The organism is Enterobacter cloacae complex sp. 394F7, assembly GCF_057320385.1.
Genome location: NZ_JBXWCS010000018.1, coordinates 1 through 57,671, shown reverse-complemented (window position 1 = coordinate 57,671; position 57,671 = coordinate 1). Strand labels below are relative to the sequence as shown.

General features: G+C 54.9%; 51 protein-coding genes and 1 pseudogene (1 of these 52 running past the window's edge). 13 read left to right on the top strand and 39 right to left on the bottom strand.

Annotated elements, in window-relative coordinates; translation table 11 throughout:
- Positions 1–335: the 5' portion of a redox-sensitive transcriptional activator SoxR gene (soxR, locus tag AC2FAK_RS21145; RefSeq protein WP_013095072.1), read on the bottom strand. 124 nt of this gene lie to the left of the window's left edge; only the first 335 of its 459 coding nucleotides appear in the window; the start codon lies at positions 333–335; its stop codon lies beyond the left edge, outside the window.
- A gap of 97 nt (positions 336–432) precedes the next feature.
- On the opposite strand from soxR, the gene soxS reads away from it, so the two are divergent.
- On the top strand, positions 433–759 hold the full coding sequence (soxS, locus tag AC2FAK_RS21140; RefSeq protein WP_013095071.1) for a superoxide response transcriptional regulator SoxS: 327 nt from the start codon (positions 433–435) through the stop codon (positions 757–759).
- Positions 760–765: 6 nt separating this feature from the next.
- Here the strand turns inward: soxS and AC2FAK_RS21135 are convergent, their stop codons facing one another.
- Positions 766–2,331: an EAL domain-containing protein gene (locus AC2FAK_RS21135; protein WP_023622182.1), complete on the bottom strand. Its 1,566-nt coding sequence runs from the start codon at positions 2,329–2,331 to the stop codon at positions 766–768.
- A 659-nt stretch (positions 2,332–2,990) separates the two neighbouring features.
- Between AC2FAK_RS21135 and AC2FAK_RS21130 the strand changes: the two genes are divergently transcribed.
- Positions 2,991–3,272 carry a YjcB family protein gene (locus AC2FAK_RS21130; RefSeq protein WP_008503385.1) on the top strand — a complete coding sequence of 94 codons (282 nt, stop codon included), beginning with the start codon at positions 2,991–2,993 and terminating at the stop codon, positions 3,270–3,272.
- Between the two features lie 61 nt (positions 3,273–3,333).
- Here the strand turns inward: AC2FAK_RS21130 and AC2FAK_RS21125 are convergent, their stop codons facing one another.
- The gene (locus tag AC2FAK_RS21125; RefSeq protein WP_047024175.1) at positions 3,334–3,969 is read right to left on the bottom strand and encodes a hypothetical protein; all 636 of its coding nucleotides are present in this window, start codon (positions 3,967–3,969) and stop codon (positions 3,334–3,336) included.
- Between the two features lie 100 nt (positions 3,970–4,069).
- Entirely contained in the window at positions 4,070–4,594 is a 525-nt protein-coding gene (gene ssb1 / locus AC2FAK_RS21120) for a single-stranded DNA-binding protein SSB1 (RefSeq protein WP_003860284.1), read from the bottom strand.
- A 251-nt stretch (positions 4,595–4,845) separates the two neighbouring features.
- Here ssb1 and uvrA point away from each other — a divergent pair, with 251 nt between their 5' ends.
- Positions 4,846–7,668: an excinuclease ABC subunit UvrA gene (gene uvrA / locus AC2FAK_RS21115; protein WP_014830295.1), complete on the top strand. Its 2,823-nt coding sequence runs from the start codon at positions 4,846–4,848 to the stop codon at positions 7,666–7,668.
- Between the two features lie 3 nt (positions 7,669–7,671).
- Here uvrA and AC2FAK_RS21110 read toward each other — a convergent pair whose 3' ends face one another.
- The 6 genes from AC2FAK_RS21110 to dnaB form a co-directional block, all read right to left on the bottom strand.
- On the bottom strand, positions 7,672–8,025 hold the full coding sequence (locus AC2FAK_RS21110) for an MmcQ/YjbR family DNA-binding protein (protein WP_013095068.1): 354 nt from the start codon (positions 8,023–8,025) through the stop codon (positions 7,672–7,674).
- Between the two features lie 2 nt (positions 8,026–8,027).
- Entirely contained in the window at positions 8,028–8,444 is a 417-nt protein-coding gene (locus AC2FAK_RS21105) for a secondary thiamine-phosphate synthase enzyme YjbQ (protein ID WP_013095067.1), read from the bottom strand.
- Between the two features lie 112 nt (positions 8,445–8,556).
- A complete protein-coding gene (gene aphA, locus AC2FAK_RS21100; RefSeq protein WP_013095066.1) occupies positions 8,557–9,270 on the bottom strand; it encodes an acid phosphatase AphA in 714 nt (237 codons plus the stop codon).
- 217 nt (positions 9,271–9,487) lie between these two features.
- Positions 9,488–10,681, bottom strand: a complete 1,194-nt coding sequence (gene tyrB / locus AC2FAK_RS21095) for an aromatic amino acid transaminase (protein WP_095455715.1) — start codon at positions 10,679–10,681, stop codon at positions 9,488–9,490.
- 125 nt (positions 10,682–10,806) lie between these two features.
- Positions 10,807–11,886, bottom strand: coding sequence for an alanine racemase (gene alr, locus AC2FAK_RS21090; RefSeq protein WP_038418463.1), 1,080 nt, complete (start codon positions 11,884–11,886; stop codon positions 10,807–10,809).
- A 16-nt stretch (positions 11,887–11,902) separates the two neighbouring features.
- On the bottom strand, positions 11,903–13,315 hold the full coding sequence (gene dnaB / locus AC2FAK_RS21085) for a replicative DNA helicase (protein ID WP_013095063.1): 1,413 nt from the start codon (positions 13,313–13,315) through the stop codon (positions 11,903–11,905).
- A 60-nt stretch (positions 13,316–13,375) separates the two neighbouring features.
- Here dnaB and AC2FAK_RS21080 point away from each other — a divergent pair, with 60 nt between their 5' ends.
- Positions 13,376–14,359: a quinone oxidoreductase gene (locus AC2FAK_RS21080; RefSeq protein ID WP_095455714.1), complete on the top strand. Its 984-nt coding sequence runs from the start codon at positions 13,376–13,378 to the stop codon at positions 14,357–14,359.
- Positions 14,360–14,543: 184 nt separating this feature from the next.
- Here the strand turns inward: AC2FAK_RS21080 and pspG are convergent, their stop codons facing one another.
- From pspG to AC2FAK_RS21060, 4 genes are all read right to left on the bottom strand, one after another.
- Entirely contained in the window at positions 14,544–14,786 is a 243-nt protein-coding gene (gene pspG, locus AC2FAK_RS21075; protein ID WP_095455713.1) for an envelope stress response protein PspG, read from the bottom strand.
- Between the two features lie 136 nt (positions 14,787–14,922).
- Positions 14,923–15,918 (bottom strand): tRNA dihydrouridine(20/20a) synthase DusA, encoded by a 996-nt coding sequence (gene dusA / locus AC2FAK_RS21070; protein WP_095455712.1) that lies wholly within the window; start codon positions 15,916–15,918, stop codon positions 14,923–14,925.
- Between the two features lie 82 nt (positions 15,919–16,000).
- Entirely contained in the window at positions 16,001–17,260 is a 1,260-nt protein-coding gene (locus AC2FAK_RS21065; protein ID WP_201747483.1) for a conjugal transfer protein TraF, read from the bottom strand.
- Positions 17,261–17,480: 220 nt separating this feature from the next.
- A complete protein-coding gene (locus tag AC2FAK_RS21060; RefSeq protein WP_023620296.1) occupies positions 17,481–17,969 on the bottom strand; it encodes a cupin domain-containing protein in 489 nt (162 codons plus the stop codon).
- Between the two features lie 115 nt (positions 17,970–18,084).
- Here AC2FAK_RS21060 and zur point away from each other — a divergent pair, with 115 nt between their 5' ends.
- Complete coding sequence (zur, locus tag AC2FAK_RS21055; protein WP_013095057.1) at positions 18,085–18,597, top strand: zinc uptake transcriptional repressor Zur; 513 nt, start codon at positions 18,085–18,087, stop codon at positions 18,595–18,597.
- Positions 18,598–18,666: 69 nt separating this feature from the next.
- On the opposite strand, the gene AC2FAK_RS21050 is transcribed toward zur, so the two are convergent.
- The 5 genes and pseudogenes from AC2FAK_RS21050 to AC2FAK_RS21030 all read right to left on the bottom strand — a co-directional run bounded on the left by AC2FAK_RS21050 (position 18,667) and on the right by AC2FAK_RS21030 (position 21,484).
- Positions 18,667–18,876 carry a CsbD family protein gene (locus tag AC2FAK_RS21050; protein ID WP_020686626.1) on the bottom strand — a complete coding sequence of 70 codons (210 nt, stop codon included), beginning with the start codon at positions 18,874–18,876 and terminating at the stop codon, positions 18,667–18,669.
- 49 nt (positions 18,877–18,925) lie between these two features.
- Positions 18,926–19,000 (bottom strand): annotated as a pseudogene (locus tag AC2FAK_RS21045) (hypothetical protein); the annotation flags it as partial.
- A complete protein-coding gene (gene dinF, locus AC2FAK_RS21040) occupies positions 18,997–20,334 on the bottom strand; it encodes an MATE family efflux transporter DinF (RefSeq protein ID WP_095455711.1) in 1,338 nt (445 codons plus the stop codon). The pseudogene AC2FAK_RS21045 and the gene dinF, both read right to left, overlap by 4 nt.
- 64 nt (positions 20,335–20,398) lie before the next feature.
- Positions 20,399–21,007 (bottom strand): transcriptional repressor LexA, encoded by a 609-nt coding sequence (gene lexA, locus AC2FAK_RS21035; protein ID WP_013095053.1) that lies wholly within the window; start codon positions 21,005–21,007, stop codon positions 20,399–20,401.
- Between the two features lie 108 nt (positions 21,008–21,115).
- The gene (locus AC2FAK_RS21030; RefSeq protein ID WP_023620295.1) at positions 21,116–21,484 is read right to left on the bottom strand and encodes a diacylglycerol kinase; all 369 of its coding nucleotides are present in this window, start codon (positions 21,482–21,484) and stop codon (positions 21,116–21,118) included.
- Between the two features lie 154 nt (positions 21,485–21,638).
- On the opposite strand from AC2FAK_RS21030, the gene plsB reads away from it, so the two are divergent.
- Positions 21,639–24,059: a glycerol-3-phosphate 1-O-acyltransferase PlsB gene (gene plsB, locus AC2FAK_RS21025; protein WP_013095051.1), complete on the top strand. Its 2,421-nt coding sequence runs from the start codon at positions 21,639–21,641 to the stop codon at positions 24,057–24,059.
- 92 nt (positions 24,060–24,151) lie between these two features.
- On the opposite strand, the gene ubiA is transcribed toward plsB, so the two are convergent.
- The 5 genes from ubiA to malK all read right to left on the bottom strand — a co-directional run bounded on the left by ubiA (position 24,152) and on the right by malK (position 29,263).
- Positions 24,152–25,021 (bottom strand): 4-hydroxybenzoate octaprenyltransferase, encoded by an 870-nt coding sequence (gene ubiA, locus AC2FAK_RS21020; RefSeq protein ID WP_013095050.1) that lies wholly within the window; start codon positions 25,019–25,021, stop codon positions 24,152–24,154.
- Positions 25,022–25,034: 13 nt separating this feature from the next.
- Positions 25,035–25,532 (bottom strand): chorismate lyase, encoded by a 498-nt coding sequence (gene ubiC, locus AC2FAK_RS21015; RefSeq protein ID WP_095455710.1) that lies wholly within the window; start codon positions 25,530–25,532, stop codon positions 25,035–25,037.
- A 180-nt stretch (positions 25,533–25,712) separates the two neighbouring features.
- The gene (gene malM / locus AC2FAK_RS21010) at positions 25,713–26,657 is read right to left on the bottom strand and encodes a maltose operon protein MalM (RefSeq protein ID WP_023622494.1); all 945 of its coding nucleotides are present in this window, start codon (positions 26,655–26,657) and stop codon (positions 25,713–25,715) included.
- A 114-nt stretch (positions 26,658–26,771) separates the two neighbouring features.
- The gene (locus AC2FAK_RS21005) at positions 26,772–28,082 is read right to left on the bottom strand and encodes a maltoporin (protein ID WP_058680837.1); all 1,311 of its coding nucleotides are present in this window, start codon (positions 28,080–28,082) and stop codon (positions 26,772–26,774) included.
- Positions 28,083–28,153: 71 nt separating this feature from the next.
- The gene (malK, locus tag AC2FAK_RS21000) at positions 28,154–29,263 is read right to left on the bottom strand and encodes a maltose/maltodextrin ABC transporter ATP-binding protein MalK (protein WP_008500080.1); all 1,110 of its coding nucleotides are present in this window, start codon (positions 29,261–29,263) and stop codon (positions 28,154–28,156) included.
- A 371-nt stretch (positions 29,264–29,634) separates the two neighbouring features.
- Between malK and malE the strand changes: the two genes are divergently transcribed.
- From malE to malG, 3 genes are all read left to right on the top strand, one after another.
- The gene (gene malE, locus AC2FAK_RS20995; protein WP_014830274.1) at positions 29,635–30,825 is read left to right on the top strand and encodes a maltose/maltodextrin ABC transporter substrate-binding protein MalE; all 1,191 of its coding nucleotides are present in this window, start codon (positions 29,635–29,637) and stop codon (positions 30,823–30,825) included.
- A gap of 120 nt (positions 30,826–30,945) precedes the next feature.
- Positions 30,946–32,490 (top strand): maltose ABC transporter permease MalF, encoded by a 1,545-nt coding sequence (gene malF, locus AC2FAK_RS20990; protein WP_020686620.1) that lies wholly within the window; start codon positions 30,946–30,948, stop codon positions 32,488–32,490.
- A gap of 14 nt (positions 32,491–32,504) precedes the next feature.
- Positions 32,505–33,395 (top strand): maltose ABC transporter permease MalG, encoded by an 891-nt coding sequence (gene malG, locus AC2FAK_RS20985; protein ID WP_013095043.1) that lies wholly within the window; start codon positions 32,505–32,507, stop codon positions 33,393–33,395.
- A gap of 96 nt (positions 33,396–33,491) precedes the next feature.
- Here the strand turns inward: malG and psiE are convergent, their stop codons facing one another.
- Entirely contained in the window at positions 33,492–33,902 is a 411-nt protein-coding gene (gene psiE / locus AC2FAK_RS20980) for a phosphate-starvation-inducible protein PsiE (RefSeq protein ID WP_000202963.1), read from the bottom strand.
- 96 nt (positions 33,903–33,998) lie between these two features.
- On the opposite strand from psiE, the gene AC2FAK_RS20975 reads away from it, so the two are divergent.
- Positions 33,999–34,451, top strand: a complete 453-nt coding sequence (locus tag AC2FAK_RS20975) for an acyltransferase (RefSeq protein WP_095455709.1) — start codon at positions 33,999–34,001, stop codon at positions 34,449–34,451.
- Positions 34,452–34,528: 77 nt separating this feature from the next.
- Here the strand turns inward: AC2FAK_RS20975 and AC2FAK_RS20970 are convergent, their stop codons facing one another.
- The 5 genes from AC2FAK_RS20970 to pgi form a co-directional block, all read right to left on the bottom strand.
- Positions 34,529–36,625: a YjbH domain-containing protein gene (locus tag AC2FAK_RS20970; protein ID WP_485453326.1), complete on the bottom strand. Its 2,097-nt coding sequence runs from the start codon at positions 36,623–36,625 to the stop codon at positions 34,529–34,531.
- Complete coding sequence (locus AC2FAK_RS20965) at positions 36,625–37,362, bottom strand: capsule biosynthesis GfcC family protein (protein WP_080316601.1); 738 nt, start codon at positions 37,360–37,362, stop codon at positions 36,625–36,627. The genes AC2FAK_RS20970 and AC2FAK_RS20965 overlap by 1 nt, the downstream gene beginning before the upstream one ends.
- Positions 37,359–37,997, bottom strand: a complete 639-nt coding sequence (locus AC2FAK_RS20960) for a YjbF family lipoprotein (protein ID WP_013095035.1) — start codon at positions 37,995–37,997, stop codon at positions 37,359–37,361. Before AC2FAK_RS20960 ends, AC2FAK_RS20965 begins: the two co-directional genes overlap by 4 nt.
- A gap of 63 nt (positions 37,998–38,060) precedes the next feature.
- Positions 38,061–38,303, bottom strand: coding sequence for an exopolysaccharide production protein YjbE (gene yjbE / locus AC2FAK_RS20955; RefSeq protein WP_013095034.1), 243 nt, complete (start codon positions 38,301–38,303; stop codon positions 38,061–38,063).
- A gap of 367 nt (positions 38,304–38,670) precedes the next feature.
- A complete protein-coding gene (pgi, locus tag AC2FAK_RS20950) occupies positions 38,671–40,320 on the bottom strand; it encodes a glucose-6-phosphate isomerase (RefSeq protein ID WP_020686615.1) in 1,650 nt (549 codons plus the stop codon).
- Positions 40,321–40,695: 375 nt separating this feature from the next.
- Here pgi and lysC point away from each other — a divergent pair, with 375 nt between their 5' ends.
- Positions 40,696–42,045 carry a lysine-sensitive aspartokinase 3 gene (gene lysC / locus AC2FAK_RS20945; RefSeq protein ID WP_013095032.1) on the top strand — a complete coding sequence of 450 codons (1,350 nt, stop codon included), beginning with the start codon at positions 40,696–40,698 and terminating at the stop codon, positions 42,043–42,045.
- A gap of 92 nt (positions 42,046–42,137) precedes the next feature.
- On the top strand, positions 42,138–43,082 hold the full coding sequence (panS, locus tag AC2FAK_RS20940) for a ketopantoate/pantoate/pantothenate transporter PanS (protein ID WP_095455708.1): 945 nt from the start codon (positions 42,138–42,140) through the stop codon (positions 43,080–43,082).
- 67 nt (positions 43,083–43,149) lie between these two features.
- Here the strand turns inward: panS and rluF are convergent, their stop codons facing one another.
- From rluF to metH, 5 genes are all read right to left on the bottom strand, one after another.
- Positions 43,150–44,019 carry a 23S rRNA pseudouridine(2604) synthase RluF gene (rluF, locus tag AC2FAK_RS20935; RefSeq protein ID WP_023621411.1) on the bottom strand — a complete coding sequence of 290 codons (870 nt, stop codon included), beginning with the start codon at positions 44,017–44,019 and terminating at the stop codon, positions 43,150–43,152.
- A 54-nt stretch (positions 44,020–44,073) separates the two neighbouring features.
- Positions 44,074–44,391, bottom strand: coding sequence for a CcdB family protein (locus AC2FAK_RS20930; RefSeq protein ID WP_095455707.1), 318 nt, complete (start codon positions 44,389–44,391; stop codon positions 44,074–44,076).
- Positions 44,391–44,684, bottom strand: coding sequence for a type II toxin-antitoxin system CcdA family antitoxin (locus tag AC2FAK_RS20925; RefSeq protein WP_020686614.1), 294 nt, complete (start codon positions 44,682–44,684; stop codon positions 44,391–44,393). Before AC2FAK_RS20925 ends, AC2FAK_RS20930 begins: the two co-directional genes overlap by 1 nt.
- 110 nt (positions 44,685–44,794) lie before the next feature.
- Complete coding sequence (locus AC2FAK_RS20920; protein ID WP_013095027.1) at positions 44,795–46,426, bottom strand: Na/Pi cotransporter family protein; 1,632 nt, start codon at positions 46,424–46,426, stop codon at positions 44,795–44,797.
- Between the two features lie 116 nt (positions 46,427–46,542).
- On the bottom strand, positions 46,543–50,226 hold the full coding sequence (metH, locus tag AC2FAK_RS20915; protein WP_095455706.1) for a methionine synthase: 3,684 nt from the start codon (positions 50,224–50,226) through the stop codon (positions 46,543–46,545).
- A gap of 193 nt (positions 50,227–50,419) precedes the next feature.
- Here metH and iclR point away from each other — a divergent pair, with 193 nt between their 5' ends.
- The gene (gene iclR / locus AC2FAK_RS20910) at positions 50,420–51,247 is read left to right on the top strand and encodes a glyoxylate bypass operon transcriptional repressor IclR (RefSeq protein ID WP_013095025.1); all 828 of its coding nucleotides are present in this window, start codon (positions 50,420–50,422) and stop codon (positions 51,245–51,247) included.
- A 281-nt stretch (positions 51,248–51,528) separates the two neighbouring features.
- Here iclR and aceK read toward each other — a convergent pair whose 3' ends face one another.
- From aceK to metA, 4 genes are all read right to left on the bottom strand, one after another.
- Positions 51,529–53,268, bottom strand: coding sequence for a bifunctional isocitrate dehydrogenase kinase/phosphatase (gene aceK, locus AC2FAK_RS20905; RefSeq protein ID WP_485453325.1), 1,740 nt, complete (start codon positions 53,266–53,268; stop codon positions 51,529–51,531).
- A 50-nt stretch (positions 53,269–53,318) separates the two neighbouring features.
- Positions 53,319–54,623 carry an isocitrate lyase gene (gene aceA / locus AC2FAK_RS20900; RefSeq protein WP_023621409.1) on the bottom strand — a complete coding sequence of 435 codons (1,305 nt, stop codon included), beginning with the start codon at positions 54,621–54,623 and terminating at the stop codon, positions 53,319–53,321.
- Positions 54,624–54,655: 32 nt separating this feature from the next.
- Positions 54,656–56,257: a malate synthase A gene (gene aceB, locus AC2FAK_RS20895; protein ID WP_013095022.1), complete on the bottom strand. Its 1,602-nt coding sequence runs from the start codon at positions 56,255–56,257 to the stop codon at positions 54,656–54,658.
- Positions 56,258–56,527: 270 nt separating this feature from the next.
- Positions 56,528–57,457 carry a homoserine O-acetyltransferase MetA gene (gene metA / locus AC2FAK_RS20890; RefSeq protein ID WP_062857177.1) on the bottom strand — a complete coding sequence of 310 codons (930 nt, stop codon included), beginning with the start codon at positions 57,455–57,457 and terminating at the stop codon, positions 56,528–56,530.
- Positions 57,458–57,671 lie beyond the last annotated feature (214 nt).

The window sequence follows — 57,671 nt, the reverse complement described above, 5'->3', positions numbered from 1 at the left end:
AGCGCCACCAGCGTATGAATACGCCGGTCCAGCTCCTCTCGCCACTGGGATGAAAGCTCTTTCCACTCTTTCGGGCTCAGCGTGTGGCCTTCCGGTAACACGCCGAACGCTTCACCGATGGTGGCCAGGGGAATTCCGATTCGTTGCGCAATTTTAATAATCGCCACGTAGCGGAGCACGTCACGGGTGTAGCGCCGCTGGTTTCCGGCGTTACGGATGCTTTTGATTAACCCTTTACTTTCATAGAAGTGGAGCGCCGATACTGCCACACCGCTTCGCTTAGCCACTTCACCCGGGGTCAAAAGCGCTTTTATTCTCGGCAATCTCTTTTCCATAAAACCTCTTTACCTCAAGTTAACTTGAGGAATTATACTCCCCCACAGAGAAAACGACGAATCAACCAGGAAAGTTGTATCTACAGAGGGCAACCTTATGTCGCATCAGCAAATTATTCAGACACTTATTGAATGGATTGATGAACATATCGACCAACCGTTGAACATTGATGTGGTCGCGAAAAAGTCGGGCTATTCGAAATGGTATTTACAGAGAATGTTCCGGACCGTAATGCACCAGACGCTGGGTGAGTACATTCGTCAGCGCAGGTTACTGCTGGCGGCGCAGGCGTTACGCTCTACGCAGCGGCCTATTTTTGATATCGCGATGGATCTGGGGTATGTGTCGCAACAAACCTTTTCCCGCGTGTTTCGCCGCGAGTTTGACCGCACACCAAGCGATTACCGTCACCAGTTGAATTAAGGTTTATCAGTGCAAAGGTTGCTGCTGCCAGGTCATAAACTCCTGGGGCGGCATCGCTTTCGCGAAGTGCCATCCCTGACAGAACTGTACGCCGCGCTTCAACAACCAGCTTACCTGCTCGGCAGTTTCTACCCCTTCCGCAATGGTTTTGAGCCGCAGGCTCTGCGCCATCTCGATAATATGCTCGGCGATAAGATGACTGGTGCTGTTGGTGGTTAGGGTGTCGATAAAGGATTTGTCGATTTTCAGAATATCGACATTCAGCGAGTAGAGATTATGCAGGTTCGAGTAACCTGTACCAAAATCGTCGATTGCCACTTCATAACCCGCCTGACGAAAAGCCTGGATAACCGGCGTAGTTTTCGGCACATCAATAAATCCGCGCTCCGTCACTTCGATTTTGATCTGCTGCGCACGCACGGCATAGTGCCGCGCTTTGTCGGATATCATGGCGATCAGCCGCGAAGAGTGAAAATCCGTCGCCGACAGGTTGATCGAAATATAGAGGTCAGGATGCGCGGCCAGGAAATGGCCCAGATCGCTGAAGACCTCTTCTACAACATAATCCGTAATGCGTTCGCTCATCCCCTCTTTTTCCGCCAGCGGGATGAATTCCGCCGGGCTCATGACAGGCCCGTTAAAACCAGGCCAACGCAACAACGCCTCTGCCCCCACGCACTGATTATTCTTGATATCGATGATTGGCTGATAATGGACACAAAGCTGACGTTTATTCAGCGCCCGATGCAGCAATCGTCCTGGGGAGTTCAGCTCACGGTGGGTGCGCGACCAGACCAGCAAAATAATGATGCTACAGATCATTCCCAGCGGCAGCGTCAACGTCGCCTGATGGTAGAGCGTTTCATAGAAGCGTTTATTCGACGTTGAAACGATGGCGGCAATCGGACGTTTATCCGATTTTACCACCGTATAAAAACGGTCATCTTTTTGAAATACCACGTCCTTATCCCGAATCATCGAGTTTAATAAAGAAACGTTGGCTTTCTGACTGACGGAAAAGAAGGCATTCGTTACCGTATCGTACACGCCCCATGAGAGAGAGTGATCGGTGGACATCACTTCACTGTACGAGAGTGGATTAACCACCACGACATAATTCCCGCGCTGCATATATGTCATTTTATAGCCAGTGAAAAATGGCGTATCACGGTAATAATAGATAGCGATATCGGGTTTTCGGATGTAATTAGCGGGGGAGATCGCATAGGGCCGATCCGGGGTAAAAATGGATGAACAACGAAAATTCTGGCCTTCGGCATAAATTAAATCAGCGATGAACAGACGGCCGCGAACCACGTTCAACATATATTGCCGATGTGACGGCGTACAAACTTTACCCTGATATTTTTCCGCTTCGGCCCGGGCCAGATCAACCTGTTCAATAACCAGTTCAGTTTTGTCTAAAGCCAGTTCAGCAAATGTGCGTAACTGCGCGCTTGTTTCCGACACCGCTCTTAGCTGGGCAAACCATAGCGCAAGCATCACCGGCAGCATAACTACCATGATGATCCCTACCACTCTGAGCATCTTGCGCCGCGCGCTACGATTCATTTCCCGCCCTATATCCCTGCATGTTGTACGCCTGTAGTAATGAAGGCCGGATGCTTTGATAAACAGGTGATTACGTTGCATGAATCATGCGAAGTTAGCAACTGACTTTTAGTATTAAAAATCTTAAATTTCGTTATGACGATAATATTTGTCCGTAAGCTAAACTAAAAGTATTCGTTCCGTTTCTATTAAGGAAAATATTTATCCAGCCTGAACGGGGGGATTGAAGATAACGCAACAGAGGATCGTTGATTAAGCCAAACTTCTGGCAGCATGAAAAAAGTACAACATCAACATGACGTTTTATACTATTTGCGCGGATGTAATTTGATCAATGTTTTATAAACGTTCGGCTATTACCACATTATTTCCAGGATCAGCAGAGAATAACGCTTCACTTATAAAAAGGCATAGCTGGCGGCGCCATTGCTCTCCTCCGCTCGTTCGAAGGAGGTTGCTCCCGGCACGTGGTGGGTTCGCATCCGCCGATGTCGAAGGCAACCCCATCCTGCCGCCTCTCTTTTTCAGCGTAATAAAATCCCCAATCTGCTCGCACAGGCACTGGCGAATAAATCAACAAATGTGATATAGTTCACACATATCATGTAACGAGAAACACTGTTTCATTCAGTTCGTCTGTTTTGGAGAGGATGGGTTTTATGGCAACCATTACGACCAGCATGGTTCTCCTGCGCTGGCCTTTGTTGAGTGCGGTACTGATGTTTTTAGCCAGCACGCTAAACATTCAGTTTCGTAAATCTGACTACGCGGGTCTTGCGGTCATCAGTACGCTGTTAGGACTGGGCGCGGCTTGCTGGTTTGCAACGGGTCTGCTTGGTATCACCCTGCTGGATATTGCCGCCGTCTGGGAAAATATTAAAGTAGTGATGGTTGAGGCAATGAGCCATACGCCACCAGACTGGCCGATGGTAATTACCTGATGGTCGTTTCATAACAACATGTTAAAAGCCTCTCTTACGAGGCTTTTTTATTTTCAAGGCATCAGTCCACAGCAGGCAGCGGGAGTTTACTGATGATCGCCAGCCGGTTCTGATGATGCTCCTCATCGCCCCATAACCAGTCAACCTGATTGCCGATATCGCTGTCTTTCATTATCGGTCTCATTTCACAGGTAATCATGTCATAGGCGTACAAATGATGCCCACTGGCGATGGCATCATACAGACGTGATTGCCAGAAACTCATACCATCACGTGTCTGGTGACGGTCTGTGATGATGACATTGTATTTTTCCAGCAAATACTGAGAAAACACTTTTCCGGGCAGATCGCGCAACACGCCCCGATGCGATGGTTTAGGTGACCGCCATATCAGGATTTGCGTAACCGGCATGTAGTTCAAAAAAGCATCTTTCTGATAAATCACGCGATTGTAGTAAACAATCTCCTGCGTAATTTCATTGACCAGCGCCAGTTCAAAGTGCTCATTAGGAATATCAGCAATTCGATTTTCAGCTCTGACAAAATGATATCCCGGCGGGAATGGGCCAAAACTCAGCTCGTCATCGACTGACGCACGAAGGGAAATTTCATTCAGCAACGTCGTATTATGGCTGTCCACTGTAAGCATTGCGAATGTCTTCTGCACGTCTGCGGGATCAAAGAGTTGTTGTGGCATAGCTCCTCGCGGATGAGATGGGTCAGACACCAAATATAACGTGATGAGTATTAAACAAGAAGCCCTGCAACAGCAGGGCTTTCTTTAGTGCTGAAGACAATCAGAACGGAATGTCGTCGTCGAAGTCCATTGGTGGTTCGTTAGACGGTGCCGGTGCGGACTGCTGCTGCGGGCGAGACTGCGCGCCGCCGCTGAACTGGTTGCCGCCCTGTGGCTGCTGAGGCTGGCCCCAACCGCCCTGCTGCTGGCCGCCACCTGCTGGAGCGCCACCGCCCTGACGGCCACCCAGCATCTGCATGGTGCCGCCAACGTTTACCACCACTTCAGTGGTGTACTTTTCCTGACCGGATTGATCGGTCCATTTGCGGGTACGCAGCTGGCCTTCAATATAAACCTGAGAGCCTTTACGCAGATACTCACCGGCCACTTCTGCCAGTTTGCCAAACAGCACAACGCGGTGCCATTCGGTCTGCTCTTTCATCTCACCGGTCGCTTTGTCACGCCAGGATTCGGAAGTAGCCAGCGTAATGTTGGCAACTGCGCCACCACTCGGCATGTAGCGTACTTCCGGGTCCTGGCCCAGATTACCGACGAGAATCACCTTGTTTACGCCTCTGCTGGCCATGTTCGTGTCTCCTGAATACGTTTCTTAATAGTGTAAACGCGCGAGTGTACCATTTCCACGCGTCAATTTGCATAGTTGCGTGGCGGGTTCAGAAATCTCTCGCGAACTCGGCATTGTTACACAGCTAATCAGAAAATGCATTCCAATACTGTATATTCAAACAGGTTAAATTGTGTCATAATTAGCCGTTTCTGACAGCCGTTTGTCCTTCAAACAAACCAGGCAATCCGTGTTCCAACCGGGAAAGGTGAATGGATAAGATCGAAGTTCGGGGCGCCCGCACCCACAATCTCAAGAATATCAACCTCATAATCCCTCGCGACAAACTCATCGTCGTGACCGGGCTTTCGGGGTCTGGCAAATCCTCACTGGCTTTCGACACCCTGTATGCCGAAGGACAGCGCCGTTACGTTGAATCACTCTCTGCGTATGCGCGCCAGTTCCTGTCATTGATGGAAAAACCGGATGTAGACCATATCGAGGGGCTTTCGCCTGCTATCTCTATTGAGCAGAAGTCCACCTCCCACAACCCGCGTTCAACGGTCGGTACCATTACCGAAATTCATGACTACCTGCGTCTGCTGTATGCCCGCGTAGGTGAGCCGCGCTGCCCGGATCACGACGTGCCGTTGGCGGCGCAGACCGTGAGCCAGATGGTGGATAACGTGCTGTCGCAGCCAGAAGGCAAACGCCTGATGCTGCTTGCCCCAATCATTAAAGAGCGTAAGGGCGAGCACACCAAAACGCTGGAAAACCTGGCAAGCCAGGGGTATATCCGCGCCCGTATCGACGGCGAGGTGTGTGACCTGTCCGATCCCCCGAAGCTGGAGCTGCAGAAAAAACACACCATCGAAGTGGTGATTGACCGCTTTAAAGTGCGTGACGATCTGGCGACCCGTCTGGCGGAATCCTTTGAAACTGCGCTGGAACTCTCTGGCGGTACGGCGGTGGTCTCCGATATGGACGACCCAAACGCGGAAGAACTGCTCTTCTCCGCCAACTTTGCCTGCCCGATTTGCGGCTACAGCATGCGTGAGCTGGAGCCACGTCTGTTCTCCTTTAACAACCCGGCGGGAGCCTGCCCGACGTGCGACGGCCTGGGCGTACAGCAGTATTTTGACCCGGACCGCGTGATCCAGAATCCTGAACTGTCGCTGGCTGGCGGTGCGATCCGTGGCTGGGATAAGCGTAATTTTTACTACTTCCAGATGCTTAAATCGCTGGCAGAGCACTACAAGTTCGACGTGGAAGCGCCGTGGGCCAGCCTGAGCCCGAACGTGCACAAGGTGATCCTGTTCGGTTCCGGTAAAGAGAACATCGAGTTCAAATACATGAACGATCGCGGCGATACCTCCGTACGTCGCCACCCGTTCGAAGGGGTGCTGCACAACATGGAGCGGCGCTACAAAGAGACTGAATCCAGCGCGGTGCGTGAGGAGCTGGCGAAGTTCATCAGCAACCGCTCCTGCGCCACCTGTGACGGCACGCGTCTGCGTCGCGAAGCGCGCCACGTGTTTGTCGAAAACACGGCGCTGCCGACCATCTCAGACATGAGCATCGGTCACGCAATGGACTTCTTCAACAACCTGAAGCTCTCCGGCCAGCGGGCGAAGATTGCCGAAAAAGTGCTGAAAGAGATCGGCGACCGTCTGAAATTCCTGGTGAACGTCGGCCTGAACTACCTGACGCTTTCCCGCTCCGCAGAGACGTTGTCCGGCGGTGAAGCCCAGCGTATCCGTCTGGCCAGCCAGATTGGCGCGGGCCTGGTGGGCGTCATGTATGTCCTGGACGAACCGTCCATCGGCCTGCATCAGCGCGACAACGAGCGTCTGCTCGGAACGCTTATTCATCTGCGTAACCTCGGCAACACGGTGATTGTGGTCGAGCACGACGAAGATGCGATCCGTGCTGCCGACCATGTGATCGACATCGGCCCGGGCGCGGGTGTGCACGGCGGCCAGGTGGTCGCAGAAGGCACCCTGAAAGACATTATGGCAGTGCCCGAATCGTTAACCGGCCAGTACATGAGCGGCAAGCGCAAGATTGAGGTGCCGAAACAGCGCGTGCCGGCGAACCCGGAAAAAGTGCTTAAGCTCACCGGCGCTCGCGGCAACAACCTGAAAGACGTGACCCTGACGCTGCCGGTGGGTCTGTTTACCTGTATCACCGGTGTATCCGGTTCCGGTAAGTCGACGCTGATCAACGATACGTTGTTCCCGATTGCGCAGACGGCGCTGAACGGCGCGACGCTTGCCGAACCTGCACCGTACCGCGATATCCAGGGGCTGGAGCATTTCGATAAGGTTATCGACATTGATCAAAGCCCGATCGGCCGTACACCGCGTTCCAACCCGGCAACCTATACCGGCGTCTTCACGCCCGTCCGTGAACTCTTCGCGGGTGTACCGGAAGCGCGTTCGCGCGGCTACACGCCAGGACGTTTCAGCTTTAACGTTCGCGGCGGCCGCTGTGAAGCGTGTCAGGGCGACGGCGTGATCAAGGTTGAGATGCACTTCCTGCCGGATATCTACGTGCCGTGCGACCAGTGCAAAGGCAAACGCTATAACCGTGAAACGCTGGAGATTAAGTACAAAGGCAAGACCATTCACGAAGTGCTGGATATGACCATCGAAGAGGCGCGCGAGTTCTTTGATGCCGTTCCTGCGCTGGCACGCAAGCTGCAGACGCTGATGGACGTAGGTCTGACCTATATTCGTCTGGGACAGTCAGCGACGACGCTGTCCGGCGGGGAAGCGCAGCGCGTGAAGCTGGCGCGTGAGTTGTCCAAACGCGGTACCGGGCAGACGCTGTACATTCTCGATGAGCCGACCACCGGTCTGCACTTTGCGGATATCCAGCAGTTGCTCGACGTTCTGCATCAGCTTCGCGATCAGGGCAACACTATTGTGGTCATTGAGCACAACCTGGACGTGATTAAAACCGCGGACTGGATTGTCGATCTCGGCCCGGAAGGCGGCAGCGGCGGCGGTGAAATCCTCGTCTCCGGTACGCCAGAGACCGTTGCAGAGTGCGAAGCCTCGCACACCGCGCGCTTCCTTAAACCATTGCTGTAATTGTCACACGGAGAGTTGCTGTCGGGTCGCTTCCGGCAGCAGCTCAACCGCCTGCTGATAAGACGCGTCCACCAGGTAGTAAATCTGCGACCCCGGGAGTGAACCGTCGAGATAGACCGTACTCCAGTGCGCTTTGTTCAGATGTTTGCTCGGCCGGACGTCGTCGTGCTGCTGACGTAATAGCTCCGCCAGCTCCGGGCTGGTTTTCAGCGACGCCGCCGGGCGGCCTTCCACCTCTTTCACCATCGCAAACAACACATCTCCCACTTTAATCTGCGTGGCTTTCCAGTCGCTGTGAACGCTCTGCTCCGCGCCTGGCTTACTCATGCAGTACTGCAGTAGCTCCGAAATTGTCATCTTTATTCCCCTTGTAGCGTTGCGATAATTTTACGCGAACCACCGTGAATGCGATGTTCTCCCAGCCAGATCCCTTGCCATGTTCCCAGCAGAAGCCGCCCGTTGTGTACCGGCAGCATTAGCGATACGCCCAGCAGAGAAGATTTGATATGCGAAGGCATGTCGTCCGCCCCCTCATAGTCATGCTCGTAGGAGGCGTTGTCCGGAACGGTTTTCAGAAAATGCCGCTCCATATCAGACCGGACGGTGGGATCGCAATTTTCATTAAGCGTGAGAGAGGCCGACGTGTGCTGAAGCAGCAGATGCAGCAAACCCGTTTTGACGCGCGACAGATCGCGGATCTGCCCGATAACTTCATCCGTCACCAGGTGAAATCCGCGAGGTTTAGCGCTTAAGGTCAGGGTTTGTTGGTACCACATGTGCTGCTCCGTTATGAAAGTGAATCTTTCTAAGTGTGCAGCAAGAAGACGAAAGGTAAAACCCGCAGCGACGAGATTTGATTAAAAAAGAGCCAAACTCGCCGCCGGCGGTTTAATACTCTGAGTTCACAATAACCTCTTCGCCGAACTTCCCGGCCATTGGCAGCGGGCGATAGGTCGAGTTTGAAGCGCGTAACACCCTGATCCCTCTGGCTCCCACATCACGCGCGGCGCTGATATCGTTGTCTGAATCACCGTAGAAGACTTTGATATGTTTCTGCTCCAGCCACTGGGTTTTGGTGTTTTGTCCCGGTTTGTCACCTGCGAAAATCACCGGGTTCATGCTGGCCGCCGGGATAAGGAAATCATCCTGCAGGGTTTTAGAGACGGTTTCCGTTTTGGTCTGACTGCGTCCGGTAACGAAGTAAATGCTGTCGCCACGTTTTACATGCATGGCGATAAGCGCGCGGGCCACCTCTTTCGGGATGCTAAATTCGTCCCAGCCGTTGTTCATCTTTTCCCAAAATTCCGGGTTTTTCAGATACGCTTCGCTATCCGGTGAGTATGTTTTTTTACCGCGCCAGAACCCGGGGCTGGAGAAGAGGACGGTATCGTCAATATCAAAGCCCACGGCCATTGGCGGGCGGCCCATCAGGCTGTTTTCAATCTGGGCTACAGAAACCCAGTGAATGGGGGCTTGTTCAGCCAGAATAGCGGCGGTAGTGCCGGTGTAAAGCGGCGTCGGTGCGGAAGCGCGCGCGACGACCGTACTGTTAAGCGAGAACAATAAGCAGGCGGCGCTGAGCGCCAGTGTGATCTTGCGCATATTTTCCCCTGAATATTCAGTTAGTTATCGTTTTAATTTGAGCGACTGGTCAAAAATCTATCCGACCATAACCCCAGCGGGAGATGAAGGGAAGGAGTTTTTGCTTATGAGGTTGGATAAAAAGAAGAAGATCACAGAATGCCGGGCAACCTGTTTGTGCGGCCTGATGCCCTCATCCCGGCCCTCTCCCACGGGGAGAGGGATGGTGAGTAAGTACTTACATTACTGCAGCAAATGCCTGCGCCACGCGATGAACGTTGCTGGCATTCAGACCCGCCACGCACATACGTCCGCTGGCAATCAGATAGATGCCGAACTCTTCGCGCAGACGTTCAACCTGTGCGGCGCTCAGCCCGGTGTAGCTAAACATCCCGCGCTGTTTAAGCAGATAGTCGAAGTTATGCCCCGGTACGGCCTCTTTCAGCACGTTAACCAACTCCTGACGCATCGACAGAATACGCTTACGCATGGATTCCACTTCTGCAAGCCAGCTGGCTTTTAGCTGTTCGTCTCCCAGCACAGTCGCCACCACCTGCGCGCCAAAGTTTGGCGGGCTGGAGTAGATGCGGCGCACGGTCGCCTTCAGTTGCCCCAGTACGCGACCTGCCGCTTCGGCGTCTTCGCACACCACAGAGAGGCCACCCACGCGCTCGCCGTACAGGGAGAAGATTTTTGAAAACGAGTTGCTGACCAGAACAGGCAGCCCGGCGCTGGCCACGGCACGGATGGCATAGGCATCTTCTTCCATCCCGGCGCCAAAGCCCTGATAGGCGATGTCGAGGAAGGGGATCAGGTTGCGCGCTTTCAGCACCTCAATCACCGCATCCCACTGGGCGTTGGTGAGATCTGCCCCGGTCGGGTTGTGGCAGCACGGGTGCAGCAGCACTATGCTACGCTCTGGCAGGGTATTCAGTTTTTCCAGCAGCGCGTCAACGCGCACGCCGTTGGTTTCACTGTCGAACCATGGATAGGTCGCCACCTTAAAGCCAGCACCCTCAAAAATCGCCACGTGGTTTTCCCAGGTGGGATCGCTGACCCATACCCCTGAATCCGGGAAGTATTTTTTCAGGAAGTCCGCACCCACTTTAAGCGCGCCTGAACCGCCCAGGGTCTGGATGGTTGCCACACGTTTTTGTGCGAGCACCGCGTGATCGGCACCAAACAGCAGCGGCGCGATGGCGTTACGGTAAGTATTGAGCCCTTCCATCGGCAGATAAAGAGAAGCACCGTGCGGGGCGGCGTTAAGACGCGCTTCCGCTTCAGCAACGGCTTTCAACTGAGGAATAATGCCGTCCTCGTTGTAATACAGACCAATGCTGAGATTCACTTTGTCGCTGCGAGGATCTTCTTTGAAACGCTCCATTAAGGAGAGAATGGGGTCGCCGGCGTAGGCGTCAACTTTCTGAAACACGCGATGGTTCTCCGGAATTCGATGAGGCAGGGAATTCAACAATAAACCGGATATGACAGAAGATCGAGCGTTTAACCTGTTCCATGCCGGGTCAGGCAACGCTGCCCCCCGGCATTCACAGCAGTTTAATCGATGTACTTCATTGCCACCCTTGATGTCAGGCGCGTTATAAGTTCGTAAGCACTCACTTTCGTGATTTCCGCGATGCGTTCGACGGGCAAACCGTCACCCCACATCACCACATCGTCGCCCGCTTTATCCTGGGCATCGGGGCCCAGATCTACGCAAATCATGTCCATCGCCACGCGACCGACAATCTTCACTTCGCGGCCATTGACCAGAACCGGCGTACCGGACGGCGCAGCACGTGGATAACCGTCGCCATACCCCATCGCCACCACACCCAGCCGGGTGTCACGCTCGCTGGTCCAGGTGCCGCCGTAACCCACCGGTTCCCCCGCCTTGTGCTCACGCACCGCAATCAGCTTAGACACCAGGGACATCACCGGCTGGAAGCCAAAGTCCGGCCCCCAGGGTCTGTTCTCCAGCGGCGATACGCCGTAAAGAATAATCCCCGGACGCGCCCAGTCGAAGTGCGACTGCGGCCACAGCAGAATGCCACCGGAGGCCGCGATAGAGCGCATCCCCGGCTTGCCTTCGCAGAAGGTGTTAAAGATGTCGAGTTGTTGTTCAGTAGCGCCGCAGTCAGGCTCATCAGCCCGGGCAAAATGGCTGACAATATTTACCGGCTGGCGGACATTTTTGCACTGGCACAGACGCTGATAAAACGCCTGCGCGTGTTCCGGACGTACACCCAGACGGTGCATGCCCGTGTCGAGCTTCATCCAGACGGTGACTGGCTCGCTCAGCTCAGCGGTTTCGAGGGCGGAAAGCTGTTCTTCGTTATGTACCGCCGTGTGCAGATGCTGGTCTGCAATGGTCGGCAGGTCTGCAGCCTCAAAAAAGCCTTCGAGCAGCAAAATCGGTTGGGTGATCCCCCCTGCGCGCAGGCGGAGGGCTTCTTCAAGACGGGCAACGCCAAAGGCGTCGGCATCGGGGAGCGTTCGCGCGGTCTCAAGAAGACCGTGTCCGTAAGCGTTCGCTTTCACGACTGCAACAAGTTTACTGGCAGGAGCCAGTTCACGCAGACGTTGCAGGTTGTGTCGCAGAGCGCGGCGGTTAATCACAACAGTTGCCGCTTGCATTTGATTTCCTTAGAAATTACTCATCATCATATTGAGGACCGGCATAGTTGTCGAAACGCGACCACTGTCCGTTAAAGGTCAGACGTACCGTACCGATAGGGCCGTTACGTTGTTTACCGATAATAATTTCGGCGATCCCTTTCAGGTCGCTGTTCTCGTGATAAACCTCATCACGGTAGATGAACATGATTAAGTCGGCATCCTGCTCGATGGAGCCGGATTCACGCAGGTCGGAGTTGACCGGGCGTTTGTCGGCACGTTGTTCCAGGGAGCGGTTAAGCTGCGAGAGCGCCACGACCGGCACATGCAGCTCTTTGGCTAACGCCTTGAGCGAGCGGGAAATTTCCGCAATCTCCAGCGTACGGTTATCAGAGAGCGACGGCACGCGCATCAGCTGAAGGTAGTCAATCATGATAAGGCCAATACCGCCATGCTCGCGGGCGATACGGCGCGCACGGGAGCGCACTTCTGTCGGCGTCAGGCCGGAGGAGTCATCGATATAAATGTTACGTTTTTCCAGCAGGATCCCCATGGTGCCGGAGATACGCGCCCAGTCCTCATCGTCGAGCTGACCTGTACGGATACGGGTCTGATCCACACGAGAAAGCGATGCCAGAGAACGCATCATGATCTGCTCAGATGGCATCTCCAGACTGAAGATTAAGACCGGCTTATCTTGCAACATCGCCGCGTTTTCGACGAGGTTCATCGCAAAGGTGGTTTTACCCATCGACGGACGCGCGGCGACGATAATCAAATCCGACGGCTGCAGGCCTGCGGTTTTCTTATTAAGATCGTCATAGCCGGTGTTAACTCCGGTTACGCCATCGTGCGGCTGCTGGAAGAGCTGTTCAATACGGGCGACGGTGGCATCGAGCACATCGGCGATGTTTTTCGGGCCTTCGTCTTTATTGGCGCGACTTTCAGCAATTTTAAAGACGCGGGATTCCGCGAGATCGAGCAGGTCTTCGCTGGTGCGACCCTGCGGATCAAAGCCCGCTTCGGCGATTTCATTCGCGACCGAGATCATCTCACGAACAACGGCGCGTTCGCGAACGATGTCCGCATAAGCGCTAATGTTCGCTGCACTTGGCGTGTTTTTCGACAGTTCTGCTAAATAAGCAAAACCGCCAACGCTGTCCAGTTGCCCCTGCCGCTCCAGCGATTCCGCGAGCGTAATCAGGTCAATCGGGCTACCGGACTCCTGCAGGCGCGCCATTTCGGTGAAGATGTGGCGGTGCGGGCGGGTGTAGAAATCGTCGGACACGACGCGCTCGGCGACGTCGTCCCAGCGCTCGTTATCCAGCATTAAACCGCCCAACACCGACTGTTCCGCTTCAATCGAGTGCGGCGGGACTTTTAACCCGGCGACCTGAAAATCACGCTCACGAGGTTCAGTCTGTTTGTTGAAGGGTTTGTTTCCTGCCATAGTGAATGGAGTTACCGAGATAAAGAGTGGGTCGAAAGATTACCACATTCTGGAGGAAGCATGGCAACACGTATTGAATTTCACAAGCATGGTGGCCCTGACGTACTCAACGCGGTGGAGTTTACCCCCGCCGCGCCTGGCGAAAATGAAGTGCAGGTTGAAAATAAAGCCATCGGCATTAACTACATCGACACCTATATTCGCGGCGGTCTTTATCCACCGCCGTCACTGCCGAGCGGTCTGGGTACCGAAGCGGCGGGCGTGGTCAGCAAAGTGGGCAGCGCCGTTAAGCATGTTAAAGAAGGCGATCGCGTGGTGTATGCGCAATCGGCGCTGGGCGCTTACAGCTCCGTGCACAACGTTCCGGCTGACAAAGTTGCCCTCCTGCCCAATGCCATTTCGTTTGAACAGGCCGCGGCCTCCTTCCTGAAAGGGCTGACGGTCTATTATCTGTTGCGTAAAACCTATGAAATCAAACCCGACGAGCAGTTCCTGTTCCATGCGGCTGCGGGCGGCGTAGGGCTCATCGCCTGCCAGTGGGCCAAAGCGTTAGGCGCAAAACTGATCGGCACCGTGGGGAGCGCGCAAAAAGCCCAGCGCGCGCTGCAGGCCGGCGCCTGGCAGGTGATTAACTACCGGGAAGAGAGCATCGTTGAACGCTTAAAAGAGGTAACCAGCGGCAAAAAAGTGCGCGTGGTATATGACTCGGTAGGGAAAGATACCTGGGAAGCGTCTCTGGACTGCCTGCAGCGCCGCGGTCTGATGGTGAGCTTCGGTAACGCGTCAGGCGCGGTGACCGGTGTGAATCTGGGTATTCTGAATCAGAAAGGCTCGCTGTATGTCACTCGTCCATCCCTGCAGGGCTACATCACCAATCGCGAAGAGTTGCTCGAAGCCAGTAACGAACTGTTCTCGCTGATTGCCAGCGGGGTCATCAAAGTGGATGTGGCAGATGCGCAGAAGTACGCGCTAAGCGATGCGCAACGTGCGCATGAGGTGCTGGAGAGTCGGTCAACGCAGGGGTCGAGTCTGTTAATTCCCTGATCCCATAAAAGAAATTGGGCTTCCCTGAGGAAGCCCTTTCTTTTTTTAGTTCGGCTGTATGTAGGGTACAGCTCGATGAATTCTTTAGCGGCAGCCATAGTGACAGATTCGATAAGTAAATCCTATTCCGTTCTAAGCAATGCCGCCGGAAAAGTTGCAGGTATGTGACGAACCCCTCAATACCTTAGTAACGAAAGCGGTTATTACGCTGATAAGTGGGCAGTTTTGGTGATTTAATCGCCCGCATAACCCACACCACCGCAACGGCCAGCAGCAGCCACGGCAGAAGTTTGATCGTCAGGGCAAATAATCCGCCAATAAACATGACCACTGTCGCCACCACAAGCGCTGCCAGAATGCCGAGCAGCGACACGCCGGTGGCTAACAGCATGACAAAAAAGCCAATCACAAAAAGCAGTTCCAGCATGGTTCTCTCCCACGAGTTCCCGAATGATGTCGCAATCATTACAAGAACCATGCCAACTCTAACGTGTTGTTATAAAAGCAAAACGCCCCGCAAGGCTGTGCGGGGCGTGGTGAATTTGACGAATTTTTAGCGAGATTTATCGTTTATCTGCAACCAGGCGTAGCGCCTGTTCCAGCACTTCGATATCCGCGCCAGCTTTATGGGCGTTCTCGCTCAGATAGCGACGCCACTGGCGTGCGCCCGGGATCCCCTGGAACAGGCCAAGCATATGACGCGTGATATGGCCAAGGTAAGTGCCGTTACTCAGCTCACGTTCAATGTACGGATACATGGCCCGCACCACGGCAACCGGGTCAGTGTCTGCGCCTTCAACGCCGAAGATCTCGCGATCGACCGTCTTCAGAATACCCGGATTCTGATATGCCTCGCGACCGACCATCACGCCATCCATATGCGCCAGATGTGTTTTGGCCTCGTCGAGCGACTTGATACCACCGTTGATCGACATGGTCAGGTGCGGGAAGTCCCGCTTCAGTTGATACACACGCGGGTAGTCCAGCGGCGGAATTTCGCGGTTCTCTTTCGGGCTAAGGCCAGAGAGCCAGGCTTTACGCGCATGGATGATAAACATCTCGCACTCGCCCTTTCCGGCAACCGTATTGATGAAATCACACAAGAATTCGTAGCTGTCCTGGTCATCAATACCGATACGGGTCTTCACCGTCACCGGAATGGAGACCACATCACGCATCGCCTTGATGCAGTCCGCTACCAGCTGTGCGTTCCCCATCAGACAGGCGCCGAACATGCCGTTTTGCACGCGATCGGACGGACAGCCAACGTTAAGGTTAATTTCGTCGTAGCCACGTTCTTCTGCCAGCTTCGCACAGTGCGCCAGCGCAGCCGGATCGCTGCCACCCAGTTGCAGGGCAACCGGATGCTCTTCTTCGCTGTACGCCAGATAGTCGCCCTTACCGTGAATAATTGCACCGGTGGTGACCATTTCGGTGTACAGCAGCGTATGGCGGGAGAGCTGGCGCAGGAAATAGCGGCAGTGTCTGTCCGTCCAGTCGAGCATGGGCGCAATGGAGAAACGGTGTGCGGGAAAGGCAGTCTGGTGTTCTGACGACATGGCGAAGTTTTAAGCATCTGGTGGAAAAGGGGCGCTACTATAGCATAAAGAAAAGCCGGAGGCGCAACGCCTCCGGTGCCCTTTAGAACGTCATACTTAACTGTGCCCCTGCACCCCAGGTTTCATCTTCACCGTAGAGCCCCATCAGGTCGACGTGGACCGTGTTAAACGGTGCAAAACCGACACCACCGGTAAAGACGTTACTGTCATTCCCTTTCATATCGGCACGATAACCCGCCCGCACGGCCAGCCAGCTCAGCGGCGTCACTTCCGCACCCACGCCAACATACTGCGAGGTATCTTCGCTTTTAAAGCCTTTGGTTTCTGTCAGATCGCCATCGGCGGTCAGGGTCACCAGATCGTTGTGCCAGGCGGCACCGGCCGTCACCAGCGGACGGATTTGATAGGTGTCTTTATAGCTCACCACTTCCCCCGTGCGCCCGTTGCGGATGCGAATGTCCTTGGTGTCGATATCGCGCGACATCAGGTTTTGCCCGCTCACCCCGACCGTCCAGTGCTCGCCGAAATCGGCCGCGATACCGGCATCCACGTTAAAGCCGGTATCGTCTTTCCGGTAGCGGCTGTCGTTCCACTTGTTACTGTCGTAATCGTAAATTGAGGTGGTGTAGTTGTAGATCCAGGTTTTCTGCAGTTTTGGCGTGACACCAAGGGAAACCGGGACGCCACCCAGATCGAACTGACGGGCAATGGCAACACCATAATCGGAGACAATTGCCGCCCGGCCAGACGCCGTAGAGTTAAGGTTTTTTGTGATTTGATCAGTACCGTTTAGCGCCGCATCCAGTGCCACGCCCGCCGCCACCGCATCGCTGTTTTGGATACTGCGCAGGTAATCAATATCTTGCTGATCGATGGAAGAGCTGACGCGCCCGTGGGCATAGCCTTTCGCCATAAAGGCCACGGAGAGCACATCGTTAGGGATACTCACCGCAATCCCCGCGCCTGCCGTAGCGCGTGCGGTTTTGCCTTTGAGATAGTCCAGTTCATCGGCAAGATCTTTTGCCGCTCCCTGGAACTGATTGATTGAGCCCAGCGGGTTGGTAATCACTTCGATGGGGGTCAGGCTATCAACCACATCCTTATAGTGATTGATTTTATCGTTGATGGTATCAATCTCATCCTGAAGATTGTCTTCATCCGTCACCTGCACGCCGACGGACGGTAAAATAACCGTCACATCATCGTCCGGTTTCGCCTTTGCCAACAACGCAGGGTTGATTAACGCCCCGCTGCCATAGCTGCCCGAAGCGACGCCCGTACCACCCATTGCGTCGCTACGTGATTCTGTCCAGGTATTGGCTGCTCCCGCCTGATTTGCCATAAACAGGGAGACAGCGATGCTAACCACCGAAAATTTAAAATGTTTTTTCACAGTATGCTCGTCTTATTGTCGTTAATAACATCACCCTGTTTGTTATCACCCAAACAGGAACGAACTATTGCTGTGAATAAGTACAAAAAGACCCGCTATTTCCTTAAGTAAAACTCCGGACAGGCCTGTTGTTATTTGTGACGGCCCTCAATATTTATAGAAGAGGAAATTATTTTTTCCCAGGTTTTCCATCGTGCGGCCCAAAGAACTGAGGGGGATGATCAACCCAGCGATCTTCACGCGTGGCGGCATACTCCGGATTAAGCGGATAGTAGATTCGGTTGTGCTTCTTGTTAGCCTCGCCAACAACCAGTAATCGCACCTCTTCTTCGGTGTTATTAATAAAGGTATGGCAGACGCCGGTGCCAGCAGGAAACCCTACGCTGTCGCCGGGTTCAAGCTTCCACAAATAGCCGTTAATCCAGGCTTCCGGATACCCTTCCAGCACATAGATGAACTCCTCTTCGTCGCTTTCCGCGTGGGGATAGGAGGTTCGACGCCCGGGCGGCAAACGCTCGTGGTGAATACCGATTCGCCTGAGCCCCAGGTGACGAGCCAGCGGTGCACCGATGGAGAAAAGCTCGTTGCTGTCGGGATAGGTTGAATTATCTGGCTCTTCCACGTCTCGCCAGTGCCGAATACAGTCAGGTTTTTTCATATTTAATTTCCCGGTTTGCGATGGGTCAGGTATAGCACAGCCTGGCGGATCTCGGCGTTTTTACCAGAACATGGTAAAGTGAGGGTTTGCCAGCCTATAACATCCGAGGTGCTAAATGGATAAGTCCACAAAAGAGCTGTTAGCGCAGGCAGAGAAGCTGTGCGCGCAACGCAATGTGCGCCTGACTCCGCAGCGCCTTGAAGTCTTGCGTCTGATGACCCTGCAGCAGGGCGCCATCAGCGCATACGACCTGCTCGACCTGCTGCGCGAAAGCGAGCCACAGGCTAAACCGCCTACGGTCTATCGTGCGCTAGATTTTCTGCTGGAACAAGGGTTTGTACACAAGGTCGAATCCACAAACAGTTATGTGTTGTGTCATCTTTTTGACCAGCCAACCCATACGTCGGCCATGTTTATCTGCGACCGTTGTGGCGTGGTGAAAGAAGAAGGGGCGGAAGGCGTAGAAGATATTATGCATACGCTGGCGGCCAGAATGGGCTTTGCCTTGCGCCATAACGTCATTGAAGCACACGGATTATGCTCTGCGTGTGTAGAAGTGGAGGCCTGCCGGCATCAGGACGCGTGCCACCATGACCACTCTATCCTCGTAAAGAAAAAGCCGCGTTAACAGCCAAAACAAAGGCGGCCCATGGCCGCCCTCAGGGAGTACTTCCTTGTACTGTCGGGTATCACACGGTTACCAACGGTAGTCGTTGCGTTTTTCCCAGTCGCCGACCTCTTTTTCCGCCTGGTCTTTCTCGTAACCGTAGCGTTCCTGAATTTTACCGACAAGCTGATCGCGTTTACCTTCGATGACCGTCATATCGTCATCCGTCAGCTTACCCCACTGTTCTTTCGCTTTACCTTTGAACTGCTTCCAGTTGCCGCCGATTTCGTCTTTATTCATCATCGTGTCCTCTTAGTTAAGCGTCGGGTCGTAACGTCCGTTACGTTCTTTTCTGCTGGACGTGATAATAATTGTAGTTAAGGATTCGGCAGTTGATTTCATATTCGGAATCTTTAACCGTCACGATATATCGTTGCGGGAAGGAAGCCAGGTATTGTTTTGCCAGTGCCGGTGCCAGATAAAGCCCAGTGACAGGCCCCGCAACGCGAGAAAGACCGCCAGGGAGAGCCATAAACCATGGTTACCCAGCCAGGGGAGCGTGAGCAGCGTCAGGGCAAAACCAGCCGCCGCCACCGCCATACTGTTACGCATCTCCGCTCCTCGCGTCGCGCCAATAAACATACCGTCCAGCAGATAGCACCAGACCCCCACCACCGGCAAAATGACCTGCCAGATGAGGTAATGACTTGCCAGCTCGCGCAGTGCAGGAAGGGAGGTGAGTAACGCAATAATCTGTTCGCCAAAACAGGCGTAAATCAGCGCGAACGCCAGCGCCACCAGCCCCGACTGCCGACAGGCCGCCCGCCAGACATCCCGCAGCTGACCACTTTCACGTGCGCCGTATGCCTGGCCGGAATGCGCTTCCACAGCATAGGCAAAGCCATCCAGTGCATAGGCGGTAAAGGTCAGCAGCGTCATCAGAACGGCATTCACCGCGACGATATCTGGCCCAAGCCGGGCGCCAAAGACCGTCAGTGCGCCGAAACAGAGCTGCAGCAGCAGTGAGCGCAGCATAATGTCGCGATTAAGCGCCAGCAGGGTGCGGATATTGCCTCGCCATGCATTCTTGAGCAGTGTAACGGAGATCCCGCGCATGACCAGCACCCGCCATACCATCCACAGACCAAGGATAAACGTCCCGTATTCGGCAATCGCCGTCGCCAGTGCCGCACCCTGCACGTTCATGTGCAGGCCCATCACCAGCCAGAGATCGAGCACGATGTTGAGGAGGTTGCCTACCACCAGCAGGATCACGGGCGCGCGGGCATACTGCACGCCGAGTAACCACCCCAACAGAACCAGATTGGCCAGCGACGCGGGCGCGCTGAGCCAGCGAATTTCCAGGAAGCGTCGTGCCTGCTCCAGTACCGCCTCGCTGCCGCCAACGACATGCAGCGCCAGATCAATCAGTGGGGTACGTAATATAGCGATTAACGCGCCTGCCCCAAGCGCCAGAATTAACGGCTGAACCAGCGCACGCGCCAGACGCAAAGGATCTTTAGCACCGTACGCCTGCGCCGTAAGCCCGGTGGTACTCATGCGCAAAAAGAGCAGGAGCATAAAAAGGAAGCTGGTCGCCGTCGCGCCAATCGCCACGCCGCCCAGATAGATGGGTGAATCAAGGTGACCAATAACTGCCGTATCCACCAGCCCCAGCAGAGGAACGGTGATATTGGAAAAAATCATCGGCAGTGCAAGACGCCACAATGCCTTATCGGATGCCGTAAGCAGTGACATGAAAAAATACCGGGAGTGGATAAGGAATCAGGCCACGGCAGATCCGTAGCCTGTCAGGATGAGATTACAGCCATTCTCCGTTGCGAATGACCCCTACCGCCAGCCCCTCGATAGAGAAGTTTTGTTCGCGGAGGTCTACCACAATGGGGGAAAACTCGTTGTTTTCCGGCAGCAGCTGAACCGTATTACCTTGCTTTTTCAGGCGTTTAACGGTGACTTCATCATCGATGCGTGCCACCACAACCTGGCCGTTACGCACGTCTTGCGTTTTATGCACCGCAAGCAGATCGCCGTCAAGAATACCGATGTCTTTCATGGACATACCGCTTACGCGCAGCAGGAAATCCGCGCTCGGCTTGAACATGCCGGGATCAACCTGATAGTGGCCTTCAATATGCTGTTGCGCCAGCAGAGGTTCACCTGCCGCGACGCGCCCCACCAGCGGAATGCCCGTCTCTTCTTCCACCAGCAGGCGGATACCGCGTGAAGCACCCGATACAATCTCAATTACGCCTTTACGCGCCAGCGCTTTCAGGTGTTCCTCGGCAGCGTTCGGAGAACGGAAGCCCAGACGCTGCGCGATTTCCGCACGCGTGGGTGGCATACCCGTCTGGCCGATATGATCCCGAATGAGATCAAACACCTCTTGCTGCCTGGTCGTTAACGCTTTCATTCCGCCCCCTGGGTGTATATACAGTTATGCTGTGAGTATATACAGTCAAAGGCGATTTTGGAACCAAAAACTGCACAAAAAACCAGGGACTTAATTATTCCTCGAGGCTCATCGGAAATGTGACCAAAGCAGCGTGACCCAGGTGATGACCGCAGTGATAATCGCCAGCAACACGGCAGCAGAGCCCATGTCTTTTGCCCGGCCAGAAAGTTCGTGGAAATCAGAGCCAATACGGTCCACAACGGCCTCAATAGCGCTATTAATAATTTCCACTATCATCACCAACAGCACGGAGCCGATCAGAAGCACGCGGGTAATGGCATCAACATCAAGGAAACAGGCGATAATCACCGCGACAATCGCGGCGACACCCTCCTGGCGAAACGCGGCTTCGTTGACCCAAGCGGCGCGAAAACCTTTCCAGGAATAGCCAGCAGCTTTAATGATACGGGTTAACCCAGTGGTATTATTGGCCATTAAAAGAACCTTTTATTTGAAATAGCGTCAATAACAGGAGGCGCAACGTGTTGCGCTGTAGCCTGAAGTATGACGGGTAACAACAGTAATTTCGCGCGCTTTCTGTTATCCTTGCGCCGCAATTGCATTATTAACCAGAGGCTTTACATCGTTTATGTCTGGCTGGCCACGAATTTACTACAAATTACTTAATTTACCATTAAGCGTCCTGGTAAAAAGTAAGTCTATCCCAGCAGAACCCGCGCTGGAATTGGGGCTCGATACGTCGCGCCCTATTATGTATGTTTTGCCTTATAACTCGAAGGCAGACTTGCTGACGCTTCGCGCCCAGTGTCTGGCGCATGATTTACCTGACCCGCTTGAACCGTTAGAAGTCGACGGTACGCTATTGCCGCGATACGTGTTCATTCACGGTGGGCCACGCGTGTTTACCTATTACACGCCAAAAGAAGAGTCCATTAAGCTGTTCCACGACTATCTCGACCTGCATCGCAGCAATCCCGATCTGGATGTGCAGATGGTGCCGGTGTCGGTGATGTTTGGTCGTCGTCCGGGCCGCGAAAAGGGGGAAGAGAACCCACCGTTACGCATGCTTAATGGCATCCAGAAATTCTTCGCCGTCTCCTGGCTGGGGCGCGACAGCTTTGTGCGCTTCTCCCCTTCCGTCTCGCTGCGCCGGATGGCCGACGAGCACGGCACCGATAAGATCATCGCGCAAAAACTGGCGCGCGTGGCGCGCATGCATTTCGCTCGTCAGCGTCTGGCCGCCGTTGGCCCTCGCCTTCCGGCGCGTCAGGATCTCTTCAACAAGCTGCTGGCTTCCAAAGCGATCGCTCGTGCTGTTGAAGACGAAGCGCGCAGTAAAAAGATTTCTCATGAAAAAGCACAGCAGAACGCCATTGCGCTGATGGAAGAGATTGCCGCGAACTTCTCCTATGAGATGATCCGTCTTTCTGACCGCATCCTGGGCTTTACATGGAACCGCCTCTATCAGGGCATTAACGTCCATAACGCCGAGCGCGTTCGCCAACTGGCGCATGACGGCCATGAAATTGTTTATGTGCCCTGCCACCGCAGCCACATGGACTACCTGCTCCTCTCGTATGTGCTCTATCACCAGGGGCTGGTGCCACCGCACATCGCAGCCGGTATCAACCTGAACTTCTGGCCAGCAGGCCCGATTTTCCGCCGCCTGGGGGCGTTCTTCATTCGTCGTACCTTTAAGGGCAACAAGCTCTACTCCACCGTATTCCGTGAATATCTGGGCGAGCTGTTCAGCCGCGGTTATTCCGTTGAGTACTTCGTGGAGGGGGGACGTTCACGAACCGGCCGTCTGCTGGATCCGAAAACTGGCACGCTGTCGATGACCATCCAGGCGATGCTACGCGGCGGCACTCGTCCCATCACGCTGGTGCCCATTTACATTGGCTATGAGCACGTCATGGAAGTGGGGACTTACGCCAAAGAGCTGCGCGGGGCGACTAAAGAGAAAGAGAGCCTGCCGCAGATGCTGCGCGGGCTGAGCAAGCTACGCAATCTTGGTCAGGGCTACGTAAACTTCGGCGAGCCGATGCCGTTGATGACGTATCTGAACAACCATGTTCCCGATTGGCGCGAGTCTATCGATCCTATCGAAGCGGTGCGTCCAGCCTGGCTGACGCCAACGGTTAACGGTATCGCGGCTGAGCTGATGGTGCGTATTAACAACGCCGGTGCCGCAAACGCCATGAACCTGTGCTGTACGGCACTGCTGGCGTCACGTCAACGCTCGCTGACCCGTGAACAGCTTACGGAGCAGCTGGATTGCTATCTTGACCTGATGCGCAACGTTCCCTACTCGGTGGATTCAACGACGCCTGCCAGCACGGCGAGCGAGCTGATCGACCATGCGCTGCAGATGAACAAGTTTGAAGTCGAGAAAGATACGATTGGCGACATCATCATTCTGCCGCGCGAGCAGGCGGTGCTGATGACCTACTATCGTAACAATATCGCGCATATGCTGATGCTGCCGTCGCTGATGGCGGCGATCATTACCCAGCATCGCCGTATTTCTCGTCAGGAGCTGCTGCGTCACGTGGAAACGCTCTATCCGATGCTGAAAGCAGAGCTGTTCCTGCGCTGGAGCAAGGATGAGCTGGCGATTGAGCTGGATAAAATGACTGAGGAGCTGCGTCGTCAGGGGCTGATTACCGTCGTTAACGATGAGCTGCATATTAATCCGTCACGCTCCCGCACGCTGCAACTGCTGGCGGCGGGTGCGCGTGAAACGCTGCAGCGCTACGCCATCACCTTCTGGCTGCTGAGCGCGAACCCATCCATTAACCGCGGTACGCTGGAGAAAGAGAGCCGGACGCTTGCACAGCGCCTTTCTGTTCTGCACGGCATCAACGCCCCGGAATTCTTCGACAAAGCGGTCTTCAGTTCGCTGGTACTGACGTTGCGTGATGAAGGGTTCATTAGCGACACGGGCGATGCCGAGCCGGAAGAGACGCTGAAGGTGTATCAGATGCTGGCAGAGCTGATTACCTCCGACGTGCGTTTGACGATTGAGAGTGCGACGCAGGGCGAGTGATGTGAAAAAGCCGGGTGGCGCTTGCGCTTACCCGGCCTACGATCCTGCATGACATGTAGGCCCGGTAAGCGCTAGCGCCACCGGGCTTCTTTTTAGCCAAAGTAACTCATCGCCAGTCCTAAAAACAGCACCAGGCCCACGTAGTTATTATTCATAAACGCTTTAAAACAGGCGTCACGCTCACGCTTTGCGATCAGCTTTTGCTGATATGCAAACAGCAGCCCCGCCACCAGCACTGACCAGTAAAACTCCCAGTTGAGCCCGTTCAGGCGGCCAATCGCCACCATCAGCGCCAGCACGGCGACCTGCAGGATACCGATAATCAGCTTGTCGTGACGACCAAACAGAATGGCGGTCGATTTAATGCCAATTTTCAGATCGTCATCGCGGTCAACCATCGCATATTGCGTGTCATAAGCCACGGCCCAGAGAATGTTCGCCAGGAACATCAGCCAGCAGCTCAGCGGTACCGACTCGCTGACCGCCGCAAACGCCATTGGGATCGACCAGCCAAACGCCGCGCCGAGCACCACCTGCGGCAGATGGGTATAGCGTTTCATAAACGGATAGACCCATGCCAGCGCGAGAGCCGCAACGGAAAGCAGGATGGTCATGGTGTTGAGGGTTAACACCAGCAGGAAGGAGAGCAGCACCAGCACGATAAACAGCACACGGGCCTCTTTCTCTGTGACCTGCCCGCTGGGTAACGGACGATTGGCTGTCCGTTTCACATGTCCGTCGAATTTACGATCGGCGTAGTCATTGACCACACAGCCCGCCGCACGCATCAGCCAGACACCGGCCACAAACACGCCCAGGATCCACAGCGGTGGAACGCCCGGCGTCGCCACCCATAGCGCCCATAATGTCGGCCACAACAGCAGTAGCGCGCCGATGGGTTTATCGGTACGCATTAAGCGGTGATAGGCCAGCAGCTTGTTCTGCGTCAGGCTCCACTCCATTTTTTTCTTCCTCTCAGTACAACGGCGATGCCGGTAAAAAAAGCTCCGTCAGTATTAACGGTTTACCGCTCAGGCGAAGACGGGAACGACGTCCCCACAGTTCGGCATCGCGTCCAATTTCAATAAAATCCCGGGTAAGTTCAGACGAGGTAAAAAGATACCGCCCGAGCGGGGTATTTCCCAGCCGTTGCAGTGCCAGCTCTGGCCCGGAAAGGGTGGATTCAGGCACCACGGTTCGTCCGGCGAGCCACGGCTCACCATCCGCGCAGAGCAGAATTTCACGCAACCAGTAGCGTTCTTCTTTTGGTAACAGCGGCAGCTCACTGGCAATGCCAGCAGAGGTGACAAACCCTTCCTGAATCATCGTCACCGTAACCGTCTTGCCCTGTTGCTCAAAACGTTTAGTCATGGAATCTTCCAGCAGCAACCAGTCAAGCTGCTGCGGGTCAAGCGCAGGTATTTGGTCGAAATAGCGCAGCGAACGCAGTTGCGTTAGCGCAGGGTGTGACATGCCGGACTCTCCGATACATAACGTAATGGCATTGTATCGCAGAAAAGCGCATTGAGGGCGGTCAAACGTTATTTAGCGATCACTATCGCAACAATGGTGCAACAGCGCGAGCGGCACGAAAAAAAGTGCGCCCACTCAGGCGCACTAAACTACTAACAAATCAGCACTGTGGGGAAACGGTTACCCCTTGCCTTTTACACTGCTGATAAAGGTGGAACGGGCAGTGGTTGAACCTAAACGTTCGGCTTCATCAAGCAGTTTCAGCGCTTTATCGACATCGCCGCGCTTCACCGCCTGCTTAATGGCGTTGTTGAAGTATTCTTCGGTGTCGTTCAGTACCGGCTCAGCTTTCTTCGCCGGAGCTGGGGCTGCGGTCGCGGCTGCCGTAGCCGCTGGCGCGGTATAAACAGGTGCAGCGGTATTCCCCACAGTCACCGGACCAGGACCAGACGAGCCAAACAGTGGGCCAACGAGTACGCTGGAAGCGCTGTTGGTGGAAACTTTCAGTTTGACCAGGCCATCAGTGGTATGGCGGGCAAGCGGATCCGGAATATCCGGGACAGAGTTACCGGTGCCTTTGGCATAAGCTTTCGCCGGGTCAACCAGCTTTGTTGTCTGCTGCAAATCTTTCTCTGTTGTGAATACCAGCACGTAAATCTTTTGCTGACCCAGAGCAGGCGTCAGGCGCATAACGCCTTCCAGGCGGTCCGCACTCATTACGCCCGGTTCCTGATAGCTAAAATAGTCGCTCGGGAAGAACGCCGATGGCGTCATGTTTTGATCGAGGATCAGGACGTTTGGCGCAAACACACTGGTCTGTTTGTTCACTTCGCTGGTCAGCGTCAGGGTCAATTCACCAATGTTCGCCGGTACGCTATAAGCCGCAACGGGGCCAGAAATTCCCGGCACGTTCAGTTGTTGGCCACCCATAGAGAGCTGAGTCGACTGCGTTTTGGATTGATCAACCGGCGTCCATGTCAGTTGCTGGAGTGCCGCTGCCGGGATAGCGGGCGCAGCACTGGTATTTTGTGGCACGAAATTCACGTCTGCAAAGGAGACGGCCGGAACACAGGCTAACAGCCCCGCAGAGAGGCACAGCGCGACGAGACTTTTCTTCATTTTCATTGTTATTACCTCTGATAGCGTGAGCACTGCGGTGGCCAGGCAATAGCGCGCAGCACCCTAAGGAGAGAGGGGCTTGCGCCCCTCTTTTCAGGTCATTACGTCAGGTCTAACAAATTACCACCAGATTTCCATCTGGGCGCCGAAGGTCCACTCATCGTTGTCGCCACGGCTGAAGGTTTTCGCAGAGGTGTCACTGTAAGCCACACCGGAGGTGTAGCCAGTGTCGCTGTTGTTTGCGTAACCCCATTTCTCATCCCACTTCGCGTAGGTTGCGAAGACACGGATAGCCGGACGGGACCAGATGCTGTCGCCTGCCTGCCATTGCTGTGCCAGGGTGATTTTGTACTGGCTGTTCTTCTCGTCAGTTCTCTGAGATTTGACGTTGTCGTAGCCCACTTCAAGCAGGGTGCTCATGATTGGCGTCCATTTGAACATCGGACGAACACCCACAGTCCACCACTCGGTACCGTTGTTGTTGTCACGATCGATGTTCTGGTACATACCGACGTACATCAGGTCCCAACGGTCTGCCAGGGTGATTGCACCGTGGTCCAGCACACGCCACATGGAGCCATCGTTATCAACGCTACCGCCCTGTGGAATACCTTTGCCGTTAGAGGTCATGGAATCCGTACCGTACTGCAGTACGAACTTGTTGAAGCCCTTCATCATGCTCTGGGTGTGTTCAGCAGTGAACAACCAGCCATCTTTAGAAGCGCCAGGCTGCAGGTAGTAGTCGTCAGGAATGTTGGTGTGACCATAGTCAACGCCCAGCTCCAGCGTACCGCCCGGGTTGGTTTCCAGACCGGCTAAACGCACGTCGAAGACGTCGTTAGGTACAATGTTGTCATAAACACGATCGCCGTTTTCATCACGATCGGCGAAGGTTGCAGAACCGCCTGATTCAGAAGAGCGGGTAGCTGCCAGAGAGAGTTTACCAAAGCCCAGATCGATGTTTTCAATACCGGCACCAGGACCTGAGATGTCCCAGTAGTAGAAGTCGATCATGTGAACGTCATGACGCTGATAGAAGCGCTTACCGGCCCAGATGGTGGAGCCTGGCAGCCACTCAATCAGGTTTTTACCCTGCACGTTAGCTTCACGGAAGGCCGGGCTGGTGGATTCCCAGTCGTTCTGCTGAGAAACGGAATACGCTACGTTAGTGTCGAAATAGAAGCTCTTGTCGCCCTCTTTCCACACTTCCTGGCCCAGTTTCAATTCAGCATAGGTTTCACATTCGTTACCGAGACGATATTTAGTACCGCCAGTACCCGTCGTTGCAAAACATTGTTGTTCACCGCCACTCCCGGTCCAGCCAATGCCGGAACGAGCATAACCTTTAAAGTCTACAGCGCCTGCCTGGGCAGACATAATGCCTGCCGCAATGGCGAGTGCCAGAGGGACTTTGCGCAGAGTAATCATCATTCTATCTCCTGAGATCATTGCTTTTCTTTGAACACTTGACCTGTCGGTTTCGTGTCTTCTTTTGGGATTGCTTAAACGCCTGGCTCTTTGTGCAGCCGACGACATGCAGTGCCATCCTCGCGGAACAGATGGCAACGCTCTGGCGGCAAACCGATAGCGAATGTGGCACCCTCTTCTACCAACACCACGTCATTCTGGCGGTAGACCAGGTTCTGACGGATGGCGGGGATCTGGATATGAATCTGTGTTTCGTGACCAAGTTGTTCGACGACCTGAACTTCACCTTCCAGCGTCACATCGGCGATGTGGCTCGGCAGTAAATGTTCAGGACGAATACCGAGGGACATGTTGGCCCCCACCTGTACGTTGGCGCTGTCGACCGGCAACCAGACTTGCTGACGGTTTGGCAACTCCACCTGTACCTGTTCAATGGCTGTCGCCGTGACTTTGACGGGCAGGAAGTTCATCTTTGGCGAGCCAATAAAGCCCGCAACAAAGCGGTCTGCCGGATAGTGATACAGCTCCAGCGGTTTACCCACCTGTGCTACGCGGCCTGCGTCCAGCACCACAATTTTGTCGGCCAGCGTCATCGCTTCGACCTGATCGTGGGTGACGTAAATCATCGTGCGGCCAAGACGTTTATGCAGACGGGAGATTTCGATACGCATCTGGACGCGCAGCGCGGCATCCAGGTTAGAAAGCGGTTCATCCAACAGGAAGACGCGTGGTTCGGCCACCAGCGTACGGCCAATCGCGACGCGCTGACGCTGACCACCGGAAAGCGCCTTCGGTTTACGCTCCAGCAGGTGTGCCAGCTGTAACACTTCTGCCACCTGCGTGACGCGCTGGTTAATCACCTCTTTTTTCGCCCCCGCCAGCTTCAGGCCAAAGGACATGTTCTCGGCGACGGAAAGATGGGGATAAAGTGCATAAGACTGGAACACCATGCCGACGCCTCGTTCGGCAGGCGGGATGTCGTTCATTCGGGTATCACCAATCAGCAAATCACCGCTGGTGATGGTTTCAAGACCGGCAATCATACGCAGCAGAGTTGATTTACCGCAGCCAGATGGGCCAACAAACACCACGAATTCACCTTCGTGGATGTCGAGATTGATGTCTTTTGACACCACCACATCGCCCCAGGCTTTCGTTACATTACGCAGCTGTACGCTCGCCATGCCCTTCTCCCTTCGTTACAACCTGTCACCGACAGAAACATTCAAGATAAGTTCACTATGGGGTATCCATTACTTTCGCGAATCCTCCACCCCCCGGCTTTTTTATGGGGGAGGAGGCGGGAGGATGAGAGAGCAGGCTCTGCGACCGCAGCTGGCGGGCTGAGGCAAAATTCGTGAAGCCACCTGCAAAATTCAGCGTGTTTTTATGTGCGCCAGCACTCATAACTTAAATTTATGCAACACAGATCACACAAACCGGGGGTGGGGCGTAGGGGTTGGGAGGATGGAAAGAGGATGTCAAATAAGGAGACTGAGTGACGTTGAACCACCTTATGTATCCACGAGCACATCACCAAAAAAGGATGGCAGATATGAAGATCAAGACTGGCGCACGCGTTTTCGCATTGTCCGCCCTTGCAGCAATGATGATTTCCGCACCGGCTCTCGCCAAAATTGAAGAAGGTAAGCTGGTTATCTGGATTAACGGCGACAAAGGCTATAACGGCCTGGCCGAAGTGGGTAAAAAATTCGAAAAAGACACCGGTATCAAAGTCACCGTAGAACACCCGGACAAGCTGGAAGAGAAATTCCCGCAGGTTGCGGCAACCGGTGACGGCCCGGACATCATCTTCTGGGCGCATGACCGTTTCGGGGGTTATGCACAATCCGGCCTGCTGGCGGAAGTCACGCCTGATAAAGCCTTCCAGGACAAACTGTTCCCGTTCACCTGGGACGCCGTTCGCTATAACGGCAAGCTGATCGCTTATCCAATCGCAGTGGAAGCCCTGTCTCTGATTTATAACAAAGACCTGGTGCCTAACCCGCCGAAAACCTGGGAAGAGATCCCGAAACTGGATAAAGAGCTGAAAGCGAAAGGTAAGAGCGCGCTGATGTTCAACCTGCAGGAGCCGTACTTCACCTGGCCGCTGATTGCTGCCGATGGCGGTTACGCGTTCAAGTTTGAAAACGGCAAATATGACGTCAAAGACGTGGGCGTGGACAACGCGGGTGCGAAAGCGGGTCTGACCTTCCTGGTCGATCTGATCAAGAACAAACACATGAACGCGGATACCGATTACTCCATCGCGGAAGCGGCGTTCAACAAAGGCGAAACCGCGATGACCATCAACGGTCCGTGGGCCTGGACCAACATCGACAAGAGCAAAATCAACTACGGCGTGACGCTGCTGCCAACCTTCAACGGCAAGCCGTCTAAACCGTTCGTCGGCGTGCTGAGCGCAGGTATCAACGCCGCCAGCCCGAACAAAGAGCTGGCGAAAGAGTTCCTCGAAAACTACCTGCTGACCGATCAGGGTCTGGATGAAGTGAACAAGGACAAACCGCTGGGTGCCGTTGCGCTGAAATCCTTCCAGGATCAGCTGGCAAAAGACCCACGTATCGCGGCAACCATGGATAACGCCCAGAAAGGCGAAATCATGCCGAACATCCCACAGATGGCCGCGTTCTGGTATGCCACCCGTACTGCGGTGATTAACGCCGCAAGCGGTCGTCAGACTGTCGATGCCGCGCTGAAAGATGCGCAGGGTCGTATTACTAAGTAAGCAGAAAAACGGCGGGTGGCGCTTGCGCTTACCCGCCCTACGACTACGGCACGATCCGTAGGTCAGGTAAGCGCAGCGCCACCTGACAATAAGTTTCCATCGTTGTAGAGGAAGAACCCCATGGATGTCATTAAAAAGAAACATTGGTGGCAAAGCGACGTGCTGAAGTGGTCAGCGATCGGTCTGCTCTGTCTGCTGGTGGGTTACCTTGTTGTTTTAATGTACGTACAAGGGGAATATCTGTTCGCCATCATGACGCTGATTTTAAGCTCTGCTGGCCTGTATATTTTCGCCAACCGTAAGGCATATGCCTGGCGTTATGTCTATCCGGGCGTGGCCGGGATGGGGCTGTTTGTCCTGTTCCCGCTGATCTGTACTATCGCTATCGCATTCACTAACTACAGCAGCACCAACCAGCTCGCACAAGAGCGCGCCACTCAGGTACTTCTGGACCGTTCTTATCAGGCAGGAAAGACCTTCAACTTTGGTTTGTATCCTGCGGGTGACGAATGGAAATTAGCACTGACTGACGGCGAGAGCGGCAAAACCTATATTTCCGACGCTTTCAAATTTGGCGGCGAGCAGAAGCTGGCCTTAAAAGAGGCCCCTGCCCTGCCGGAAGGCGAACGCGCTAACCTGCGTATCATTACCCAGAACCGTCAGGCGCTAACTCAGCTCACCGCCGTATTGCCAGACGAAAGCAAAGTGACCATGAGCTCGCTGCGCCAGTTCTCCGGCACGCAGCCACTCTATACCCTGGCGGATGACGGCACGCTGACGAATAACCAGAGCGGTGTGAAGTACCGTCCGAACAACGATATTGGTTTCTATCAGTCTGTAAACGCCGACGGCAGCTGGGGCGATGACAAACTCAGCCCGGGTTATACCGTGACTATCGGCTGGGACAACTTTACCCGCGTGTTTACCGACGAAGGGATCCAGAAGCCGTTCTTTGCTATCTTCGTCTGGACGGTGGTCTTCTCCGTATTGACGGTACTCCTGACCGTTGCCGTGGGTATGGTGCTGGCCTGCCTCGTGCAGTGGGAAGCCCTGAAAGGCAAAGCGATCTACCGCGTGCTGCTGATCCTGCCGTATGCCGTACCGTCGTTTATCTCAATTCTGATTTTCAAAGGGCTGTTTAACCAGAGCTTCGGTGAAATCAACATGATGCTGAGCGCGCTGTTCGGCATCAAACCGGCCTGGTTCAGCGACCCGACCACCGCTCGTTCGATGATTATCATCGTCAACACCTGGCTGGGTTATCCGTACATGATGATCCTGTGCATGGGCCTGCTGAAGGCTATCCCGGACGACCTGTACGAAGCCTCGGCAATGGATGGCGCGGGTCCGTTCCAGAACTTCTTTAAGATTACGCTGCCGCTGCTCATCAAGCCGCTGACTCCGCTGATGATTGCCAGCTTTGCCTTCAACTTTAACAACTTCGTGCTGATTCAACTGTTGACCAACGGTGGCCCGGATCGTCTCGGTACCACCACGCCAGCCGGCTATACCGATCTGCTCGTGAGCTACACCTATCGCATCGCCTTTGAAGGCGGTGGCGGTCAGGACTTTGGTCTGGCGGCAGCGATTGCCACCCTGATCTTCCTGCTGGTTGGCGCGCTGGCGATAGTGAACCTGAAAGCCACACGTATGAAATTTGACTAAGGAGGGCATCGATCATGGCTATGGTACAACCCAAATCTCAGAAACTGCGCCTCCTGGCGACGCATTTAGGGCTGCTGATTTTTATTGCGGCGATCATGTTCCCGCTGCTGATGGTCATCGCCATCTCCCTGCGTTCGGGTAACTTCGCTACCGGCAGCCTGATCCCGGACGAAATCTCCTGGGAGCACTGGAAGCTTGCGCTGGGCTTCAGCGTGGAGCATGCCGATGGCCGCGTTACCCCGCCGCCGTTCCCGGTACTGCTGTGGCTGTGGAACTCGGTGAAAGTGGCGACCATCACCGCGATCGGCATTGTGACGCTCTCCACCACCTGTGCGTACGCCTTCGCCCGTATGAAGTTCCCGGGCAAGGCTTCACTGCTGAAAGGGATGCTGATTTTCCAGATGTTCCCGGCGGTACTGTCTCTGGTCGCGTTGTATGCCTTGTTTGACCGCCTGGGGCAGTATGTGCCGTTTATCGGCCTGAACACCCACGGCGGCGTGATCTTCGCCTATCTTGGCGGTATCGCCCTGCATGTGTGGACCATCAAAGGCTATTTCGAAACCATCGACGGCTCGCTGGAAGAAGCGGCGGCGCTGGATGGCGCAACACCATGGCAGGCGTTCCGTCTGGTTCTGCTGCCGCTGTCGGTGCCTATCCTGGCGGTGGTGTTTATCCTGTCGTTTATCGCCGCCATCACCGAAGTGCCGGTCGCGTCTCTGCTACTGCGTGATGTGAATAGTTACACCCTGGCCGTGGGTATGCAGCAATACCTCAACCCGCAAAACTACCTGTGGGGCGACTTTGCCGCGGCGGCCGTACTCTCTGCCATCCCGATTACCGTGGTGTTCCTGCTGGCGCAGCGCTGGCTGGTCAACGGCCTGACGGCGGGCGGTGTGAAAGGTTAAGTTTCATCTGTTATGCCACTGCAACCCTCAACTTTAGACGTATTGTATTAACCCAACTTGTGACTGTTGTTAGGCGCTCTTCGGAGCGCCATTTTTTTATTCGCGCTTCAGCCGCTTCGAATTACACAACCAGAGCGTGATCACCAGCAGCAGGATCGCCGCCGAGTAGATCAGCACATCAAGGGGAGATTTATGATCGACGATGATCAGGCGCACTATCGCGGTGATCCCAATGTAGACAAAATAGCGCAGCGGGAAGTGAAAGCCTGACTGGAAATACTTCACAATCAGGGCGATAAATTCAAAGTAGAGAAAGTAGACCACCAGGCCTTCCACCAGCGCATATTTGCTGGTTTGCTCGGGGGCGAACAGTACATCCGCCAGATGCACCGTCTCTTTACCCAAAAAGACGACCAGGATCAGGCCAAGGCTCAGCAGACCGAGGTTGAGCACGGTCTGGAGGATAGTTGAGATGAACTCAACGCGCGGGCGAGTCAGGGATGTCATACAGCACCTCATTCTCCAGGGCGAGGTTCCTGTATAGCGCAAAAATGTGACGTGGTTCTATATTTTTTAATTATGTTTTATGTACGGAGGTAACGAATGGAGCGCAGACCTACCGGGGTTCGCAACGTAACCTGTGGTGAAAATGTCACCCTGTATGAGCCCTGCAATCTCTATGACTGCGTGCTTGGCAACGGTGTGTTTATCGGCCCGTTTGTTGAAATTCAGGGCCATACGCGCATTGGCGACGAGAGCAAAATTCAGTCGCACACCTTCATTTGCGAGTACGTCACCCTGGGCGAACGCTGTTTCATTGGCCATGGGGTGATGTTTGCCAACGATATGTTTCGCGATGGCAAACCCAATGCTGACCGGAACAGCTGGGGACGCATTACCGTGGGAAATGATGTGTCGATAGGCAGCGGGGCGACCATCCTGGCGGTCTCCATCTGCGACGGGGTGGTGATTGGTGCGGGGAGCGTGGTGACCAATTCCATCACCGAGAAAGGCATTTATGCGGGAAACCCGGCGAGGCTGCTGCGCCGCTTGTGAGTTGCCCGGTGGCACTGCGCTTACCGGGCCTACAAAATCGTAGGCCGGGCAAACGCAGTGCCGCCCGGCGTGAAGCATCAGCGGAAGTTAATGTTCTTATCACTGGTCATGTCATACAGCTGGAACTTACGACCCAGCTGCTGGCCCCCGTCGCGCGTCAGCGGCGTCCAGCCAATGGCCGCACGGCTGCGGGTTGGACCGGATGAGAACAGATCCAGCGGAATCGACACATACACCCCTTTGGTGAAGTCCCCTTCCCCGTATTCGTCCGGCGAGACGTTGGTGATGGTGGCGTAACCACCGACCACCACTCCGCTGTCGAAGTGTTTGGAGATATCCAGCGTGCCGCCCTTATCGCCCGCCAGGTACTGGCCCACGATGGCTTTCACCAGCACGTCCTGGGCGAACGACGGCGTCCAGTAGGCCGTCAGGTGGCCGGTTTTCACGCTATAGTCGGTGAACTTCATCATGTCCTGCGCGCTGCGCCAGTCACGCTGTTTAACGTAGTTGGCATCAATACCAAACGCCCAGTTGCTGTCCACCGGACGATAAAGCACTTCCGCCCCCGCACCGCCATACATGGTTTCCAGATAACCGCCGTAGACCTGGCCGTAGAAGCCATTGCCGAAGTACTGGAAGTAGTTGGCCTGCAGGTTGTTTACGTAGGCATCGTTCTGCACGTACTCACGCACGCGGGTACGCACGCGCGGCAGCTTCGAGTCGTTCGGCGGGTTAGTGTAGTTGAACTTGTCGTAGTTGTTGGCAATGTTGCCAAACAGGCTGCCGGTGGTCAGCAGGTGGTCGGTCACCCACAGATCCGCCGTTGCCATCACGCCCAACTGGTACATGTAGAAGTTTTCCGGCCCGCCGACAGACTGGTTTAGCACCGGGTCGATGTGGAAATCGAAGCGCGATTTATCGATATACCAGCCCTGCTCGGTCGTCTCCGGCACGATTGGCTCAACGCGTTTTTGTACCAGCTCGGTTTCATGCCCCAGCGGCTCGCCCTCCAGATGGCGCTTCAGACTGGCCACGTCCGTTTCCGTCGTCACCTGCGGCAGGTTCAGGCGGTTCTCCGTTACGCGGATCGTGCGGATCCCCTCCGGCAGATCGTTCATGATGATCCGGTTGGCACGTTCGATCCCTTCCCGCGAGTCGCGGTATTTCACCTGCTCACCGGTCACGTACAGCGTATCGCCTTTCACCTGGATTTTCGGATCCGCCAGACCGGCGTTGTACTTCAGCAGCGTCAGCTGGTTGGCCACCACGGAGTGCTGCAGAATGGCATCCTGCGGCTCCGGCTGGTACGCAGGCCGTGCGTTGTCGTTGTAGTGCGGCCGCATGTCGTTAAAGTTGGTGCGCAGCGTAAAGCCAAACATCACGGTGTTGCCGCGCTCGTAGCTGAGGTTAACGTCGGCCCAATCGGTGACGCGGTAAATGGCGCCGACGTTAAACTTGCTCTTTTGCTCAATCTTTCCGGCGAACTCTTGCGAGTAGTCGTTACCTTCGTACTCCAGCTTCAGGCGCAGCGGCTGCCACGGCGTCTGATACTCCACGCCGCCAAACAGGGCAGCCGGACCGTGGAACATCTGATCACCGTTAATGGAACCCGCTTTCTGATAGCTGTTATCGCGATAACAGAATTTGTCGCTGTAGGTGCAGAACGGGTTTTTCACGTTGCCGCTGGTACCGAGATAGCCCCAGCCAAGCCCCAGCGAGAAGTCAAATGGCCCCCAGGCCTTACTGGCGACAATGTACTCCGCGTCGAACAGGCCGGTACCGCCGATATCTTTGGCCCCCACGGAAACCTGCGGCATCCAGTAGCTCTCTTCCCACAGGCGCAGTTTGAGATCGAAGGCTTTATCTTTGTAGGTCTGATCGCCGGAGAATGCATCCACGCTGCTGTACTGTTTCGTACGTACGTCGGTGTAGCGCAGCGTGGTTTCGAGCCATGGGAACAGCTGTACGGATGCAGAATAGTAGCGGTACTGGTCGTTATCACGATAGTTAAGGCTAATTTCCCCTTCTCGCGCCATACGCGCGGTAGGGGTTTGCAGTAAACCGACGCCACCGAAGTCTGACTGAGACGGGCCAATGGGTGCCGGATATGTTTCTGCATGACAGGCGGCACTCACACACAGTGCCAGCATGCTGTAGAGATAGGTCTTTTTCATTATTCCGGTATCCGCTGTGTCAGGGAATGAAGGATATCGGCATTCAGCCCGTCATATGCCTTCGTCCAGAAATGGTCGGCAAAACCGACAAAAATGATGCTGCCTGGCATGGGTTCGACATGCCGCTTGTTCCACCAGGCAACCGGCGCCTTTTGCGTGTTCCCGTCAGGATAAATCACCCAGGCGTAGCTGTTATCCGCACCACTCAGCAGGCTCTGCTCGTCGAGATAGCTCGCCACGTCGCGGCCGGGAGTAAACGGTTTTTTACCCGGGCTGCTGATAAGCCCCATCACCGTGATGGTGGAAGGCTGCGCCGGGAGCCAGAGCGTGTAATCTCCCTCCAGGGCCGGATTACCTTTTTCCGTCACGCGGACTTCATCCGGATCGAGATTGATGTTTTGTCTTCCGGTAACCTTTAGCGCCAGAAGCTGCTGGCGAAGGCTGTTAATGGCTGCCGCATCGTCGCCGTCTTCCTGCTCTGCTAACCCCGTTAATCTGGCGAGCAGCGCCTTGTGCTTTTGTTCCGCCGCCACCGTTGCCTGCCGCTCAGCGATCACCGCACCTGTCCACCAGCTGTTTGCCAGCCTTGGCTGGCCGACGAGATCGATCAGGTGGCCGGCGTTCGTTAACGTTTTGGGCTGCGTGCTGTCCGGCGTGTAGACCTTCACCGTCCCGGCAGACCAGGCGAGCGGTGTGGCAAAGCTTGCGATCAGCGCAACGCGAATAAGTGTTTTCATGATTTCGCGGCCTTGATCAGCGTGGTTTTAACCGGGAAGAATCCGGCACCCAAATATTGCAGGGACTGACGGATCTGCCCTTCATCATCCACCCAGAAACGGTTATGCCAGGTTGCCCGATCGGTCGTGACCTCTTCATCCAGTACGCGAACCCGGGTTTCGTCGCTGCCTACCCTGACGCTGTCCGTACCGTCCCAGCGGAAGGTAGAGCGGGCAGTGGCGTAACGCACCTGCTTGTGTTCCGTCCAGCCCATTGTCCGCGTCCAGCTTGCCCCGTCGGTGATCTGGTTCGGTTTGCTGAGCGGATCGGCCGCAAGGTTGTTGACCTCAAGAAGGTTATCGCCACCGAGCAGGGTTTTCACAATACGGCTATGTTGCGTCACGATGGTGGCCTGATCCTGCGTCACCCATTTCTGCTGCCCGTTTTCATCGAAAGCGAGCACCACAAACAGTTGCGGACCATCGTTGAGCTGCATGTACTGGCTGGCATATGGCATGTTCTGAAGTTCATCATCGGTCAAATGCACACCCGGCGTACCGAATATGCTGTCCCACAGTGAGTTGCCCAGCCCTTTGGTGGTGGCCGAGCACGCCTGCAACAGCAGGCAAATCAGGATGATTGCAGGTCGCTTCACGACTCTTCTCCGAAGGGGCGAAATAACCACACCGAAGTGTGGTTATGATTAAAACACCCGGAATTACTGGGTGCTGGTCGTCGTAGTGGTCGTGGTTCCGGTATTGGAGCCATCACCGCCACCGGTTGCCGCCAGCGCGACACCCACGGCTGAACTTACGGTGCTGGTGCTGGCCGCGGTAGAACTCCCCGCAGACGCAGACGTCGCTGCCGACCCTGCTGCTTCCCCGACCTGGACCGGAGCTGCATAGACAGATGTCGCCGCAAGTGCAGATATGGCAAAAATGCCATACAGTACTTTCTTCATAACAATTTCCCTTCAATGAATGAATGGAGATTTGCCCGAAAAGAAATTCAGGCGGATTCGAGTATACACAACTAAAGCAGAGGGTTTGCCGTACGGATAAATAGAGGAAGGGTTTTCGGACTATTGGATAAATGTGAAGTATAAGAATAATTAACTAATAAATTATACGTTAAAAATCAAAAAGATATAATTACACAAGACAAAAAGAACTCTCCGTATAATCCTAAAATAAACCGCACTCATTAACGGGTTAAAAGGTATTTTCGGATAAAACTCATAACGGGAATTTGAGTTAAATAACAGACATCAAGAATTGTCTGATAAAAAAATGCCGGCATATCGCCGGCACGTTTTTATGACGATTTAATTACGCGCGCCATGCTTTATAACGGTTAATCAAACCATTTGTCGAGCTGTCGTGGCTGCTGATCGCTTTGTCATCACCCAGTTCAGGCAGAATACGGTTCGCCAGCTGTTTACCCAGCTCTACGCCCCACTGGTCAAAGGTGAAGATGTTCAGGATTGCGCCCTGCGTGAAGATCTTATGCTCATACAGGGCAATCAGCGCACCCAGGCTGAACGGCGTGATTTCACGCAGCAGGATGGAGTTGGTTGGACGGTTGCCTTCGAACACTTTGAACGGCACAACGTGTTCCAGGGTGGCCGGATCTTTACCCTGGTCACGATATTCCTGCTCTACCACCTCGCGGGATTTACCAAACGCCAGCGCTTCGGTCTGAGCAAAGAAGTTAGACAGCAGTTTAGGATGGTGATCAGACAGTGGATTATGGGTGATAGCCGGGGCGATGAAATCGCACGGTACCATTTTGGTCCCCTGGTGAATCAGCTGGTAGAACGCGTGCTGACCGTTGGTGCCTGGCTCACCCCAGATGATTGGGCCAGTCTGGTAATCCACCGCGTTGCCGTTACGGTCAACGTATTTACCGTTGGATTCCATATTGCCCTGCTGGAAGTAGGCCGCGAAGCGGTGCATGTACTGGTCGTACGGCAGGATCGCTTCGGTCTCTGCGCCGAAGAAGTTGTTGTACCAGATACCGATCAGCGCCAGCAGCACCGGCAGGTTTTTCTCAGGTGCGGTGGTGGAGAAGTGTTTGTCCATCGCGTGCGCGCCGGAGAGCAGCTCAACAAAGTTGTCGAAGCCCACGGAGAGAATGATAGACAGGCCGATCGCAGACCACAGAGAGTAGCGGCCACCGACCCAGTCCCAGAACTCGAACATGTTCGCGGTGTCGATACCGAACTCGCCAACCGCTTTACCGTTGGTGGACAGCGCTGCGAAGTGTTTCGCCACGTGCTTGTTGTCACCTGCGGTTTTCAGGAACCAGTCGCGTGCGCTGTGGGCGTTGGTCATGGTTTCCTGGGTGGTGAAGGTTTTAGAAGCCACCAGGAACAGTGTAGTTTCCGGGTTCACGTTCTTCAGCACTTCGGCGATGTGGGTACCATCGACGTTGGAGACAAAGTGCATATTGAGGTGGTTTTTGTATGGACGCAGCGCTTCGGTCACCATGAACGGGCCGAGGTCGGAACCGCCGATACCGATGTTCACCACGTCGGTGATGGCTTTGCCGGTGTAGCCTTTCCAGCTTCCGGAGATGATTGCTTCAGAGAAGGCTTTCATCTTTTCCAGCACCGCGTTCACTTCCGGCATCACATCTTTGCCGTCAACGATGATTGGCGTATTGCTACGGTTACGCAGAGCCACGTGCAGCACGGCACGGTCTTCGGTACGGTTGATCTTCTCACCGGAGAACATGGATTTGATGGCGTCTGCCAGTTCCGTCTCTTTCGCCAGATCCTGCAGTTTCGCCAGCGTCTCTTCGGTGATGCGGTTTTTGGAGAAATCCACCAGCATCAGATCATCGAAGGTCGCGGAGAATTTGTTGAAACGATCGGCATCTTTCGCGAACAGCTCCGCGATGGTGACGTCTTTCATTTCATCAAAATGTTTTTGTAGTGCCTGCCAGGCAGCGGTCTGCGTTGGGTTGATGTTTTTCATTAGCAATACTCTTCTGATTTGAGAATTGTGACTGCGGTCGATTGTAGCGCCTGCAAATAAAAATTGTGATGGTTTTTATGCCATTGCCCTGGCCTGCATCAAACGCAGGTGAAAAGACCCGAAAAGTATAGCTGCTGACGCGCCCACCCGTGGCGGCGAAATGTCGGTCAAAACCGGGGAAAACGAAGCATAAAATATGGCCCTGTTATAAGTCCTGTTTCTCAGGGGTACCCCCCCATGAAAAATCCGCATAATCCCGGCATTGACAGGACCTCCCCCACATTTTATTTATAGGGCCGTATTTTGCGCCTGCACCTGTTTTCGTTTCATTCTTGTGCCATGGTCGCTTTATTCATTCCCTGACACGAGGTTGTTATGACGAGTTTTGTGGTCGCCAAGTTTGGCGGCACCAGTGTGGCAGATTACGATGCCATGAACCGCAGCGCCGATGTGGTGCTGGCCGATCCGAATACCCGCCTGGTAGTGCTTTCTGCCTCTGCTGGCGTGACGAACCTGCTGGTTTCTCTGTCTGAAGGGCTGGAGGCCACCGAGCGCTTCGTTAAGCTGGACGCACTGCGCAAAATTCAGTTCGACATCCTTGAACGTCTGCAGAACCCGAACGTGATCCGCGAAGAAGTGGAGCGTCTGCTGGAAAATATCACCACGCTGGCAGAAGCGGCTTCTCTGGCCACCTCCACCGCCCTGACCGATGAGTTGGTCAGCCACGGTGAGCTCATGTCCACCCTGCTGTTTGTTGAAATCATGCGTGAACGTAACGTTCAGGCACAGTGGTTCGACGTGCGTAAAATCATGCGCACCAGCGATCGCTTTGGCCGCGCCGAGCCGGACGTGGAAGCGCTGGCCGAGCTGACCAATCAGCAGCTGGTCCCGCGCCTGGATGAGGGGATCGTGATCACCCAGGGCTTTATCGGCAGCGAAGCCAAAGGACGCACCACCACGCTTGGCCGTGGCGGCAGTGATTACACCGCGGCGCTGCTGGGTGAAGCGCTGCACGCGACCCGTGTGGATATCTGGACTGACGTCCCGGGGATTTACACCACCGATCCACGCGTCGTCTCTGCGGCAAAACGTATTGATGTGATTGCGTTTGAAGAAGCGGCGGAAATGGCGACCTTCGGTGCGAAAGTGCTGCACCCGGCAACGCTGCTGCCTGCCGTGCGTAGTGATATCCCGGTCTTCGTCGGTTCAAGTAAAGATCCGAAAGCGGGCGGTACGCTGGTGTGCAAGAAAACCGAAAATCCACCGCTGTTCCGCGCGCTGGCCCTGCGCCGTAAGCAAACGCTGGTTACGCTGCACAGCCATAATATGCTGCACTCGCGCGGCTTCCTGGCGGAAGTGTTTGGCATCCTGGCGCGTCATAACATCTCCGTGGATCTGATCACCACCTCCGAAGTGAGTATCGCACTGACGCTGGACACCACCGGTTCAACCTCAACGGGTGACACCCTGTTGACGCAGTCGCTGCTGATTGAGCTGTCAGAACTGTGCCGCGTGGAAGTAGAAGAAAACCTGGCGCTGGTAGCCATTATCGGCAATAAGCTGTCGCGCGCCTGTGGCGTGGGCAAAGAGGTCTTCGGTGTGCTCGACCCGTTCAATATCCGCATGATTTGCTACGGTGCCTCCAGCTACAACCTCTGCTTCCTGGTGCCTGCTGAGCAGGCAGAACAGGTGGTGCAGAAACTTCATCAGAATTTGTTTGAATAAAATTCGTTAGCACGATAAACAATATCTATAAGCCGGGCACAGACCCGGCTTTTTTATAACTAAACAACACGACAATACTGCAAGGAATATCTATGTTATCCGCCATCACCCGGCTGTTCCCGTTATGGGCGCTGCTGCTCTCCATACTCGCGTATTACACCCCCACTACGTTCACGGGCATTGGTCCGTGGGTGACCACGTTGCTGATGCTGATTATGTTCGGCATGGGTGTGCATCTAAAAATCGACGACTTTAAACGCGTGCTCTCGCGCCCGGCTCCGGTTGCTGCAGGGATTTTCCTGCACTACCTGGTGATGCCCCTTGCGGCCTGGCTGCTGGCAATGGCCTTTAAGATGCCACCCGACCTCTCCGCCGGGATGGTGCTGGTGGGCAGCGTGGCCAGCGGAACCGCCTCCAATGTCATGATCTATCTGGCAAAAGGCGATGTGGCGCTCTCCGTGACCATCTCTTCGGTATCCACGCTGGTGGGTGTGATTGCCACGCCGCTGCTAACACGCCTGTACGTTGACGCCCATATTCAGGTGGACGTGATGGGAATGCTGCTGAGCATTTTGCAAATCGTGGTGATTCCGATCGCGTTGGGCCTTGTCATTCACCACCTGTTCCCGCGCGTGGTAAAAGCCGTTGAGCCCTATCTGCCTGCGTTTTCGATGGTCTGTATTCTGGCCATCATCAGCGCCGTGGTGGCCGGTTCTGCGTCGCACATTGCATCCGTGGGCTTTGTCGTGATTATCGCGATAGTGTTGCATAACACCATTGGCCTGCTGGGCGGATACTGGGGCGGGAAACTGTTTGGCTTCGATGAATCAACCTGCCGGACGCTGGCAATTGAGGTAGGAATGCAGAACTCCGGTCTGGCAGCGGCACTCGGGAAAATTTACTTCTCGCCGCTGGCGGCTCTGCCTGGTGCGCTCTTCTCCGTCTGGCATAATCTGTCCGGTTCGCTGCTGGCGGGATACTGGTCCGGCAAACCGATAGAAGAAAAACCAAAAGAAACAGACGAATATCGTCTTTAACAGTCGGGTGGCGCTACGCTAACCCGACCTACACTCTCCGCACGCGCAAGCCGGGGAAAAAAGGGGCTTAACGCCCCTTCTTTTTACGTCCCGGTTGCGTAAAGCGTTTACCTGCGGGCTTGCCTCGCCCTTTCTCTTCCGACTGCGGTGCTTTCACGACCGGGCGTTTAATCGCCTGAGTTTTCGGTTTGGCTTTGGCCTTCGGCTTTGCTTCAGACGAGGAGTTCTCGATAAGCTTAAACAGCTCGATCAGTTCATCATCGGTTAAATCGCGCCACTCGCCCAGCGGGATACCGGACAGGCTGACGTTCATGATGCGCGTGCGTTCCAGCTTCGTCACTTCATAACCGAAGTATTCGCACATACGGCGGATCTGACGATTCAGGCCCTGCACCAGGGTAATGCGGAACGCGAACGGCGCTTCTTTCTTCACCTTACACTTTTTCGTGACGGTACCGAGGATGGGTACACCGGCGCCCATGCCGCGAATAAATTCGTCCGTGACCGGCTTATTCACCGTCACGATATACTCTTTCTCGTGGTCATTCCCGGCACGCAGAATCTTATTCACCAGATCGCCGTGGTTAGTGAGGAAAATCAGCCCCTGCGAGTCTTTATCCAGACGGCCAATCGGGAAGATACGGCTGCTGTGGTTAACGAAATCAACGATGTTGTCCCGCTCGCCATCTTCTGTGGTGCTGACAATCCCAACCGGTTTATTCAACGCGATAAACACCAGGTCTTCTGCATCACGCGGTTCGATGAGCTGACCATTCACTTTAACCACGTCGCCAGGCATCACCTGGTCACCAATAGTGGCGCGTTTGCCGTTGAGGAACACATTACCTTGTTCGATGTAACGGTCCGCCTCGCGACGTGAGCAGATCCCGCTCTCGCTAATGTATTTGTTTAATCGGGTTGATTGAGTTGGCAGCATAGTTTCTCCTGTGAAGGGCGAAATATACCTTACCTTGCGGCTGACAAAAAAGTCCTAGTAACCGTTGATCAGAAAATCGAGTGCATCCCGCAATGAAGCACTGTTGTCAGTGAGATCGGCAACGCGTTCACCTAACTCTTTTGAAGATATGCCTGACAGCATATGCATCATGACAACGCAGGGCTTACCCGCGATTTCAACGACAGGGCACACTTTCGCAGGCGGACGAATGCCGTCCAGCAGGCTTAATTCAACGGCGGGAGCGACAAGTACATGTTTCATCACATTAGCAACAGGGTGCTGCATATTAATAAGCCATGGATAGGCTTTTCTCCCATTGCCTTCATTCTCATAAGCAAAATATTGCTCCATCAGAACGACCTCTGAAAATCACTAAAGGAGCCGTTTTCATCAACCCACTGGTTGATGGCCTCTATAGACGCTTTATTTTCTGCTAACCACTCTGCGCGCTGATGCGCACGAAACTGCTCCTGTAGAGCGGTAGTGAGTACAGCAGAGAGATTGAGTTTAAGCCGTCGCGCTTCTTCAAGAATTTCAGGTGCTAACGAAACATTGACCGATTTTTTAATACCATGGGTAGTGCGCATGAGAACCCCCATTGGAATGCGCATGAATTGGCGAAGTGTAGCGTAATAAACGAGCATTTTCTATTCCCCTCAAAATATAAGGTCTGAAGAGTAAATTGCTCTTTATAAAGCGTCACGCCTCGCAAATGGGTTTTGCGAGGCGCTGTTTTGCGAGGCGCTTTCAGAGATTAATACTCATCCCGCTCGTCATCTTCATCCGGCTGTTCCATCACGCTGTACGCCACCGCACAGAACAATGAGTTAAGGCGTTTCATATCCCCCAGCAGCCCCAGGTGCAGGGAGCTGGTTTCGATACTCTGCACGTTCTGCTGGTGCAGACGTTCAACGTGGGCGTGCGAGTAGCGGCGGTTGAGGATACGGAAGCGATGCTTGTTGCGGCGCAGACGGCGTGCGCTCGGCACATCGCTGGAGAAGAAGACCAGCATCGCCAGCTTCAGGTTGCTAAGAAGTTGTTCGTGCAGGGCTTCCAGCTCCTTCAGCCCTTCGACGGAGAACGCACGGCGGGCGGCCAGAGATTTGTCAGCAATTTCACTGCCCATCCGCTCCACAATGTCCGAAGCCTGCTCAAGGTTAAGCGACATCTCTATGATTTCCGCCCAGCGGCGGGACTCCTCTTCCGCCAGTTCATCCTGCGGGATGCGCGCCAGATAGAGCTTGATAGCGGTATAAAGCACGTTGATATCATCCGCGAGCCTGCGCAACTCTTTCTCTTCCCGCGGCTCGCCGTGCATTACCTTTTGCAGGCCTTCGAGCATGGTTTCCATCGCATCCCCCATGCGCAGCGTTTCGCGGGCGGCATTGGCCAGCGCCAGTGCAGGAGTATCCAGCGCGGAGGTATCCAGATGCTTCGGTTTCAGGCGCGCATCCAGCTCCGGTTCATCGCGTATAAGCCGTTCACAGAAGCGCGCCATCGGTTCAGCAAACGGCACCATCGCCAGGCAGCGCACCAGGTTATAGAAGACGTGGAAGTAGATCACCAGCTCTGCCTTCGGCAGAGAGAGGTTGTCCATCAGGTTCGCCAGTGGATGCACAAACGGCAGAATAATCAGGCTGCCCACCAGCTTAAACAGCAGACTGCCGAGCGCCACGCGGCGCGCGGCAGCATTGGCAGCGCTGTTATTGAGCATCGCCAGCAGGCCCGAGCCGAGGTTAGCCCCGATCACCAGACACAGTGCGACCGGGAAGGAGATCGCCCCTGCGGCGGTGAGCGTGGCCGTCAGCAGCACCGCCGCCAGGCTGGAATAACTGACGATGGCAAACACCGCGCCGATGAGCGCATCCAGCATAATATCGCCGGTTAACGAGGCGAAGATAACCTGCACGCCGTTGGCTTCGGTAATGGGCGTGACCGCCTGCACAATCAGCTCCAGCGCCAGCAGAATCAGCCCGAGGCCAATCCCCACGCGTCCAAGCTGGCCAGCGCGCGTCTGCTTACGCCCAAGGAAAAAGATGACCCCGATAAATATCAGCAGCGGCGACAGCCAGGAGAGATCGAAAGTCAGGATACGTGCCATCAGCGCGGTACCCACGTCAGCGCCCAGCACAATAACCAGTGCAGGGGCCAGCGCCACCAGATCCTGAGCGACAAACGATGTCACGAGCAATGTGGTCGCATTACTGCTCTGAACCAGCGCCGTTACGCCAATACCCGCGCAGAAGGCGAGCGGTTTCTTCTCCACGCTGCTGCTGAGAACGGTACGTAAACGTGCGCCAAACACGCGCATCACGCCGGTACGGACAATATGGGTGCCCCAGACCAGCAGTGCGACTGCCGAGAGCAGATGTAACAGGGTCAGCACGGAAGGTTATCCTCCTTATCGTTATTCGTTTTCCTTAGGTCAGTATAAGGGTTTAAACGTAAGAAAGAGACAGGGCGCTCAATGAGCGCCCTGTTAGTTGTAAGGAAAAGTGACGGTCAGTCGGCGTCATAGCCGAGATTCGGCGCTAACCAACGCTCCACTTCAGAGACGCTCATGCCTTTACGCAGTGCATAATCTTCAATCTGATCGCGCTGCAGCTGCGCCACGGCAAAGTATTTGCTGTCCGGATGGCTGAAGTACCAGCCGGATACCGATGCCCCAGGCCACATCGCGAAAGATTCGGTCAGTTTCATTCCGGTATGGGCCTCAACGTCCAGCAGCTGCCAGATGGTGCCCTTTTCGGTATGTTCCGGACAGGCCGGGTAGCCGGGTGCCGGGCGGATCCCCTGGTAGTTTTCGCGGATCAGCTCCTCGTTGCTGAGATTTTCATTCGCCGCGTAGCCCCAGTAAACCTTGCGTACTCGCTCATGCAGATACTCTGCGAACGCTTCCGCCAGACGATCGGCAATCGCTTTGACCATGATTTTGTTGTAATCATCGTGCTGCGCTTCAAAGGCATCCGCCAGGGCGTCCTCTTCCAGACCGCCGGTCACGGCGAAGGCACCGATGTAGTCGGCTTTACCACTCAGTTTCGGCGCAACAAAATCGGCCAGACAGTAGTTGGCAAACCCGACCTTTTCGGTTTGCTGGCGCAGGTGATGGCTTACGGTCAGCACGTGAGTGCGCGTCTCATCGCGATAAATTTCGATGTCGTCGCCCACGCGGTTAGCCGGGAACAGCCCCACCACGCCGCGCGGGTTAAGGGCTTTCTCGGCGCTGAGTTTGTCGAGCATGTCGTTGGCGTCTTTAAACAGGCGCTTCGCCTCTTCGCCGACAACCTCATCTTCCAGGATGCGCGGATATTTGCCCGCCAGCGACCAGGTCATAAAGAATGGTGTCCAGTCGATGTAGTTGCGCAGCGTTTCGATGCTGGCGGTCACCTCCTGCACGCCCAGGCGATGGGCAACCGGCGGCGTATAGCTCGCCCAGTCAAACGCCAGATCGTTATCGCGCGCCGCCTGAAGTGTCACCGGTGGGGTGCGCGGTTTCTTGCGGGCATGCTGAATGCGGACGGTTTCGTACTCTTTGCGGGTCCGGGCCACAAAGTCATCGCGCTGGGTGTCGGAGAGCAGCGCTGAGACCACGCCCACGGTGCGCGAGGCGTTCTGAACATAGACCGTCGGGCCGCTGTAGTTCTGCTCAATCTTCACCGCAGTATGCGCTTTTGAGGTGGTCGCCCCGCCAATCAACAGCGGAATGGTGAAGCCCTGACGCTCCATCTCTTTCGCCACGTTAACCATCTCGTCGAGCGACGGGGTAATCAGCCCGGAAAGGCCAATCAGGTCAGCATTGACTTCGCGCGCGGTCCTGAGGATTTTATCCGCCGGCACCATTACGCCAAGGTCAATAATCTCGTAGTTATTGCACTGCAGCACCACACCGACAATGTTCTTTCCGATGTCATGCACGTCGCCCTTCACGGTGGCGATAACCATTTTACCGTTGCTGGAGCCCTGTTCTTTGCTGGCTTCGATAAACGGCTCCAGATACGCCACGGCCTGCTTCATTACGCGCGCGGACTTGACCACCTGCGGCAGGAACATCTTGCCCTCGCCGAACAGATCGCCCACCACGTTCATGCCGTCCATCAGCGGCCCTTCGATAACCTCGATGGGCCGGGCGGCCTGCTGGCGCGCCTCTTCGGTATCCTGCTCGATAAATTCGGTGATGCCTTTTACCAGCGAATATTCCAGCCGCTTCTTGACATCCCAGCTACGCCACTCGGCCTGCTGGACGTTGGCAGCGTCGTCCGATTTGCTGCCGCGGTATTTTTCTGCCAGATCGAGCAGCCGCTCGGTGGCGTCGTCACGGCGGTTGAGGATCACATCTTCCACCGCGTCGCGCAGTTCTGCGGGCAGATCGTCATAAATCGCCAGCTGTCCGGCGTTGACGATCCCCATGTCCATCCCGTTGCGGATGGCGTAGTAGAGGAATACGGCGTGGATCGCTTCACGTACCGGGTCGTTGCCGCGGAACGAGAACGACACGTTCGAGACACCGCCGGAGATCAGCGCATGCGGCAGCTCACGTTTGATGTCTTCACACGCGCCGATAAAGTCCTGGGCGTAGTTATTGTGCTCTTCAATCCCGGTGGCGACGGCGAAGATGTTCGGGTCAAAGATGATGTCTTCCGGCGGGAAGCCCACCTCTTCGGTCAGGATCTTGTACGCACGGCGGCAAATCTCAATTTTGCGCTCACGGGTGTCCGCCTGGCCCACTTCATCAAAGGCCATCACCACCACGGCCGCGCCGTAGCGGCGCACCATCTTCGCGTGGTGAATAAAGATATCGACCCCTTCTTTCATTGAGATGGAGTTGACGATACCTTTGCCCTGAATGCACTTCAGCCCTTTTTCGATTACTTCCCATTTGGAGGAGTCAATCATGATCGGCACGCGAGCGATATCCGGCTCGCCGGCGATCAGGTTGAGGAAACGTACCATCGCCGCCTCGGCGTCGAGCATCCCCTCATCCATGTTGATGTCGATGATCTGCGCGCCGCTTTCTACCTGCTGGCGGGCAACGTCCAGCGCTTCGCTGTACTTCTCTTCTTTGATCAGGCGTTTGAATTTCGCGGAACCGGTGACGTTGGTACGTTCCCCAACGTTCACAAACAGGCTGTCATCGCCGATGGTCAACGGCTCAAGGCCGGAGAGACGGCAGGCAATCGGCAGCGCGGGCAGTTTACGCGGCGGCAGACCGGCCACGGCATTGCTCATGGCGGTAATGTGCTCCGGCGTGGTACCGCAGCAGCCGCCAACGATATTCAGGAAACCGGATTCGGCCCATTCGCGGATCTGCGCCGCCATGGTGTCCGCATCCAGATCATATTCGCCAAAGGCGTTTGGCAGACCGGCGTTCGGGTGTGCGGTGACGTAGCATTCCGCAATACGTGACAGTTCCTGCACATACTGGCGCAGCTCATCCGGACCCAGCGCGCAGTTCAGGCCGAAGGAGAGCGCTTCCGCATGGCGCAAAGAGTTATAAAACGCTTCGGTGGTCTGCCCGGACAGGGTACGGCCAGAGGCATCGGTAATGGTGCCAGAAATCATGATTGGCAGCTCGACGCCCAGCGCCTCGAACTCCTCTTTCACCGCGTAAATCGCGGCTTTGGCATTGAGGGTATCGAAAACCGTTTCAATCAGGATCAGGTCGGAACCGCCTTCCACCAGCGCTTTGGTTGATTCACGGTAGGCTGCCACCAGCTGGTCAAAGGTGATGTTACGAAACGCCGGGTCGTTTACGTCCGGTGAAATAGAGGCGGTGCGGTTGGTTGGGCCCAGCACCCCGGCAACGTAGCGCGGTTTCTCCGGCGTGCGCGCCGTCCACGCGTCGGCACAGGCGCGGGCCAGCTTCGCCGCCTCATAGTTTATTTCCGCCGACAGGGATTCCATCTGGTAATCCGCCATGGCGATGGTTGTCGAGTTGAAGGTGTTGGTTTCAACGATATCCGCACCCGCTTCGAAGTAGGCGTTGTGGATATCCGCAATCACCTGCGGTTTGCTTAATACCAGCAGGTCATTGTTACCTTTGAGATCGCATGGCCAGTCCGCAAAACGTTCGCCACGGAAATCGTCTTCACTGAGGCGATAGCTCTGGATCATGGTGCCCATGCCGCCGTCCAGCACCAGAATTCGTTCATTTAACTGCGCACGCAGTTGCTCTACTTTGCTGCTCACACTTGCTCCCGACAACGCTCAACCAAGCCAAAAGGCTGCGGTTCATACTGGCACAATCTTGCAGGGTGGAAAAGTCACACGGCGGTAACATGAGACATGTTCACTATCACTCATCCGATCAGTCAGGATAACGGTTGCAAAATCACCAAATAAAACGAAAATGATTTCCACGATACAGAAAAAGGAGATCGTCATGGTCACGACCGTTCCCGCGAAACGCGGCAGAAAACCTGCTGCCACCCCCGCCGCACAACAGGGTGGACAGGTTCAATCGCTTACACGCGGTTTGAAGCTGCTGGAATGGATAGCCGAGTCGCACAGCAGCGTGGCCCTGACGGAGCTGGCCCAACAGGCTGGTTTGCCGAACTCCACTACGCACAGGCTGCTGACCACCATGCAACAGCTTGGCTTTGTGCGTCAGGTTGGCGAGCTGGGGCACTGGGCAGTCGGCGCCCATGCGTTCATCGTCGGCAGCAGCTTCCTGCAAAGCCGCAACCTGCTGGCGATTGTGCATCCTATCCTGCGCAAATTAATGGAAGAGTCGGGCGAGACCGTGAATCTGGCCGTACTCGACCAGAGCGATCATCAGGCGATCATCATTGACCAGGTACAGTGTACCCAGCTGATGCGTATGTCAGCCCCCATTGGCGGTAAGCTGCCTATGCACGCCTCCGGGGCGGGTAAGGCGTTTCTGTCGCAGCTAAGCGAGGAGCAGGTGACGGGGCTGCTGCACCGCAAAGGGCTACACGCCTATACCCACGCTACGCTGGTGTCGCCGGTGCATCTGAAAGAAGATTTGGCCCTGACCCGCAAGCGCGGCTATTCGTTTGATGACGAGGAGCACGCCCTGGGCCTGCGCTGCATTGCGGCCTGTATCTTTGACGAGCATCGCGAACCGTTTGCCGCTATCTCCATCTCCGGGCCGATTTCCCGTATGACCGACGATCGCGTCACCGAGCTGGGTGCGCTGGTGATTAAGGCGGCGAAAGAGGTCACCCTGGCGTATGGTGGGATTCGCTAGGATTGAGTGCGGTCTGTTGCCCTCACCCCGGCCCTCTCCCACAGGGCTGAGGAATCCCCAGAAAATTAGATATGGATAAATGGTTGTTTATTGTTCAAAAATGGAGCTAAAAACAACCGATAACTCGACAGAAGATGCACATTTATGAGCGTTTTCTGTCTGTCTACGAGCTGAGTGAATCTAACTGCTCGCAAAATATTCATTCTAATCCTCTGAAACCACTAATAAAAAATTAGTGGGGATTCCTCAGCCCACAGGGAGAGGGAGAAAACATGATGCCCTTACCCTGCGGGAGAGGGAGAAAACCGGATGCAAAACCGCTGCTTACGACGGTAGGCGTACACATCTTCCACATGCCCGTTTTTGATCCGCGTTTGCAGCCCGCGCCAGTAGCTGGCATGAAACAGATCGGCATGCATCTCTTCAAACAATGGCCCAATACGCGGGTCGGCGCACAGCCAGTGGCGAAACTCCTCGGGAAAGACATCGCCCGGTGAGACGCTGTACCACGGCTCGCCGGAGAGTTCATCTTCCGGGTAACGGGGCGGCGGGATATCGCGGAAATTAACCTCGGTCATGTAGCAAATTTCATCGTAATCATAGAACACTACCCGCCCGTGTCGGGTCACGCCGAAGTTTTTAAACAGCATGTCGCCGGGGAAGATATTGGCGGCGGCAAGCTGACGAATCGCGTTGCCGTACTCTTCAATGGCATCTTTTAAAGCCTGACCGTCGGCCTGTTCCAGCCAGATATTCAGCGGCACCATACGGCGCTCGATATACAGATGGCTAATCGCTATTTTGTCGCCCAGATCGGTGATTTTTGCCGGTGCTTCCTGCAGTAACAGGGCCATTAAAGCCGGATCGATCTGCCGCTTATCCAGCACAAAATTTTCAAACTCCTGCGTATCCGCCATTCGTCCGACGCGATCGTGTTCTTTCACCAGCTGATAGCAGGCACGAACATGCGCTGCGGTCATCTCTTTCTGCGGCGCGAATGTATCTTTGATGACCTTAAACACCCGGTCAAATCCCGGCAGCGTAAAGACCAGCATCACCATACCGCGAATGCCGGGCGCTTCGATAAATTGCTCATCGGCGGTGGTGACATAACGCAAATACTCCCGGTAGCTTTCCGTTTTGGCATGCTTCTGACAGCCAATCGCCATATACAGCTCGGCGATGGTTTTGCCCGGCAGGATCTCGCGCAGCCACTCCACCAGGGCGGCAGGCAGCGGAGCGTAGACCATAAAATAGGAGCGGGCGAAGCCAAACACAATGCTGGCCTCGGCGCTGGTGGTCAGGCAGGTATCGACAAACAGTTCGCCGTCATCGGTACGGTGTATGGGCAGCAGAAACGGCACGGTGGCGGAGGGCGTCACGAGCTTGCCCACCAGCCATGCGGCTTTATTGCGGTAGAAAAGCTCGTTGGCGACCTGCAAATGGCAGTGGCTGAGAGCCTCTTCGCCAAAGGATTCGTGGAGATGGGCGATGATAAAGCCAATATCGCGGGCTTTATTCTCCCACGGCAAACGCAGCGGTAAATCTGTTAACACGCGGTGCAGGAGCTTCTCCCAGCCGTGGTCGGGGAAAAAATCCTTCGCCAGCGGGCGCGGAATGGTGCGAAAACGGCGCTCCGGCTGGGAGCTAAAAATAAATAACCGCTCAGGAGATAATGAGCGGTGGTCAAATAACCGGCAATACACGGAGTTGAAAAAGCTCTCCGCAATCTCGAAGCGCGGGTAGTCTGGCAACAAATGGGTGTAGTGCTCCTTAACGCGCAGTAAAAATGCCGCGTCAGGGTTTTTACCGTCGGTAATACAGCGCAGTTGTTCCACCACCAAACCCACGTGATGATCGTAGAGGTGAATACGCTGCTTCATGGCCTGCTGGACCGCATGCCAGTCGGCGTGCTCAAAGCGCTGCTGCGCGCCGGAGGTGACTTCCAGAAAACGACCATACTGGGCATCGAAGCCCTGCAAAATAGTCTGTGCAATCAGTAATTCCAGACCACGCGACATAGATTCCCCCTCACCCCAACCCTCTCCCCAGAGGGGAGAGGGGGAAAAGATTAGAACTGTGCTTCTTCTGTTGACCCCGTTAAGGCAGTGACGGAGGAGGCGCCGCCCTGAATAATCGTGGTCACATTATCAAAGTAACCGGTTCCCACCTCCTGCTGATGAGAAACAAAGGTATAGCCCTCTTTGCCCGCGGCAAACTCCGGCTGCTGCACTTTCTCAACATAGTGCTTCATGCCTTCGCCCTGCGCGTAGGCGTGCGCCAGGTCGAACATGTTGAACCACATGCTGTGGATCCCCGCCAGGGTGATGAACTGATACTTGTAGCCCATCTCTGACAGCTGCTGCTGGAAGCTGGCGATGGTTTTATCGTCCAGATTCTTCTGCCAGTTGAAGGACGGCGAGCAGTTATAGGCCAGCAGTTTGCCCGGGTATTTGGCGTGGATAGCATCGGCAAAGCGTTTTGCCAGCGCCAGATCCGGCGTGGAGGTTTCGCACCAGACCAGATCCGCGTACGGTGCATACGCCAGGCCACGGCTGATGGCCTGCTCAATGCCAGCATGGGTACGATAGAATCCTTCGCTGGTGCGCTCGCCGGTAATGAACTCGCTATCGTATGGATCGCAGTCAGAGGTGATCAGGTCAGCCGCGTCCGCGTCGGTACGGGCAATCACCAGCGTCGGCACGCCGAGCACGTCAGCGGCAAGACGCGCAGCGACCAGCTTCTGAATCGCTTCCTGGGTCGGGACCAGCACTTTGCCGCCCATGTGTCCGCATTTCTTCACCGAGGCCAGCTGATCTTCGAAGTGTACGGCCGCTGCACCGGCCTCAATCATCGATTTCATCAGCTCAAAGGCGTTCAGCACGCCGCCGAAACCGGCTTCTGCATCCGCGACGATCGGCAGGAAGTAGTCAATAAAGCGCGGATCGTTTGGCTCAATACCTGCCGCCCACTGGATCTGATCCGCACGGCGGAAGGTGTTGTTGATCCGATCCACCACCGACGGCACCGAGTTTGCCGGATAGAGCGACTGATCCGGATACATGCTGGAGGCCAGGTTGGCATCCGCCGCGACCTGCCAGCCGGAAAGATAAATGGCTTCGATACCGGCCTTCGCCTGCTGCAATGCCTGACCGCCGGTCAGTGCACCGAGGCTGTTGATGTAGCCCTTTTTGGAGCCGCCATGCAGCAGATGCCACATCTTCGCCGCGCCATTTTGCGCCAGCGTGCATTCCGGATTGACCGAGCCACGCAGTTTCACCACTTCCTCAGCGCTGTATGGGCGACGGATACCTTCCCAGCGCGGCTGTGTCCACTCTTTCTTCAGTTCTTCGATTTGTTGGGTACGGGTTTTCATGTGCAGATGCTCCATATTGTTATGTGGTGGATTTACGCAAGCAGGCGGTAGCCTGGCAGGGTGAGGAAGTCGATTAAGTCATCTGAGGTTGTGATTTGCTCCATCAGGCGGGCGGCATCATCAAAACGTCCGCTGCTGAAGCGGTGTTCGCCCAGCTCGTCCTGAATGACGCGCATCTCTTCGGCCAGCATCTGGCGGAACAGGGATTTGGTCACCGGCTTGCCGTTGCTGAGCGTTTTCTGATGGTGGATCCACTGCCAGATAGAGGTACGGGAGATTTCTGCCGTCGCCGCGTCTTCCATAAGACCGTAGATGGGCACACAGCCGTTACCGGAGATCCACGCTTCGATGTACTGCACGGCAACGCGGATATTGGCACGCATGCCCTCTTCCGTGCGTTCACCCGAGCACGGCGCCAGAAGTTGCTCTTCTGCGATTGGGGCATCGTCATCACGGGTGACAAACAGCTGGTTTTTGTTGTCGCCGAGCACGTGGTTAAAGACTTCCATTGCCGTATCGGCCAGGCCCGGATGGGCGATCCACGTGCCGTCGTGACCGTTACGCGCTTCAAGCTCCTTGTCAGCTTTCACCTTGTTGAGCACCTGATTGTTACGCTCAGCGTCTTTGCTCGGAATAAAGGCCGCCATGCCGCCCATCGCAAAGGCACCACGCTTGTGGCAGGTTTTAATCAGCAGGCGCGAGTAGGCGCTGAGGAACGGTTTATCCATGGTGACAACCTGGCGATCCGGCAGTACGCGATCGGGGTGGTTTTTCAACGTTTTGATATAACTGAAGATGTAGTCCCAGCGTCCGCAGTTCAGACCCACAATGTGATCGCGCAGAGCGTGCAGGATTTCATGCATCTGGAATACGGCAGGCAGCGTTTCAATCAGCAGGGTGGCTTTAATGGTGCCACGCGGCAGGTTGAAGCGATCTTCCGCGTAGCTGAACACCTCACTCCACCAGGCCGCTTCCTGCCAGGCCTGGGTCTTCGGCAGGTAGAAATAGGGGCCACTGCCTTTTGCCAGCAGGTTTTTGTGGTTGTGGAAGAAATAGAGGGCAAAATCAAACAGGCTGCCCGGAATCGCTTCTCCGCGCCACGTGACGTGTTTTTCCGGCAGGTGCAGGCCGCGTACGCGGCAGATCAGAACCGCCGGATTGGGTTTCAGCTGATAAATTTTACCGGCTTCGTTGGTATAGCTGATGGTGCCATTAACGGCATCGCGCAGGTTGATCTGCCCGTCGATCACTTTACGCCAGTCCGGGGCCAGGGAGTCCTCAAAATCCGCCATAAAGACTTTGACGTTGGCGTTCATGGCGTTGATCACCATTTTGCGCTCTACCGGACCAGTGATCTCAACGCGGCGATCCTGCAAATCTTCAGGGATGCCGCGGATTTTCCAGTCGCCGCGTCGAATGGAAGCGGTTTCCGAAATAAACCCAGGCAGCTTGCCATTATCAATTTCCTGCTGTTGATGAATGCGTGCAGCCAGCAGCTTATTGCGCTGCGGCGTAAAGCGGGTCACCAGTTCAGTCAGGAATTCAACCGCCTCAGCCGTCAAAATTTGCTGTTCTTGCTCGCCATACGGCTGGGTAAAGGCCAGTTCATCGACCGTCGTTGCCTGTTGAGTCATCACTCTGCTCCTCATCAAAGATCCAAATTCACATCCCCAATGCGAACGAAAGATCGTTGTGTAGTTTTCGCTCAGCAGAATTAAGACTATCTCTATTTTTTCCAAAATCAAAAACAATTTCCATTTTAAATTCAATTTAACTTCAACCTATTGATTAATATGAGTTTAAAGTTTTAATGTATGTTGAGTTGAATTTCGGAAATAAAAAAGGCACCCGAAGGTGCCTGATGTGAATAGCTGAAACGCTTTAGGATCGTTTTATGCAGAAGATTACTCCAGCGTCGGATTCATGTGACGCAGATCGTATGGCGTTATCTGGTAGACGTAATAGTTGAGCCAGTTGGTAAACAGCAAATTCCCGTGACTGCGCCAGGTGGCTCGCGGTTTGTTCTGGGGATCGTTTTTCGGGAAGTAGTTATACGGCACATCCGGATTGAGACCCGCTTCGACATCACGGAAATACTCTGCCGCGAGGGTGTGTGGATCGTATTCAGGATGCCCGGTTACAAAGGCAATACGCTTATCTTTGCTGGCAAACAGGTAAGCATCGCCATCTTCTGTTTCGGCCAGGATCTCCAGATCGGTGTAGTCACGAATCAGCTGCGCCGGGAAATCGGCGTAGCGCGAATGCGGGGCCAGGAACGAATCATCAAACCCACGTGTCAGCAAGGCATGAGGGTGAAGAATGTGGTGTTCGTATACGCCGGAAAGTTTTTCGGTACGGGTTTGTTTGGGGATGCCGTAGAGGATATTCAGCGCAGCTTGTACCGCCCAACAGACAAACAGCGTGGACGTGACGTGATCTTTTGCCCACTCCAGTACCTGTTTGATCTGCGGCCAGTAGGCGACATCATTAAATTCTACCAGGCCCAGCGGCGCACCAGTGACAATCAGTCCGTCGAAGTTTTCCTCGCGGATATCTTCGAAGTTACAGTAGAAGTTATTCAGATGCTCAGAAGGCGTGTTACGCGACTCACGGGCATCGATCCGCAGCAGCTGAATATCCACCTGAAGCGGAGAGTTCGAAAGCAGGCGCAGGAACTGATTCTCTGTTTCAATCTTTTTCGGCATCAGATTAAGAATGAGCACCTTCAGGGGGCGAATTTCCTGACCTGTCGCGCGTGAAGTGGTCATCACAAAGACGTTTTCTTCACGTAAGAAATTGACGGCTGGTAGCTCGTCCTGCACCCGAATCGGCATAACCTTGTATCCTCACAGCATACGTATAAACGTTTAGACATCCAGACAGCCAACGATACCCAGAATTGGTGTGAATGTCGAGTCTGCAAGCTAAAGGTGAGAAAGTTTCAAGGAGAGGGAGAAAACAAAAGCAAAAAACCCCGCACCTTACGGTACGGGGTTCTTCTTATTTGATGCCTGGCAGTTCCCTACTCTCACATGGGGAGACCCCACA

Bases quoted from the DNA above. Each gene is read 5' to 3' on its own strand.
- pspG (WP_095455713.1), bottom strand. From the start codon at position 14,786: ATGCTGGAACTGCTTTTTGTGATTGGCTTTTTTGTCATGCTGTTAGCC.
- uvrA (WP_014830295.1), top strand. From the start codon at position 4,846: ATGGATAAGATCGAAGTTCGGGGCGCCCGCACCCACAATCTCAAGAAT.
- AC2FAK_RS21065 (WP_201747483.1), bottom strand. From the start codon at position 17,260: ATGGCAAATCAGGCGGGAGCAGCCAATACCTGGACAGAATCACGTAGC.
- ubiA (WP_013095050.1), bottom strand. From the start codon at position 25,021: ATGGAGTGGAGCCTGACGCAGAACAAGCTGCTGGCCTATCACCGCTTA.
- pgi (WP_020686615.1), bottom strand. From the start codon at position 40,320: ATGAAAAACATCAACCCAACGCAGACCGCTGCCTGGCAGGCACTACAA.
- malE (WP_014830274.1), top strand. From the start codon at position 29,635: ATGAAGATCAAGACTGGCGCACGCGTTTTCGCATTGTCCGCCCTTGCA.
- AC2FAK_RS21050 (WP_020686626.1), bottom strand. From the start codon at position 18,876: ATGAATAAAGACGAAATCGGCGGCAACTGGAAGCAGTTCAAAGGTAAA.
- AC2FAK_RS20930 (WP_095455707.1), bottom strand. From the start codon at position 44,391: ATGGAGCAATATTTTGCTTATGAGAATGAAGGCAATGGGAGAAAAGCC.
- AC2FAK_RS21105 (WP_013095067.1), bottom strand. From the start codon at position 8,444: ATGTGGTACCAACAAACCCTGACCTTAAGCGCTAAACCTCGCGGATTT.
- lexA (WP_013095053.1), bottom strand. From the start codon at position 21,007: ATGAAAGCGTTAACGACCAGGCAGCAAGAGGTGTTTGATCTCATTCGG.
- aceA (WP_023621409.1), bottom strand. From the start codon at position 54,623: ATGAAAACCCGTACCCAACAAATCGAAGAACTGAAGAAAGAGTGGACA.
- AC2FAK_RS21110 (WP_013095068.1), bottom strand. From the start codon at position 8,025: ATGACAATTTCGGAGCTACTGCAGTACTGCATGAGTAAGCCAGGCGCG.
- aceK (WP_485453325.1), bottom strand. From the start codon at position 53,268: ATGTCGCGTGGTCTGGAATTACTGATTGCACAGACTATTTTGCAGGGC.
- AC2FAK_RS21030 (WP_023620295.1), bottom strand. From the start codon at position 21,484: ATGGCCAATAATACCACTGGGTTAACCCGTATCATTAAAGCTGCTGGC.
- AC2FAK_RS21135 (WP_023622182.1), bottom strand. From the start codon at position 2,331: ATGAATCGTAGCGCGCGGCGCAAGATGCTCAGAGTGGTAGGGATCATC.
- malK (WP_008500080.1), bottom strand. From the start codon at position 29,263: ATGGCGAGCGTACAGCTGCGTAATGTAACGAAAGCCTGGGGCGATGTG.
- alr (WP_038418463.1), bottom strand. From the start codon at position 11,886: ATGCAAGCGGCAACTGTTGTGATTAACCGCCGCGCTCTGCGACACAAC.
- AC2FAK_RS20970 (WP_485453326.1), bottom strand. From the start codon at position 36,625: ATGAAAAAGACCTATCTCTACAGCATGCTGGCACTGTGTGTGAGTGCC.
- AC2FAK_RS21005 (WP_058680837.1), bottom strand. From the start codon at position 28,082: ATGATGATTACTCTGCGCAAAGTCCCTCTGGCACTCGCCATTGCGGCA.
- AC2FAK_RS21080 (WP_095455714.1), top strand. From the start codon at position 13,376: ATGGCAACACGTATTGAATTTCACAAGCATGGTGGCCCTGACGTACTC.
- plsB (WP_013095051.1), top strand. From the start codon at position 21,639: ATGTCTGGCTGGCCACGAATTTACTACAAATTACTTAATTTACCATTA.
- malF (WP_020686620.1), top strand. From the start codon at position 30,946: ATGGATGTCATTAAAAAGAAACATTGGTGGCAAAGCGACGTGCTGAAG.
- lysC (WP_013095032.1), top strand. From the start codon at position 40,696: ATGACGAGTTTTGTGGTCGCCAAGTTTGGCGGCACCAGTGTGGCAGAT.
- ssb1 (WP_003860284.1), bottom strand. From the start codon at position 4,594: ATGGCCAGCAGAGGCGTAAACAAGGTGATTCTCGTCGGTAATCTGGGC.
- AC2FAK_RS21125 (WP_047024175.1), bottom strand. From the start codon at position 3,969: ATGCCACAACAACTCTTTGATCCCGCAGACGTGCAGAAGACATTCGCA.
- yjbE (WP_013095034.1), bottom strand. From the start codon at position 38,303: ATGAAGAAAGTACTGTATGGCATTTTTGCCATATCTGCACTTGCGGCG.
- malG (WP_013095043.1), top strand. From the start codon at position 32,505: ATGGCTATGGTACAACCCAAATCTCAGAAACTGCGCCTCCTGGCGACG.
- AC2FAK_RS20925 (WP_020686614.1), bottom strand. From the start codon at position 44,684: ATGCTCGTTTATTACGCTACACTTCGCCAATTCATGCGCATTCCAATG.
- aphA (WP_013095066.1), bottom strand. From the start codon at position 9,270: ATGCGCAAGATCACACTGGCGCTCAGCGCCGCCTGCTTATTGTTCTCG.
- psiE (WP_000202963.1), bottom strand. From the start codon at position 33,902: ATGACATCCCTGACTCGCCCGCGCGTTGAGTTCATCTCAACTATCCTC.
- iclR (WP_013095025.1), top strand. From the start codon at position 50,420: ATGGTCACGACCGTTCCCGCGAAACGCGGCAGAAAACCTGCTGCCACC.
- panS (WP_095455708.1), top strand. From the start codon at position 42,138: ATGTTATCCGCCATCACCCGGCTGTTCCCGTTATGGGCGCTGCTGCTC.
- dinF (WP_095455711.1), bottom strand. From the start codon at position 20,334: ATGTCACTGCTTACGGCATCCGATAAGGCATTGTGGCGTCTTGCACTG.
- ubiC (WP_095455710.1), bottom strand. From the start codon at position 25,532: ATGTCACACCCTGCGCTAACGCAACTGCGTTCGCTGCGCTATTTCGAC.
- aceB (WP_013095022.1), bottom strand. From the start codon at position 56,257: ATGACTCAACAGGCAACGACGGTCGATGAACTGGCCTTTACCCAGCCG.
- dnaB (WP_013095063.1), bottom strand. From the start codon at position 13,315: ATGGCAGGAAACAAACCCTTCAACAAACAGACTGAACCTCGTGAGCGT.
- dusA (WP_095455712.1), bottom strand. From the start codon at position 15,918: ATGTCGTCAGAACACCAGACTGCCTTTCCCGCACACCGTTTCTCCATT.
- zur (WP_013095057.1), top strand. From the start codon at position 18,085: ATGGATAAGTCCACAAAAGAGCTGTTAGCGCAGGCAGAGAAGCTGTGC.
- AC2FAK_RS20975 (WP_095455709.1), top strand. From the start codon at position 33,999: ATGGAGCGCAGACCTACCGGGGTTCGCAACGTAACCTGTGGTGAAAAT.
- AC2FAK_RS20965 (WP_080316601.1), bottom strand. From the start codon at position 37,362: ATGAAAACACTTATTCGCGTTGCGCTGATCGCAAGCTTTGCCACACCG.
- soxS (WP_013095071.1), top strand. From the start codon at position 433: ATGTCGCATCAGCAAATTATTCAGACACTTATTGAATGGATTGATGAA.
- AC2FAK_RS21060 (WP_023620296.1), bottom strand. From the start codon at position 17,969: ATGAAAAAACCTGACTGTATTCGGCACTGGCGAGACGTGGAAGAGCCA.
- metA (WP_062857177.1), bottom strand. From the start codon at position 57,457: ATGCCGATTCGGGTGCAGGACGAGCTACCAGCCGTCAATTTCTTACGT.
- AC2FAK_RS21130 (WP_008503385.1), top strand. From the start codon at position 2,991: ATGGCAACCATTACGACCAGCATGGTTCTCCTGCGCTGGCCTTTGTTG.
- rluF (WP_023621411.1), bottom strand. From the start codon at position 44,019: ATGCTGCCAACTCAATCAACCCGATTAAACAAATACATTAGCGAGAGC.
- malM (WP_023622494.1), bottom strand. From the start codon at position 26,657: ATGAAAATGAAGAAAAGTCTCGTCGCGCTGTGCCTCTCTGCGGGGCTG.